This is a genomic window from Actinomadura sp. KC345 (genome assembly GCF_004348515.1).
Lineage (GTDB): Bacteria > Actinomycetota > Actinomycetes > Streptosporangiales > Streptosporangiaceae > Spirillospora.
Genome location: NZ_SMKH01000029.1, coordinates 1 through 42,658 on the forward strand (window position 1 = coordinate 1; position 42,658 = coordinate 42,658).

At 71.4% G+C, this 42,658-nt stretch carries 39 protein-coding genes and 1 pseudogene; 26 read left to right on the plus strand and 14 right to left on the minus strand.

The features are described 5' to 3' along the window. Positions 1–406, plus strand: a 406-nt coding sequence (locus E1281_RS41120; RefSeq protein ID WP_207943161.1) for a hypothetical protein, incomplete at its 5' end; no start/stop codon positions are given. 56 nt (positions 407–462) lie between these two features. Here the strand turns inward: E1281_RS41120 and E1281_RS07555 are convergent. The 3 genes from E1281_RS07555 to E1281_RS07565 all read right to left on the minus strand — a co-directional run bounded on the left by E1281_RS07555 (position 463) and on the right by E1281_RS07565 (position 3,996). Next, positions 463–2,064, minus strand: coding sequence for an FAD-dependent oxidoreductase (locus E1281_RS07555; protein ID WP_131876429.1), 1,602 nt, complete (start codon positions 2,062–2,064; stop codon positions 463–465). A gap of 139 nt (positions 2,065–2,203) precedes the next feature. Continuing rightward, positions 2,204–2,959, minus strand: coding sequence for a TIGR03943 family protein (locus tag E1281_RS07560; protein WP_131876430.1), 756 nt, complete (start codon positions 2,957–2,959; stop codon positions 2,204–2,206). Then, positions 2,956–3,996 carry a permease gene (locus E1281_RS07565; protein WP_131876431.1) on the minus strand — a complete coding sequence of 347 codons (1,041 nt, stop codon included), beginning with the start codon at positions 3,994–3,996 and terminating at the stop codon, positions 2,956–2,958. Before E1281_RS07565 ends, E1281_RS07560 begins: the two co-directional genes overlap by 4 nt. Positions 3,997–4,102: 106 nt before the next feature. On the opposite strand from E1281_RS07565, the gene E1281_RS41125 reads away from it, so the two are divergent. The 5 genes from E1281_RS41125 to E1281_RS07585 all read left to right on the plus strand — a co-directional run bounded on the left by E1281_RS41125 (position 4,103) and on the right by E1281_RS07585 (position 7,776). Further along, positions 4,103–4,609: an AMP-binding protein gene (locus E1281_RS41125; RefSeq protein WP_207943162.1), complete on the plus strand. Its 507-nt coding sequence runs from the start codon at positions 4,103–4,105 to the stop codon at positions 4,607–4,609. Further along, complete coding sequence (locus tag E1281_RS07570; RefSeq protein WP_207943163.1) at positions 4,495–5,661, plus strand: AMP-binding protein; 1,167 nt, start codon at positions 4,495–4,497, stop codon at positions 5,659–5,661. The genes E1281_RS41125 and E1281_RS07570 overlap by 115 nt, the downstream gene beginning before the upstream one ends. 124 nt (positions 5,662–5,785) lie before the next feature. Beyond that, positions 5,786–6,556, plus strand: coding sequence for an SRPBCC family protein (locus E1281_RS07575; RefSeq protein WP_243716683.1), 771 nt, complete (start codon positions 5,786–5,788; stop codon positions 6,554–6,556). Further along, positions 6,553–7,476: a hypothetical protein gene (locus E1281_RS07580; RefSeq protein WP_131876433.1), complete on the plus strand. Its 924-nt coding sequence runs from the start codon at positions 6,553–6,555 to the stop codon at positions 7,474–7,476. The genes E1281_RS07575 and E1281_RS07580 overlap by 4 nt, the downstream gene beginning before the upstream one ends. A gap of 6 nt (positions 7,477–7,482) precedes the next feature. Beyond that, complete coding sequence (locus E1281_RS07585; RefSeq protein WP_131876434.1) at positions 7,483–7,776, plus strand: hypothetical protein; 294 nt, start codon at positions 7,483–7,485, stop codon at positions 7,774–7,776. Here the strand turns inward: E1281_RS07585 and E1281_RS07590 are convergent, their stop codons facing one another. Further along, positions 7,777–7,980, minus strand: a complete 204-nt coding sequence (locus tag E1281_RS07590; protein WP_131876435.1) for a cold-shock protein — start codon at positions 7,978–7,980, stop codon at positions 7,777–7,779. A 241-nt stretch (positions 7,981–8,221) separates the two neighbouring features. On the opposite strand from E1281_RS07590, the gene E1281_RS07595 reads away from it, so the two are divergent. Further along, positions 8,222–8,449, plus strand: a complete 228-nt coding sequence (locus E1281_RS07595; protein WP_131876436.1) for a hypothetical protein — start codon at positions 8,222–8,224, stop codon at positions 8,447–8,449. 90 nt (positions 8,450–8,539) lie between these two features. On the opposite strand, the gene E1281_RS07600 is transcribed toward E1281_RS07595, so the two are convergent. From E1281_RS07600 to E1281_RS07610, 3 genes are all read right to left on the minus strand, one after another. Then, positions 8,540–9,061, minus strand: coding sequence for a GAF domain-containing protein (locus E1281_RS07600; RefSeq protein ID WP_131876437.1), 522 nt, complete (start codon positions 9,059–9,061; stop codon positions 8,540–8,542). A gap of 140 nt (positions 9,062–9,201) precedes the next feature. After that, on the minus strand, positions 9,202–9,615 hold the full coding sequence (locus E1281_RS07605) for an STAS domain-containing protein (protein WP_165958820.1): 414 nt from the start codon (positions 9,613–9,615) through the stop codon (positions 9,202–9,204). A gap of 318 nt (positions 9,616–9,933) precedes the next feature. Then, positions 9,934–11,475, minus strand: coding sequence for a class I SAM-dependent methyltransferase (locus E1281_RS07610; RefSeq protein ID WP_243716685.1), 1,542 nt, complete (start codon positions 11,473–11,475; stop codon positions 9,934–9,936). A 504-nt stretch (positions 11,476–11,979) separates the two neighbouring features. Here E1281_RS07610 and E1281_RS07615 point away from each other — a divergent pair. From E1281_RS07615 to E1281_RS07635, 5 genes are read left to right on the plus strand one after another with little or no spacing between them, the layout of a single operon-like run. Next, positions 11,980–13,512, plus strand: coding sequence for an ABC transporter substrate-binding protein (locus tag E1281_RS07615; protein WP_131876463.1), 1,533 nt, complete (start codon positions 11,980–11,982; stop codon positions 13,510–13,512). A 3-nt stretch (positions 13,513–13,515) separates the two neighbouring features. Next, complete coding sequence (locus E1281_RS07620; RefSeq protein WP_131876440.1) at positions 13,516–14,463, plus strand: ABC transporter permease; 948 nt, start codon at positions 13,516–13,518, stop codon at positions 14,461–14,463. Then, entirely contained in the window at positions 14,460–15,350 is an 891-nt protein-coding gene (locus tag E1281_RS07625) for an ABC transporter permease subunit (protein WP_131876441.1), read from the plus strand. The genes E1281_RS07620 and E1281_RS07625 overlap by 4 nt, the downstream gene beginning before the upstream one ends. Then, complete coding sequence (locus E1281_RS07630) at positions 15,347–16,855, plus strand: ATP-binding cassette domain-containing protein (protein ID WP_131876442.1); 1,509 nt, start codon at positions 15,347–15,349, stop codon at positions 16,853–16,855. Before E1281_RS07625 ends, E1281_RS07630 begins: the two co-directional genes overlap by 4 nt. Next, positions 16,852–17,619, plus strand: a complete 768-nt coding sequence (locus E1281_RS07635) for a class I SAM-dependent methyltransferase (RefSeq protein WP_131876443.1) — start codon at positions 16,852–16,854, stop codon at positions 17,617–17,619. Before E1281_RS07630 ends, E1281_RS07635 begins: the two co-directional genes overlap by 4 nt. A gap of 131 nt (positions 17,620–17,750) precedes the next feature. Here the strand turns inward: E1281_RS07635 and E1281_RS07640 are convergent, their stop codons facing one another. Further along, entirely contained in the window at positions 17,751–18,374 is a 624-nt protein-coding gene (locus E1281_RS07640) for a hypothetical protein (protein WP_131876444.1), read from the minus strand. A gap of 114 nt (positions 18,375–18,488) precedes the next feature. Here E1281_RS07640 and E1281_RS07645 point away from each other — a divergent pair, with 114 nt between their 5' ends. After that, positions 18,489–19,445: a hypothetical protein gene (locus E1281_RS07645; RefSeq protein ID WP_131876445.1), complete on the plus strand. Its 957-nt coding sequence runs from the start codon at positions 18,489–18,491 to the stop codon at positions 19,443–19,445. A 30-nt stretch (positions 19,446–19,475) separates the two neighbouring features. On the opposite strand, the gene E1281_RS07650 is transcribed toward E1281_RS07645, so the two are convergent. Then, positions 19,476–20,621, minus strand: a complete 1,146-nt coding sequence (locus E1281_RS07650; protein WP_131876446.1) for an NDMA-dependent alcohol dehydrogenase — start codon at positions 20,619–20,621, stop codon at positions 19,476–19,478. Between the two features lie 282 nt (positions 20,622–20,903). On the opposite strand from E1281_RS07650, the gene E1281_RS07655 reads away from it, so the two are divergent. The 4 genes from E1281_RS07655 (at position 20,904) to E1281_RS41745 (ending at position 26,014) form a co-directional block, all read left to right on the plus strand. Further along, positions 20,904–22,955, plus strand: a complete 2,052-nt coding sequence (locus tag E1281_RS07655; RefSeq protein ID WP_131876447.1) for a catalase — start codon at positions 20,904–20,906, stop codon at positions 22,953–22,955. Positions 22,956–23,484: 529 nt separating this feature from the next. Beyond that, positions 23,485–24,651 (plus strand): NAD-dependent epimerase/dehydratase family protein, encoded by a 1,167-nt coding sequence (locus E1281_RS07660; protein WP_131876448.1) that lies wholly within the window; start codon positions 23,485–23,487, stop codon positions 24,649–24,651. Positions 24,652–24,665: 14 nt separating this feature from the next. Beyond that, positions 24,666–25,433 carry a class I SAM-dependent methyltransferase gene (locus tag E1281_RS07665; protein WP_131876449.1) on the plus strand — a complete coding sequence of 256 codons (768 nt, stop codon included), beginning with the start codon at positions 24,666–24,668 and terminating at the stop codon, positions 25,431–25,433. After that, positions 25,433–26,014 (plus strand): GtrA family protein, encoded by a 582-nt coding sequence (locus tag E1281_RS41745; RefSeq protein WP_131876450.1) that lies wholly within the window; start codon positions 25,433–25,435, stop codon positions 26,012–26,014. The genes E1281_RS07665 and E1281_RS41745 overlap by 1 nt, the downstream gene beginning before the upstream one ends. 167 nt (positions 26,015–26,181) lie before the next feature. Here the strand turns inward: E1281_RS41745 and E1281_RS41750 are convergent. Both E1281_RS41750 and E1281_RS07680 read right to left on the minus strand, forming a co-directional pair. Continuing rightward, a pseudogene (locus tag E1281_RS41750) lies at positions 26,182–26,739 on the minus strand (glycosyltransferase family 2 protein); the annotation flags it as partial. Positions 26,740–26,741: 2 nt separating this feature from the next. Then, positions 26,742–27,686 carry an NAD-dependent epimerase/dehydratase family protein gene (locus E1281_RS07680; protein WP_243716687.1) on the minus strand — a complete coding sequence of 315 codons (945 nt, stop codon included), beginning with the start codon at positions 27,684–27,686 and terminating at the stop codon, positions 26,742–26,744. 128 nt (positions 27,687–27,814) lie between these two features. Between E1281_RS07680 and E1281_RS07685 the strand changes: the two genes are divergently transcribed. The 4 genes from E1281_RS07685 (at position 27,815) to E1281_RS07700 (ending at position 31,936) form a co-directional block, all read left to right on the plus strand. Next, positions 27,815–29,077 carry a hypothetical protein gene (locus tag E1281_RS07685; protein WP_165958821.1) on the plus strand — a complete coding sequence of 421 codons (1,263 nt, stop codon included), beginning with the start codon at positions 27,815–27,817 and terminating at the stop codon, positions 29,075–29,077. Positions 29,078–29,129: 52 nt separating this feature from the next. Continuing rightward, a complete protein-coding gene (locus E1281_RS07690; RefSeq protein ID WP_131876452.1) occupies positions 29,130–29,897 on the plus strand; it encodes a crotonase/enoyl-CoA hydratase family protein in 768 nt (255 codons plus the stop codon). 88 nt (positions 29,898–29,985) lie between these two features. Further along, positions 29,986–31,449: a catalase gene (locus E1281_RS07695; protein WP_131876453.1), complete on the plus strand. Its 1,464-nt coding sequence runs from the start codon at positions 29,986–29,988 to the stop codon at positions 31,447–31,449. Between the two features lie 100 nt (positions 31,450–31,549). Then, the gene (locus tag E1281_RS07700; RefSeq protein ID WP_131876454.1) at positions 31,550–31,936 is read left to right on the plus strand and encodes an ankyrin repeat domain-containing protein; all 387 of its coding nucleotides are present in this window, start codon (positions 31,550–31,552) and stop codon (positions 31,934–31,936) included. Positions 31,937–31,939: 3 nt separating this feature from the next. Here E1281_RS07700 and E1281_RS07705 read toward each other — a convergent pair whose 3' ends face one another. Further along, the gene (locus tag E1281_RS07705; RefSeq protein ID WP_131876455.1) at positions 31,940–33,682 is read right to left on the minus strand and encodes an ABC transporter ATP-binding protein; all 1,743 of its coding nucleotides are present in this window, start codon (positions 33,680–33,682) and stop codon (positions 31,940–31,942) included. 2 nt (positions 33,683–33,684) lie between these two features. Then, positions 33,685–35,448: an ABC transporter ATP-binding protein gene (locus E1281_RS07710; RefSeq protein ID WP_131876456.1), complete on the minus strand. Its 1,764-nt coding sequence runs from the start codon at positions 35,446–35,448 to the stop codon at positions 33,685–33,687. Positions 35,449–35,549: 101 nt separating this feature from the next. Here E1281_RS07710 and E1281_RS07715 point away from each other — a divergent pair, with 101 nt between their 5' ends. The 3 genes from E1281_RS07715 to E1281_RS07725 all read left to right on the plus strand — a co-directional run bounded on the left by E1281_RS07715 (position 35,550) and on the right by E1281_RS07725 (position 38,160). Then, a complete protein-coding gene (locus E1281_RS07715; RefSeq protein WP_131876457.1) occupies positions 35,550–36,230 on the plus strand; it encodes a TetR/AcrR family transcriptional regulator in 681 nt (226 codons plus the stop codon). Positions 36,231–36,308: 78 nt separating this feature from the next. After that, on the plus strand, positions 36,309–36,692 hold the full coding sequence (locus tag E1281_RS07720) for a hypothetical protein (RefSeq protein ID WP_131876458.1): 384 nt from the start codon (positions 36,309–36,311) through the stop codon (positions 36,690–36,692). Between the two features lie 106 nt (positions 36,693–36,798). Then, on the plus strand, positions 36,799–38,160 hold the full coding sequence (locus E1281_RS07725) for a M28 family peptidase (protein WP_131876459.1): 1,362 nt from the start codon (positions 36,799–36,801) through the stop codon (positions 38,158–38,160). A gap of 190 nt (positions 38,161–38,350) precedes the next feature. On the opposite strand, the gene E1281_RS07730 is transcribed toward E1281_RS07725, so the two are convergent. Further along, complete coding sequence (locus E1281_RS07730; protein WP_131876460.1) at positions 38,351–39,466, minus strand: RNA-guided endonuclease TnpB family protein; 1,116 nt, start codon at positions 39,464–39,466, stop codon at positions 38,351–38,353. Between the two features lie 519 nt (positions 39,467–39,985). On the opposite strand from E1281_RS07730, the gene E1281_RS07735 reads away from it, so the two are divergent. Continuing rightward, positions 39,986–40,900, plus strand: coding sequence for an oxygenase MpaB family protein (locus E1281_RS07735; RefSeq protein WP_131876461.1), 915 nt, complete (start codon positions 39,986–39,988; stop codon positions 40,898–40,900). Positions 40,901–40,957: 57 nt separating this feature from the next. Beyond that, positions 40,958–42,508, plus strand: coding sequence for an AMP-binding protein (locus tag E1281_RS07740; protein ID WP_131876462.1), 1,551 nt, complete (start codon positions 40,958–40,960; stop codon positions 42,506–42,508). The last annotated feature ends 150 nt before the right edge of the window (positions 42,509–42,658 follow it).

Sequence of the window (42,658 nt, forward strand, 5' to 3'; positions counted from 1 at the left end):
GGTCAACGCTGCCCCGGTCAACGCCGCCCCGGTCAACGCCGCCCCGGTCAACGCTGCCCCGGTCAACGCTGCCCTGGTCGAGGCCGCCTTCGCCGACTTCCCGCCGCAGGACTGGTACCGGGCCTACGCCCGCGCCGCCGGCGCCGAGCTGGCCGTCGCCGCCGGGCTCCCGGACGCGGCGGACCGGCTCGCCGCCGCCTCGGACGCCGCCGCCGAGAACGACTGGGCCGCCGCCTGCCTCTCCCGCGCCGCCGGCCGCCTGCACGACGACATGGACGAGCTGTCCGCCGCCGCCCAAGCCTGGGAGCGCATAGGCGCACGCTACGAACGCGCCTGCACCCTCCTCCTGATCCCCGCCCGCGCGTCCGAGGCCCACACCGACCTAGCCGCCCTCCGCACCCCCTGAGCGCCGCAAGTCGACGAAGCGCTCGGCCGGGGCGGTCGTGGGCTCGTGGCCGCTTGTCAGCCGAGGACGAGGGTGGCGGCGTGTTCGCCGATCATCATGCTCGGGGCGGCGGTGTTGCCGCCGGTGATGCTCGGCATGATCGACGCGTCGGCGACGCGCAGGCCGTCGATTCCGCGGACCCGCAGCGCGGGGTCGACCACGGCGCGCTCGTCGGCGCCCATGCGGCAGCTGCCGACCGGGTGGTAGACGGTCGTCGCCCGGTTCGGCAGCTCCCTGGCCATCGCGGCGCGGTCGGGGAACTCGGGGCCGGGCGACAGCTCGGCGCCCACCCCGCCGGAAATGATCTTGTTGGCCATGATCTCGCGGACGAGCTCGATCCCGTCCAGCAGCAGCCGCGCGTCGTCGGGCTCGCCGAGGTAGCCCGGGTCGATCACCGGTGCGGCGGACGGGTCGGCGGACGCGAGCCGCACCGTGCCGCGGCTCTTCGGGTAGATCAGCGTCGGCATGATCGTGAGGGCGGAGCGCTTGTCGACCTTGTGCCGCGTCGGCGCGTCCTGGTTGGGGAACGGGTACGACCACGGCAGCGTGTGGATCTGCAGGTCGGGGATGTCGCCGGCCTGCGGGCTGCGGACGAACCCGACCCCCTCGAAGACGCTGCGCGCCACCCAGGTGCCGCCGCGCGTCCACTCCTTCGCCACGCCCGACGCGAAGTAGGGGGCGGTGCCCCGGTGGCGGGCCGTGTCCATGAGGAAGGTCATCGGCACGAACATGTGGTCGTGGAGGTTGTCCCCGACGGGCAGGTCCGCGTGGACGTCGATGCCGTGCTCCCGCAGGTGCGCGGCCGGGCCGATCCCGGACAGCATCAGTAGGTGCGGCGAGCCGAACGCCCCGGCGGCCAGGATCACCTCGCGGGACGCCCGGATCGTCCCGCGCCCCTTCCCGGTGAGGATCTCCACGCCCGTGGCGCGCCCGTCCCGGACCGTCACGCGTTCCACCGCCGCCTTGGTCAGGACCGTCAGGTTCGGCAGGCCGTGGTCGTCGAGGTAGCCGACGGACGAGCTGTAACGCAGCCCCCCGTCGACGCTCTGCTGGAAGATCGACGCGCCGTCCTGCACCTCTCCGTTGTAGTCGTCGTTCCGCTTCACCCCCGCCGTCTCGGCCATCGCCTCAAGGAACGCCTCGGACGCGGGCGTGAGGTCCCGCTGGCGGGTCACCCGGATCGGACCGCCCGCGCCGCGCAGGCCGGTCTCGCCGTCCTCCCAGCTCTCCATCCGCTTGAAGCTGGGGAGGACGTCGTCGTAACCCCAGCCGGTGCAGCCGTCCGCCGCCCAGTCGTCGAAGTTCCTGCGGTTGCCGCGCACGAACAGCATCCCGTTGATCGACCCCGAGCCGCCGAGCACGCGGCCCCGGGTCTGCGGGATCCTCCGGCCGAGCGCGTTCTCCTGAGGGGCGCTGTAGAAGCCCCAGTCCAGCCGCTTCTTCAGTTGCGGGACGTTGTGGAAGACCGCGATGAGACCGGGCTTGCGCACCATGGGGGACCTGTCGGGCCCGCCCGCCTCCACGAGGACGACGTCCGCCCCCGACTCGGCCAGGCGTTTCGCCAGCACGCACCCCGCGCTGCCGGCCCCCACGACGACGTAATCAGCGGTCTGCTCCATGCGCGTTCCTCTCAACGGCCGCCGATACGGGGCGGCCGACCGTGCGGACCCGCGCCTGGCCCGATGATCCCCAACGGCCCGACGGTAGAAGCTCCGCGGCGCCCCCGCGGGAGAGGTCCCATTGACCGGAACCTTCCGGCTACTCGTAGGGGTTGCCGGGCTTGTCGATCTTCTGGACGGAGCGGGCCCGGAGCGTGTGCACGACCGTCCTGTCGCGGCGGGCCGGCGGCTCCCAGACGCCCACGACCCGGACCCACGAGTCGGCGGGCGGCTGCGGAAGGCCGCGCACCTTGACCGGGAACGGGACGGCGTCGCCCGCGCAGCAGGCGATCTTCATCCGGATGAGCTGCCAGCCGGCCTGGCCCCGCCCGGCCGGTCCCACGAACCCGGTCAGCCGCACGGGGACGCCCGCGAGCGTCGCCGGATCACCGGTCTGGGCCACGTGGGCGCGGCCGAGGAACTCGCTCATCGACATCGCGACCGGCCCGCCGCTCGCGGACAGGGGGCGGAAACCGTTGTCCGGCGGGGGCGGCGGCGTCGCCGCGCGGTCGGCGCCCCGGGAGGCGGTGAACGATCCGAGCGCCGGCGGAGCGATCACGAAGATCGCCAGCACGGGCAGGCCGAGCAGCCACGCCACCTTCGGGCCGCGCGAGTGGTCGTGCCCATCGTGCCCATCGTGCCCGGCGTGGTCTGCGTGGTCCGCGTGGTCTCCGGTGTCCCGCCACTCGCGGCGCAGTCCGGCGGCGCCCAGCGCGATCAGCGCCACCGCCGCGGCCACCAGCGGGTACCGGAAGCCGGGCCGCACGTAGTTGACGTACTCGCCGCTGCCCAGCGTGATCCACAGGACCGCGGCGCCGAGGAAGACCAGCAGCAGGTTCTGCGCGGCCTTGGTCATGAGAGCAGCCCTCCCACCAGGACGCTGACCCCGACCGCGAGGCAGAAGGTCAGCGGGACGAACCGGACCGCGAAGCGGCGGCCGAAGAAGCCCGTCTGCAGGGCGATGAGCTTCAGGTCCACCATCGGCCCGACGACGAGGAAGGTCAGCTTCGCGGTCGTGGAGAACTGCGACAGGCTCGCCGCGACGAACGCGTCCGCCTCCGAGCAGATGGACATCAGCACGGCCAGCGCCGCCAGCAGCAGCACCGAGACGACGGGGTTGTCCGCCGCGGCCGACACCCAGCTCGCCGGCACGACCACGTTGATCGTCGCGGCCCCGAAGGCGCCGACGACCAGGAAGCCCCCGGCGTGGACGATGTCGTGCCGCATGGCCCGCCGGAACGCCTCCAGGCGCCCGGCCCTCCCGTGCGCCTCGGGCCGGGACGGGATCTTGATCCACTCGCCCTTGCCGAGCAGCAGCCACGCCCAGCCCGCCAGCACCGCCACCAGCAGGGAGGCGGCGAAACGTCCCGCCACCATCTCCGGCTGACCCGGGAAGGCCACCGCGGTGGCGACCAGCACGATCGGGTTGATCGCGGGGGCGGCGAGCAGGAAGGTCAGCGCGGCGGCCGGGACGACCCCGCGCGCCATCAGCCCGCCCGCGACCGGCACCGACGCGCACTCGCACCCCGGCAGGACCGCCCCCATCGCGCCCGCGACGGGCACCGCGGCCCCCGGGCGGCGCGGCAGCACCCGCCGCCACAGCGACGCCGGGACGAACGCGGTGATCGCGGCCGACAGCGCGACCCCGAACACCAGGAACGGCAGCGCCTGGACGCAGACCGCGACGAAGATGGTGGTCCAGGCGTCGAGGGCGCCCGCGTCGACGTGCGGCGCCACCCACATCCGGCCGAGCACCAGCAGCGCCGCCAGCAGGCCGAACGCCCACACGGCACGGGTTCCCGGGGACGCGGGATCGCGGCGTCCCCAGTCGGCGGGCGGGAGCAGATCGTCCTCGGCCGTGCGCAGGCCGACGCGGTCGGTCATGCCCGTCATCGTTCCAGAGCCCGCGCCGTGATCCGGCCCGATCCACGGGATGGCGGGTCTTGGCAGACGCGGTCCCGATCAGTGATCGTTGAGGGCATCGGCGTTGGGAGGCGGCATGGGGGCGAAGACGGTCGGGGCGGTGCTCCGGGACGCGGCGGCGCGGGACAAGGCGTTCCTGTACGACGGTGACGAAACCGTCACCTACCCCGAGTTCGACGCGCTGGCGGACCGGGTCGCGGGCGGGCTGCTCGCCCGCGGGATCGGCCGCGGCGACCGGATCGCGCTGTTGGGCCTCAACACGCCGCAATGGCTGGCCGCGTTCTTCGGCGCCGCGCGGATCGGCGCGGTCGTCGTCCCGCTCAACGTGCGCTACCGGGAGCAGGAGCTGTCCTCCATGCTGGGCCAGAGCGATGCCCGGATGGTCATCAGCGTCTCCGCCCTCCCCGACTTCGACTTCGCGGCGTTCTTCGAGGGTTCCGGGACCGGCTTCCCGGCGTCCGCGACTACGTGTTCTTCGGCGCGGGCTTCCCCGGCAGCGCGACGTTCGACGAGCTGGCGGCGCCGTCCGGCCGGGCCGCGCCGGCCGAGGTCAGCGACGCCGTGGACCCGTCCGACCCGCTGATGATCCTCTACACCTCGGGGACGACCGGACGCCCTAAGGGCGCGACGATCACGCACCAGAGCATCCTGGCGTCGGCGCACGCGCAGGCGGCCCACTTCCGGATGACCGACGGCGACGTCCTGCTCGGGCATCTGCCGTTCAACCATGTCGGCGGCATCACCTGCACGCTCATGTCCACGCTCGTCAGCGGAGGCGCGGTGGCGCTGCTGCCGGCGTTCAGCCCGGACGCGGCGCTGCGCGCCATCGAACGCCACGGGGTGACGTTCTGCGGCGCGGTGCCGACGATGTACGTGCTGATGCTCGGCCGGGAGGACTTCGCCGACCACGACCTGTCGTCCGTCCGGCTCTGCGTGGCGGGCGGGTCCAACATCGAGCCCGCGCTGGCCGGGGCGATCCGGCAGGGCTTCCCCGGAGTCCCGCTGTACGGGCTGTACGGCCTGTCGGAGTCATCGGGCGCGTGCGTGCTGTCGCCGCTGGACGACGATTCGGAGACCGTCGCCCGCACCCTGGGCATGGTCATCGGCGACTTCGAGGCACGCGTGACCGGGCCGGACGGTGGCGTCCTGCCGCCCGGCGAGGTCGGTGAACTCCAGATCCGCGGCGACTGCGTGGCCTCCGGCTACTGGAACATGCCCGAGGAGACCGCCGCGGTCTTCCTGCCGGACGGCTGGCTCGCCACCGGCGACATGGTCGCCATGGAGCCCGACGGGCATCTCGTGCTGCGAGGCCGCAAGAAGGAGATGTACATCCAGGGCGGCTTCAACGTCTACCCCGTGGAGATCGAGAACGTCCTGACCACGCACCCGAAGGTCGCGATGGCCGCCGGGATCGGCGTCCCGGACGAGGTGCTCGGCGAGGTGGGGCGCTTCTATGTCGTCCCGCGCCCCGACGCCGAGCCGCCCACCCCGGAGGAGCTCACCGCCTACTGCCGGGACCGCCTGGCCGACTACAAGGTCCCGCGCCAGTTCGTGGTGACCGCCGAGGTCCCGCTGACACCGGTGGGCAAGATCCACAAGGCCGCCCTGAAGGAACGCCACCTGCCGAACCCCTAGCACGGTAGATCCTTGTTTCCCCCGGTCAGGGCTAATAAAGGTCGTTTCGTCGCGGTGATTCCGGCTATGCCGGTACTCAGTCGTACGAGCCGGTACGGCACCTCGACGAGGCGAAGTGATGACGATGACGGAGACAGGCGCCGGGGTCGGGGGCCTCGGCCGGGGGCTGGCCGGGATGCTGCCCACCGAGCGGCTCAAGCATGCCGGCCAGGGGCTCGCCAAGGCGGCCGTGGTGCAGACGCTGGAGAAGACCAGCGGCGGCATCCGAAGCCTCACCCACCTGCTGCCGGGAACCGACCGCAACGGGGAGCCCGACGAAGACCAGGACGGCGGCGACCAGGGCAAAGGCCAGGGCGACGGCCAGGGCAAGGTCGTCAACATCATCGAGGAGTTCGACGTCGGACTGCCGCGACGGGTCGCCTACGGGCAGTGGACCATGTTCGGCGACTATCCGTCCTTCACCCGCAAGGTCGAGAGCGTCGACCAGGAGTCCGACGAGAAGGTCAACTGGCGGGCTCGGATCTTCCTGTCGCACCGCAGCTGGGAGTCCACGATCATCGAGCAGGTCCCCGATGAGCGGATCGTCTGGAAGTCCAAGGGCGCCAAGGGCTACGTCGACGGGGCCGTGACGTTCCACGAGCTGGCCCCCACCATGACCCGGATCATGCTCGTGGCCGAGTACCACCCCGACGGCTTCCTGGAGAAGACCGCCAACCTGTGGCGGGCCCAGGGCCGCCGCCTCCGGCTGGACTTCAAGCACATCAAGCGCCACATGATGACGCGCACCCTCCTGGAGCAGGACGAGACCGAGGGCTGGCGCGGCGAGATCCGCGACGGCGAGGTGGTCAAGACGCACGACGAGGCCGTCCAGGAGGAGAAGGAGCGGGCTGAATGACGGATTACAGCACGTCGGGCGAGCCGCGGTCCGGCCAGGAGCGCAATGACTCCGATCAAGGACAGGAAGCCGCGGTCGGCAGGGTCTACGAAAGGGAGAACCAGCCGAGTCCCCGCCATGGGCCGGACGTCCACCTCAATGTGCCCGTGCTCAAGGTGGACGAGATCTCCCTTGAGGTCGACAACCTGGAGGCGCACGTATCGCTCGTCGCCCAGGTTCTCGACATGCTCAAGCTGAACGTCGGTGCGGACGTCTACCTCGGCAAGGTCGATCTGGAGATCAAGGGAGTCGAGGCGGAGGCGCAGCTGGACGTCCGGCTCGACAACGTGGCCGTGATCGTCAACCGTGTGCTGACCACCCTCGACCAGAACCCGGAGATCCTCCGGCACATCGGCCGCGGCGTGGAGTCGGCGACACGCCACATCGGTGCCGGGACCGGCTCCGCGGTCGGTGAACTCGGTAAGGGCGCCGGAAGCGCCGTCCAGGACGTGGGCGAAGGCGCCGGAGGTGCCGTGAGAGACGTCGGGAAGGGCGCCGGAGGGGCGGTCGAAGACGTGGGCATGGGTGCCGGGAGCGCGGTCCAGGACGTCGGTGCGGGAGCCGCCGACACCGCCCGAGACGTGGGCAAGGGGGCGGGGAGCGCGGCGGAGGGCGCGGGCGAGGCCGCGAAGGGCGTCGCCGGTACCGCCCCGGCGGAGACCGGCAAGGCCGATGACACCGGCGGAACCGCTGAAGCCGGAAAGCCCGCGGGCGAGGACGCCGATGTGTCAGAAGGCCGGGATGACGCGGAGCCGGCGGCTGATCAAGATGACACGGACGGCGGCGAGGACGAGGGCGGCGACGTCCAGAACGCGCTGCGGGAGGCCGAGGAATCGGTGCGCGACCTGGGGCGGGCGCTGCTGCGGATGGTGAGGGGGTGACCGATCGTGAGCCGCGATGAGCATCCGGGACCGGAGCCGCGGCGGACCGCGGAGATCGTCTTCACGGCCAGGGTGAAGGCCGACGAACTCCGCTTCAGGGCCGCTCCCGAAAGCCGCGTGGAGTTCACGGGCGACGCCGACGACGACTCCGCCTCCGGGAGCGCACGCACGAACCTGCCCGACGAGGTCGAGGAGAACGTCACCTATCGCAACGTCCGGATCGACTACGCGATCGCGGCGGAGCTGCGCGACGACGAGCCGGCGGGGGGCCGTTCGGCCCGCCCGCCGCGCCGCCGGTGATCAAGCGGGGATGATGTTCTCCGCCTGCAGGCCCTTCTGGCCCTGGGTGACGTCGAACGACACCTTCTGGCCCTCCTGGAGCTCGCGGAAGCCGTTGCCCGCGATGTTGGAGTAGTGAGCGAAGACGTCGGCGCCGCCGCCGTCCTGCTCGATGAAGCCGAAGCCCTTTTCCGCGTTGAACCACTTGACGGTGCCGCTGGCCATGGTCGTCTCCTTCTGGATCGATCCCCACCGCACACCTTGTGCGGCCGGGGACGCCGCGATGGCCCATCCGGAAGATCCAGAACAACAAAAAATGCGCCTGAGGTGGAACCTGCAGGCGCACAAGAATGTCTTTGGGAACCGCAACTACCGTCAGAGTACCACATGCGCCGACAGATGAATTTTGCCATTACCTGCCGGACACACTCCCCATACCCGCTCAGGCGGGCGCATACTGGCAGTGATGAAACCCACCGGCCCCGCCAGGCGGCGACACCTGCCCACCAGCCCCTTCAAACCTCCGGCCGCGGCCCCGCCCGCCAAGGAGTTCGCACTCCAGGACCAGGTAACCCACGACAAGTACGGCCTCGGACGCGTCACGGAGGTCCAGGAGGGCCACGCCGTCCTGGTCGACTTCGGGACACGCACGGTCAGGATCCCGGCCCCCTACACGAAACTCTTCAAACTCTGAACCCCGCCCGGAACCGAGCGGCAGACCGACCCAGGCGTGAGGTACACGTCGGCCTGGGCGGTCGGACACCGTCGTTCCCGCTCGGCCGGCTCACATCTGCGTGAGCCGGGGAGGGCGAAGATCGCGGACGATGTGCGCGCCGTCGGCGGCGGGAGCCGCCGGGGCGGTCGCACGGACCCCCTCGGCCAGCTCGATCAGCCGGGCGGACATGTCGGCGAACAGGAGCAACTGGCGCGCGGTGCGCGGGCTGAACGGCTCCGCGCCCGGGCGCCCCAGGACGGCGAGTACCCCGCGGGTGCCCTCACCCGTCTCCAGCGGCAGGATCAGGATCGGCCCGGCCGGCAGGACGCTGAGCGTCTGGTCGGCGGCGATCCGCGCGGACAGGGCCCGGCGGGTGCTGAACGCCCGGCCGAGCATCGAACGGCCGCGCCGTACCGTCAGCCCGCGGATCCGCTCGCCGTCCGTGCCGACGGCGACGTCGATCCGGAGCATGTTGGGGTCCTCCGCGGGCAGGGCGATGAAGGCCAGCGGAACGTGCGCCATCGTGCGCGCGTGCGACGCCACGAGGGCCAGGAGCCCGGGTAGGCGGGTGCCGGCCAGGACGGCCGTCATCAGGTCCGACGACGCGGCGAATCGCCGGTGGTCGTCCGCGGCGTGGCCGGGGTCCGGCGGCCCCCATCGGACGGGCGCCGGTTCGTCGCCGCTCGTCTCCCGCTCGCCGTCCCCGGCCGGCCCCTCGGGGCCTCGCGCGGTCAGGCCGCGGCCGATCGGATGCCGGGACGGGCGAGCCGCGCGGCGCTGACGGTGGGACGGACCGTGAAGACGCGGGACAGTCCGGTGACGCGCAGCAGCCTGTTCACCTGCGGACGCGGGCCGGCGAGGACCACGGTGACGCCCTTCGGCAGCGTCCGGCGGCGCGCACCGACGAGCAGGGCCAGTCCGGAGGCGTCGCAGAAGGTCACGCCCGACAGGTCGATGACCACGAGCGGCCCGGTGTCCCGCAGCGCGGCGTTCAGGCGCTCGCGCAGCGCGGGGGTCGAGGCGATGTCGAGGTCGCCGCTGATGGCGATGACGGTGTGCTCCCCGAACCGCTCGCGCCTCAGGCCGGCCTCGGGCGAGGCGGACACGGCGGCGGGCGTCCGGGAGGGCTGGTGTTGCGGCGTCATGAGCGCCGTACCTGTCTGGGCCCCCGAAGGGGACCGAGTATCGGGAAACCAGGGGGACGCGGGCTTGGCCACTCGCATCGAGAACCCCTAGCCACCACGAGTCTACGCCTTTTCGGCGGACGCCAGGGGTCCACGCCTGGACGGGTGTGCCGCCGGACCTGTCGCACCTCGCCGCGGTGGTCGTCATGGCCGGTGGTGCGGCGGCGAAGCTGTTCCGCTGGGGCTGACCCGGGGGGCGGCGTCACGGCGGCGACGGCGAGGCCGGGAGAGGAACGTTCCTCTCCCGGCCTCGGCTTGTCCGTCATGCCCTGTGCCGGCTCACGCTTTACAGCGGAAGACTCCCCACTTCAGGTGGCCGGACTCGCCACCGCGGACCCAGTTGCGCAGGCCCGACTTCATGTGTTCGAGGTAGTCGGCGCTGATCTGGCCGGCGAACTCGGCCTCGCGCCGCTCGGTCTCCTTGAGGACCCGCCCGTAGTGCGTGGTGAGGTGCTGGGTGAGGTCCTCGAAGCTCGGCCTCATCCCGAGACGGGCGATCTCGCGCTGGTAGAAGCCGGGCGCCCCCATCGTGTCGAGGTGGAGGCGGTCGAGGATGGGCTTCAGGGAGTCCCGGGGGCAGTCGTCGGCCGCCATCGGGTCGGTGAAGACGAAGTCCCCGCCGGGCTTGAGCACCCGGGCGATCTCCTCCAGGGCGCGGATGCGGTCGCCGCCGTGCAGCAGTGCGTCCTGCGACCACACGACGTGGAACGTGTTGTCGTTGAACGGGAGCGCCTCGAAGGACCCGTCGACCACGTCGATCAGGTGGCTGAGCCCCTGCTCCTCGTTCATGGCGCGGTTGCGGTCGTTCTCGACCTCGCTGAGGTTGAGGCAGGTGACCTTGCAGCCGTAGGTGCGGGCCAGCTCGCGTGCGGAGCCGCCGTACCCGGCGCCGAGGTCGATGACGTGCGTGTCCGGCGTCAGGTTCAAACCGGAGGCCATCTGCTGGACGGTCCGGCCGCTGGCCGCGTCGATCGTGTCGTTCTCTTCGTAGATGCCGACGTGGATGTGCTCCCCGCCCCAGACGGAGTGGTAGAACGTGTCCGCGTCGCTGGAGTTGTAGTAGTCGCGGGCGGTGCTCACCGCCGTGGAGTACCCGGTGTTCATCTCGTCTTCCCGGTACTGCTTCTCCGCCACGTGGATGAAGAAGTCGGGGTCTTCGTCATTGTAGGTGTCCTGGAAGTCACCGTACGTGTCGATGCGCTGGAAGCCGACCTCGCGCATGAGCCGCCGCATGTAGTTCTTGCGCAGCGGATACATGTTGAGGGCGTACTCGCTCTTGTCGGGGAACCGGTACCTGAACCGCGCGAGTCCCTCGTCGACGTACTCCGGCTCGGCCACGACCTCCTCTCCGCAGTAGTAGTAGGAGTGCTTGCTGGAGAAGCCGTTGTCCAGGATGGAGTCGTAGTTGCGCTGGTCGATGATGAGCACGCCATCGTGCTTGAGCATGGCGTAGAACTCCGCCAGGGCCTTACGCCGGTCGCGTTCCGAGAACAGGTGGGTGAACGAGTTGCCCAGGCAGATGATCGCGTCGAACTCGCCGTGGACGTCCCGGTTCAGGAAGCGCCAGTCGGCGCACACCACGCGCAGGATGTGGCCTCCGAACGTGTAGCCGTTCTGGAAGGCCTTGCGGAGCATCTCCGGGCTGCCGTCGGCGCTGACGGTCTCGAAGCCCTCCTGGAGAAGCCGGACCGAGTGGAACCCGGTCCCGGTGGCGACGTCAAGGACCTTCTTGACGCCCCGCTCCCTGAGTTGGTCGATGAAGAAGCTGCCTTCGCTCTCGTAGCGCCTCTTCCAGTCGATGAGCTCGTCCCACTTCTCCACGAAGCTTTGGACGTACTCTTCCGTGTAGTGATCGGTGTCGCGAACCTCGGTTGGATTGTCCCCGAACTCTTGGCGCTGAATGGGACTTCCTCCTGTGGACGTGCTTCTGGTGACGGTGTGCGGCCTGGGTGGGACGCACGGTGGTCACCATTGGTCGGTCGATGCGTCACATAGTGTGACGAACTAGTGCGGACAGGACGGACAGGACGAACGTTAGCCCTGCGCACGGCCAGAAATAAGGGGTCCCTGCGGTAGATCTTGGTAACACGCGCTGTGATCAAACCCACGTTTGATCGTGGCGGAGGCCCCGTCCGGTACCCTCCGGGGCGCCATACGCGCTGCTCAAAGCGCTTGCCCGCGGGCCCTCTCCGTGCCGGTTCGCCACCCTGCGCGAGCCGCGTCACGAAGCGGGAGGTCCGTCCCGATTCACGATTGACTTGCAAGTATGTTGCATCTGCGCAATAAGTGCGATGAGTGGGTCTCGGGTAAGGGGTGGTGTTCAGCGTGCCGGGCGGTACGACGCGTCGCGGTTTCCTCGGCCTGGCCGGAGCGGCCGGTGCGGTGCTCCTCACCTCCTGCTCGTCCGGCGGGACGGGTGCCGGCACCCCGCGCAAGGGCGGCGTGCTGCGCGCCGTGTTCCCCGGCTCCGGGGCCAAGGAGACGATGGATCCGCACGCGCAACGGCAGTTCGTGGACATCGCCCGGCACAAGGCCGTCTTCGACAAGCTCGTGGATCTCGGCGAGACCCTCCGGCCGGTGCCCCGGCTGGCGGAGCGCTACGAGACGAACGACGACGCGACCGTCTGGCGGTTCCATCTGCGCGCCGCCACGTTCCACGACGGTCACGTGCTGGACGCCGAGGACGTCCTCTACAGCCTGGCCCGCATCCTCGACCCCAAGGGCGTCGACAGGAGAGCGCGGACCTCGCTGGCGTCCGTCGACCTGAAGCGCTCGCGGGCCATCGGGAAGCGCGTCGTGGAGATCGCGCTCCAGCGGCCGAACGCGGAACTGCCCTCGCTGCTCGCCATGACCGGCACCCACATCGTCCGGCGCGGCTACGGCGACCCGTCCAAGCCGGTCGGCACTGGACCGTTCCGGGCCGGGTCGTTCACCGCCGGCCGGTCGTTCACCGGCCGCCGCTTCGACGACCACTGGGAGGGCGCGGCGCACCTGGACGAGATCCGCATCCTGTCGGCCGAGACCGAGGCCCGCGCCAACGCCGTCCAGGCGGGCGAGGTCGAGTACGCGCACGAGATGACGCCGACGTTCGCCCGCGTCATCGAGTCGAACCGGAACGTGGCGATCGTCGCCACGCCGCGCAGCGGCGCCGAGGGCATCGTGATGAAGACCGACCGGCCCCCGTTCGACGACCCGGACGCGGCGATGGCGGTCAAGCTGCTGGCCGACCGCGAGCGCCTGGTGGAGGTCGTCTTCGGCGGCCGGGGCGTGGTCGGCAACGACATGTACGGCAAGGGGTTCACCTACTACCCCGAGGACGTCCCGCAGCGTGAGCGCGACGTCGACGAGGCCCGCGCGCTGCTGCGCAAGAGCGGTGCGCTGAACAAGGAGGTGACCTTCTACACCTCCACGGCGGCCAACGGGTTCGTCGACGCCGCGAACCTGTTCCGCGAGCAGGCGGCCGAGGCGGGACTGCGCGTGAAGATCGTGAACGGGCCGCCGGAGACCTACTACACCGACCAGCTCGACAAGGGCCTGACCGGCAGCCACCGCACCGGCGCGACGCCGATCCCCACCTACATCAGCGACCGGATGCTGACCGGCTCCCCGCAGAACGCCACCGCCTGGGAGCGCGAGGACTTCGACAAGGAGTTCCGCCAGGCCCAGTCGATCGTGGACGAGGAGGAGCGCACGCGGAAGTACGGCGCGCTCCAGCGGCGGATCCGCGACGAGGGCGGCCTGCTGCTCTGGGGCCACCCCGACTGGCTCAACGCCGTGTCGTCCCGCGTGAACGGCGTGAAGAAGGCGCCGCCCAACACGGTCGACTGGGCGCGCTTCGACAACGTGTGGCTGGCCTGAGCGGTGCTCCGCCACGCCGCCAGGCGCGGGCTGCTGGCCGCCGTCCAGCTCGCGCTCCTGGCCGTCCTGGTCTTCCTGCTCACCTCGCTGCTGCCCGGCGACGCCGCCGAGGTGCGGTTCAACGAGCAAGCGGGACTGGACGAGGTCGCGCACCTGCGTGAGCAGCTCGGGCTCGACCGCCCGCCGGCCGAGCGGTTCCTCGACTGGGCGGGCGGGCTGCTCTCCGGCGATCTCGGCACGTCGCCGGTGAGCGGGAACCCGGTGCGCGAGATCGTCGCCGGGTCGCTCGGCTCCACCCTCCTGCTCGCCGGCGTCACCGCCGCGCTCCTGGTGCCGCTGGCGATGCTGCTCGGCCTGACGGCGGGCCTGCGCGCGGGCGGGGCCGCCGACCGCGCGATCACTTCGGTGACGCTGGCCCTCAACTCCATCCCCGACTTCGTCCTCGCCCTCGCGCTGATCGCGGTGTTCTCCCTGCGGCTGGGATGGCTGCCGTCCACCTGGCTGGGGGCGGACGGCGGCGGCCTGCTGACCAGTCCCGTCCTGCTCGTGCTGCCGGTCGCCGTGCTGCTCGCCCGGACGGTCTGCGCGCTCTCCCGGCAGATACGGGCGGGCACCATCGCGGCGCTGGAGGCGGACTACACCGTCCAGGCGCGGCGGCTCGGCGTCCCGCGCGGCCGGCTGGTGCTGCGGCACGTGCTGCCGAACGCGGCGGTCCCGGGCGTCCAGGAGCTCGCGCGGACCGGTGACCAGCTCCTCGGCGGGGTGCTGATCGTCGAGGCGGTCTTCGCGATCCCCGGCACCGCGACCGCGCTGGTCGAGGCCGTGCAGAGCCGCGACGTCCCGACGGTCCAGGCGCTGACGCTGCTGCTGGCGGCGCTGGCGCTCGGCTTCAACGTCGCGGCCGACCTGGTCGGCCAGCGACTCTCCCCGCGCACGGAGGTCCTGCGATGACCGGTCTCCGGAAGCCGGGCCGCGAAAGGCGCACGCGGCGCTTCTCCCTCACGGTCGCGCTGGCGGCGCTGCTGCTGGCCGTGCCCGTGACGGCGGCGGTACTGGGGCCGCTGCTCGCCCCGGCGGTCACCCCGGACGACGGTGCGCCGTACGTGACGGGCGGCGGACACCTGCTCGGCACGGACGGAACCGGGCGCGACGTGCTGGGGCTGCTGCTGCGCGGCGGGCGCAGCGCCCTCGGCGTCGCCTGCTGCGCCGTCGCCCTCGCCTACCTCGCCGGCGGGCCCCTCGGGCTGGCCGCCGCCGCGACCCGGCACCGCTGGGTCGACGAGCTGCTGATGCGGCCGATCGAGCTGATCCTGCCGATCCCGTCGCTGCTGGTGATCAGCGTGGTCGGCGTGGGCTGGCGCGGCAGCCCGGTCGCCGTCGCGCTCGCGGTGGCGGCGATCAACGCGCCCGCGGTGGCCCGGCTGGTGCGGGCGGCGGCGCTGGACGCGGCGAGCGGGCCGGTCGCCGAGGCGATGCGGGTGCAGGGCGAGTCCCGGCCCCGGGTCCTGTTCGGCTACGTCGGGCGGTCCGTCCTGCCCGTGGCCGCCGCCGACGCCGGCACCCGCGTCCCGGTCGCGGTCTTCACCGTCGCCGCCGCCAACTTCCTCGGCCTCGGCCTGGACCCCGCCTCGCCCGACTGGGGCGTCACGATCGCCGGGAGCCGGGAGGCGCTGCTCATCCAGCCGTGGGCGGTGGGCGCGCCGGCCGCGATGCTCGTCATGTTCACCGTCGGGCTCAACCTCCTGGCCGACCGCCTGCTGAAACGCGGGAGGCGGGAACGGCCGCTCCGGGCGAAGTCGGCACGGGCAGAGACGGCACGGGCGGAGGCGGCGCGATGATCGAGGTGCGCGGGCTGACGGCCCGTACCGGGACGTCCGACCTGCTGCGCGGAGTGGACCTCGACGTCCGGGCGGGCGAGGTGACCGCCCTGGTCGGGCCGTCCGGCAGCGGCAAGACCACCACCGCGCTCGCCCTGCTCGGCGAGTCCGCGCCGGGCGTGGAGCTGGGAGGCGCGGTCCGGGTCGGCGGCGTGCCGGTCGTGACCGAGGACGGCGTCACCCGGGACGCGGTCGCCCTGCGCGGCGGGACGATCGCCTACCTGCCGCAGCATCCGGGCAACGCCCTCAACCCCGCCCGCCGCACCGGCGCGGTGATCAAGGAACTCGCGGGACTGCACGGGAGCGTGACGGCCGACGAGGCGGTGCGCAGGGCGCAGCTGTCCCCGGAGAGGTCCGTGCTGCGCCGCTTCCCGCACCAGTTCTCCGGCGGCCAGCGGCAGCGCGTCGCGCTCGCGCAGGTGCTGGCCTGCGGCCCCGAGGCGGTCATCCTGGACGAACCGAGCACGGGCCTGGACACGGTGACCCGCCTCGGCCTCATCGAGGAACTCGCCGGGCTCGCCGAAGACGGGATGGCGCTGCTGCTCCTGACCCATGACCACGAACTGGTTCGTGCCCTGGCCGACCAGGTCGTCCTGCTGGAGGACGGCCGTGTCGCAAGGCAAGGCCCTCCCCAGGACGTCCTGCCCGCCCTCACCGACCCGGTGCCCGCCTCCACACGAGCCAACGAGGAACCAGCACGACTCGACGTGCAAGACCTCACCGCCTGGCTGCGACCAGGAGGACGCGGCGTGGTCCTGCACGACATCTCCTTGTCGCTGCCCCCGGGAGGTTGCGTCGCCGTGGCCGGGCCGTCCGGCAGCGGCAAGACGACCCTGGCCCGATGCGTGGCCGGACTCCACGAACGGCATCGGGGGACGGTCCTCCTGGACGGCGCCGTGCTTCCGCCGCTCCGGCGCCGCGACCGTGCGCAGAAACGCCGCGTCCAGTACGTGTGGCAGGAGGTCCGCGGCGCGTTCGACGAGCGCCGCCCCGTGCTGGATCAGGTCTCCCGCACCGCCGTCCGGCTCCGCGGGACGCCCCCGGACGAGGCCGCCGCGGAGGCCGCCGACCTCCTCGCCCGGCTGGGCGTCGCCCCGGACACCGCACGCCGCCGCCCGGCGGCCCTCTCCGGCGGGGAACTCCAGCGCGCCGCGTTCGCCCGCGCGGTCCTGGCGCGTCCCGACGTCCTGATCTGCGACGAGATCACCACAGCACTCGACGACACCGCCACGGACCTGGTGCTCACCGAGGTCGCAAGACTGCGCGCGGACGGCACGTCCATCCTGTGGATCGGCCACGACCTGGCCCTCATCCGCCGTGTCGCCGACCGGCTCGTCGTCCTCGACGGCGGCCGCGCGGCCGAGCACGGCGATCTCGCCCGCGTCCTGGACGCACCCGGCTCCGAGACCACCCGCCTGCTGATCCAGGCGGCACGGCCACCAAGGAAGAAGGTAGAGAAGTCATGACGGAGACGCTCAGCTGGCAGACGTGGCAGGACAGCTGGGACCGCCAGCAGGAGTGGTACATGCCCGACCGCGAGGAGCGCTTCCGGGTCATGCTCGACACGGTCGAGGCCCTCGCCGGCCCCGAGCCGCGCGTCCTCGACCTCGCCTGCGGGACGGGCAGCATCACCGACCGGCTGCTGAAGCGCTTCCCCGGCGCGCGCTCGACGGGCCTCGACTACGACCCGGTCCTGCTCACCATCGCGCGCGGCCACTTCGAGGGCGACGACCGCGCGGAGTTCGTGACCGCCGACCTCACCGACCCGGGCTGGACCGACGCCGTGGACGGCCCCTACGACGCCGTCGTGACCGCCACCGCGCTGCACTGGCTGGACGCCGAGCCGCTGCGCGTCCTGTACGGGCAGATCCGGGGCGTGCTGAAGGACGGCGGCGTGTTCCTGAACGCCGACCACATGACCGACGAGTCCGCGCCCCGCCTCAACGCCGCCGCCCAGGCGCTCCTCACGGCCCGCCAGGAGCGCGCCAAGGCCGACGGCGCGCGCGACTGGGAAGCCTGGTGGACCGAGGTCGCCGACGACCCGGCTCTGTCCGAACTCGCCCAGCGCCGCTTCGCGATGCTCGGCGACCCCCGCAAGGGCGCCAGGCCGGTCGGCGACCGGCCCACCACCACCCAGTGGCACCTCGACGCCCTGCGCGAGCGCGGCTTCGCCGAGGCCCGCCAGCTCTGGTGCTCCCACTGCGACGCCCTCGTCGCCGCCCTCCGCTAACGAAGCACCCTGCGACACGAGCACGAACCGGCCCCGTCCACCTGACGGCCACCGGCGGCGTCCCCGGCACCGATGGCACACCGGGGTGGCCGGGGCCCGCCGGGTCGTGTGCCCGCGCCGGACGGGCGGGGTCAGGCCTGGTCGCCGGGGAGCAGGCCGCTCGCCGTGAGGAGTCTCATCCAGCTGTCCTTGTGGCGGCCCTTACGGTCGCGCTCCCCGAGGGGACCGCTCCCCAGCACGCCCTCGACGAGCCTCGGGTAGCCCTCCCCGAGGACATGGTGGTTGAAGAACGTGACGATGTCGTCCGCGAAGTCCTCGCTGTCGATGCGCTCTTCTTCGACGTGCTTGTAGAAGAGGATGTAGTCGTCAGGGTCGACGTAGTAGGCGCTCCCGTCATTGAGGTCCAGGCGTATGGGGGCGCCGCCGTCGATGTCTTCGAGGATGTCGGCGGGGATCCCGTAGCGCTCGTAGCCGATCTCCAGGGGATCGCCCAGTGGACAGTCCGGAGCCGTCCGCCGCCATTTCCATGCGCCCGGGTTCTGTATCACGTCGGGTTGCCTGAAGCAGAAATAGTCACCCGCCAGGCAGGAGAACAACCGGAAGACCGCCGTCACCCCCTCGGGAAGCTCCGGAATTTCCTCCAGTTCCTTGGGTTCCTCGATGGTGACACCGAAGCCGTGCTCGGCCTCCGTCCGCCGTACCACCTCAAGCTTGGCCTGTATCTCTGCCAGCCCCGCGCGCATACCCGCGTCCATCGGACCTCCGCCGCCCTATGCTGTTCTCCCATTATGGTCGGATGTCGGACATTCCGCGCCGGGATCCGGTCCGACCGGCTAGCGTGCGGGGGCGTGACCATGAATTCGCGAATCATGACGAAGGCGACGCAGGGTGCGGTTGTCGCCCATGACCTGTCCCGTCCGGTGGTCAACGGCGGCCTCCTCGAACGGGTGGCGGAGTTTCCCGCCGAAGGCAAGCCGTACGGGCATGCGGTGGCGCCCGATCTGCAATGTGCCGCGTACACGACCGACGAAGCGCTCATCTGCGTGGAGCGTGATGGTACGCCCAGGTGGCGGAGTGAATTCGGGGCGGCGCCGAAGCAGTACATGAACGGCAGGGCCTCCTGCGAGTTCTCGCAGAAGGGCGACGTGGTGTGGCTCTACCGGCCGGACCTCGCCATGAAGGGACGCGGACACACCGACCAGTGGCTCGCCTTCGACGCGGCCACGGGGAACGTCCTCGGGCAGGTCGATCTGGGAAGCGGCGGCCACGGAGCGCAGCATTTCGTCCACCCGGACGGCGAGCAGATCCTCTTGGAGGTCGGTGAGGGGCAGGAGGGGGCGCGCGTCTACAGCGCCCGGCTGGACGGCACCGGAATCGCGCTGACCGTGTGCGAGTGGGACGCGATGCTGTTCGACATGTCCCCGGACGGCAGCCGCCTGATGACGGTCCAGGACGTGCGAGGGAGCCTGCTCCAAGAACTCGTCATCCGCACGTTCCCCGGCGGAGAGGAGTGCGTCACCGTCTCGGCCGAGGCGCTCGGCTACGACGAGGACAAGTACGAGACGTTCTTCATCGGCTTCACCGTGGGCTACCTCGACGCCGGCACCGCGATCGTCTCCGTCCGCGGCGAGCTGGCCGAGGACGAGGACGACGACGAGCCCCAGGATCTCGACTTCCACCGCAACCAGCTGGTCGACGTCCAGAGCGGCCGGGTGCTGGGGCCGATGCCCCCCGAATTCGTGGAGAGGGAGGACATCGTGCCCCTGGGAGACGGCTCGTGGCTGACCACCGGCTCCGACGGCGGCTGGTACCGCCACACGCTGTGAGGCGGGAACCGGTGGCCAGGCCCGGCCCGGTCAGTACTTGATCATGCCGCGGATGTTCTTGCCGTCCCGCATGTCCTGGTAGCCCTGGTTGACCTGGTCGAGCGTGTAGGTGTTGGTGACCAGCTCGTCCAGCTTGAGCTTGCCCTCGTCGTAGAGGCGCAGCAGGCGCGGGATGTCGCGGCGCGGGTTGGCGTTGCCGAAGATGCAGCCGACCAGCTCCTTGCGCTGCATCGCCAGGTCGAACAGGTTGAGCTTGACGTCCTCCTGGAGGATCGGCGCGACGGCGACCACGACACCGCGGCCGCCCTTGGCGACCAGGCTCATCATCGGGTTGATGAGGTCGCCGGTGGCGACGCCGGTGGTGAGGAGGGCCTTGTCGGCGTTGGCGCCCCAGGTCAGCTCCATGACCTTGGCGGTGGCCTCTTCGATGGACGCGGCCGAGTGGGTCGCACCGAACTCGGTCGCCTTCTCGCGCTTCCAGTCGACCGGGTCGACGGCGATGACGTGGCGGGCGCCGGCCATGGCCGCGCCCTGCACGGCGTTCATGCCGATGCCGCCGAGGCCGATCACCACGACGCTCTCGCCCGCCTGCACCTTGGCGACGTTGACGGCCGCGCCCCAGCCGGTGGTCACGCCGCAGCCGACCAGCGCGGCCTTGTCGAGCGGGATCCAGTCGTCGATCTTGACGGCGGACGCCTCGTTGACCACGGTGTACGGCGCGAACGTGCCGGTGCAGCACATGGTGCCGAGGTCCTTGCCGCTCTTGGAGTGGTGCCGGGCGGTCATGTCGCTGATCTGCCGTCCGGCCAGCAGGACGGCGCCCAGGTCGCAGAGGTGCTGCTGACCGCGTGCGCAGGAGGGGCAGCGGCCGCAGGCCGGGACGAACGACAGGACGACGTGGTCGCCCTCCTGCAGCGAGGTGACGCCGGGGCCGACCTGCACGACCTCGCCGGCGCCCTCGTGGCCGCCGATGAGCGGGAACTGCTCCGCCCCCAGCAGCGCCGCGATCTCGTCGCTGAGCACCATGTCCCCGGTGACCACGTGCTCGTCGGAATGGCACAGGCCGGACGCGGCGAGCTTGATCTTGACCTCGCCCGCCTTCGGATCGTCGAGCTCGATGTCCTCGATGCTCCAGTCGGTGTGCGGTTCCCACAGAATCGCCGCTCGAGTCTGCACTGCTGCCTCCCGATGGAAGTGCCGGCGCCGGTTGTGCCTCATGGATACTAGAACTTGATTCGGGAAGCTAGATCTGGACCGATGTCGATCGAGACTCGTTCTCCCGCCCACCGCACGAAGCGCTGGTCACGGCCGCGGACGCCGGTCGTGCCCGAACAACCTTGCCTGCCCTTTTGCCGATAACCCGTTACAGGCGGTCGTTGCCGGTTAGTGGCCTGAAGGGGCGGCCGGCGGATCGCCGCGCCCCCCTGGAAGCGCGGCCGACTCAGCGTGGGAGGTTCAGTGGCAGGCGGCGACAACGACAAGCAGCGGCACCTAGAGCGCGACCGGGTCCGGTCGGACGGCACGAGCTACACGACCGACCAGGGCATCGGGGTGGACGACACCGACAACTCGCTGTCGGTGGGGGACCGGGGGCCCACACTCCTGGAGGACTTCCACTTCCGCGAGAAGCTCACGCGATTCGACCACGAGCGGATTCCGGAGCGGGTGGTGCACGCGCGGGGGTCCGGCGCGTACGGGGAGTTCCAGGTGTACGAGTCCCTGGAGGACATCACGTGCGCCGACTTTCTGTGCGATCCGTCCCTGGTCACGCCGACATTCGTGCGGTTCTCCACCGTCGCCGGGGAGCGCGGGTCGGCCGACACTGTCCGGGACGTGCGGGGGTTCGCGACCAAGTTCTACACGCGGCAGGGCAACTACGACCTGGTCGGCAACAACATGCCGGTGTTCCCCATCCAGGACGGCATCAAGTTCCTCGACTTCGTCCACGCGGTGAAGCCGGAGCCGCGCAACCAGATCCCCCAGGCCCAGTCGGCGCACGACACCCTGTGGGACTTCGTGCAGATGCAGCCCGAGACCATGCACTTCATCATGTGGCTGATGTCCGACCGGGCGATCCCGCGCAGCTACCGGATGATGCAGGGGTTCGGCGTCCACACCTTCCGGTTCGTCAACGCCCAGGGCAAGGGCACGTTCGTGAAGTTCCACTGGCGGCCGAAGCTCGGCACGTACTCGCTGGTATGGGACGAGGTGCTGCGCGTCCAGGGCAACGACCCCGACTTCAACCGGCGCGACCTGTGGGACTGCATCGCCAGCGGCGACCACCCCGAGTACGAGCTGTGCGTGCAGCTCGTGGACGAGAAGGACGAGCACGCGTTCGACTTCGACCTGCTCGACTCCACCAAGATCATTCCGGAGGAGGAGGTGCCGCTGCGGCCGATCGGCAGGATGGTCCTCAACCGGAACCCGCAGAACTTCTTCGCCGAGACCGAGCAGGTCGCGTTCTGCACCGCCAACATCGTGGCCGGCATCGACTTCACCAACGACCCGCTGCTGCAGGCGCGCAACTTCTCCTACCTCGACACCCAGCTCCTGCGCCTCGGCGGGCCGAACCACCAGCAGATCCCCATCAACCGGCCGGTCGCCCCCGTCCACAACGACCACCGGGACGGCTTCCACCAGCACATGATCCACGACAGCGACACCGCCTACTCCAAGAACTCGATCAGCGGCGGCTGCCCGGCGACCGCCGCGGACACCGGGAAGACGGCGGGGGTGTTCCGCCACTACCAGGAACGGGTGTCCGGGGAGAAGATCCGCAGGCGGAGCCCGAGCTTCGAGGACCACTACAGCCAGGCGACGCTGTTCTGGAACAGCATGGCCGGCTGGGAGAAGACCCACATCGTCAACGCCCTGCTGTTCGAACTCGGGCACGTGGAGCGCCGCTACATCAAGGAGAAGGTCGTCGAGCGGCTCGCCAACGTGGACGGGGACCTCGCGGCGCAGGTGGCCGAGGGCCTCGGCTTCGACCCGCCGAGCTCGGCCGTCACCAACCATGGCAGGTCCTCTCCGGCGCTCAGCATGGAGAACCAGCCGACATCGGTCGCCACGCGCAAGATCGCCGTGCTGGTCGGCGACCAGAGCGACCCGAGCGTCGTCCAGCCGGTGGTCCAGGCGCTGAGCGACGCGGGCGCGATCTGCGACATCGTCGCCCCGCACGAGGGCACCGTGGCCACGTTCACGGCCGACAAGCAGCTCAGCGCGGCCAACTCGGTGCTCTACGACGCGGTCCTCGCCGCCGGGGGACGGGAGCTCGTCACCGACGGGCAGGCCGTCCAGTTCGTGCGCGAGGCCTTCAAGCACTGCAAGGCCGTCGGCGTGCTCCCCGGCGCGGAGCCGCTGCTGGAAGCCGCGAACCTGCCGGGAGACCCGAACCAGCCGAGACAGGGCGTCGTCGGTCCGAGCGCGGGCGACGCGTTCGCGCGGCGATTCCACGACGCGGTCGCCGTGCACCGCCACTGGGACCGCGACCTCTCCGCCTTCCCCGCCTGACCCCGCCCCCTTCCGAACGCGGCCGGTGCGCATGACGCGCCGGCCGCGTCGTCGAGGGGAGCGCGTCGTCGAGGGGAGCGCGCCGTCGAGGGGAGCGCGCCGTCGAGGGGAGCGCGCCGTCGCTGGGAGCACAAGGGGATTTGCACGACCATCGCCGTGCGTGGAACGGTCGCGACCGTCCGCACGTTCGTCCGTGCGGGTGCGCCGTTCCGGCGGCTTCGACAGGACGTGCGGGGGTCGAATGTCGGCGCGGGGACTGCCATCATGATCATAAAGAAGCAAGCGGAACGGAAAGGCCGGGTGGCGCGAGCGGGTCATGCGCGGATGGCCGCCGGGTTGAGGTGGTCGGTAGTGTGTCCGCCAGGTGAGCTTCGGTCGCATGGTGATTAGGACAACGCTTGGGGGGAACCATGCCGACCGCTTCAAGGCAGTCACACCGGCAATCCGGCCCACCTCGCCACGTTCGGGGGTGGGCGTGACCGCGCTTTCGTCCGGCCGTCGTGGCTTGAGGTAATGACAGGAGAGGTACATGCGCGTTCTAGTCCTCGGCGGCGATGGATATCTCGGCTGGCCGACCGCCCTGCACCTGTCGCAGTGCGGTCACCAGGTCGCCGTCGCCGACAACTTCGCACGGCGGCAGTACGACTTCGAACTCGGCGTCGAGAGCCTCGTGCCGATCGAGACGCTGCAGACCCGCGTCGAGACGTGGCGCGACCTGACCGGTGAATCGATGGACGTGTACGTCGGCGACCTGACCGACGCGGACTTCACGTACCGGATGCTGCGCGAGTTCCGTCCGGAGGCCGTCGTGCACTTCGCGGAGCAGCGGGCGGCGCCGTACTCGATGATCGACCGCAAGCACGCCGTGTACACGCAGGTCAACAACGTCGTCGGCACCCTGAACCTGCTGTACGCGATCGGGGAGATCGACCCCGACATCCACCTCGTCAAGCTCGGCACGATGGGCGAGTACGGGACGCCGGAGATCGACATCGAAGAGGGCTGGCTGGAGGTGGAGCACAAGGGCCGCACGGACCGGGTGCTGTACCCGAAGCGGCCCGGGTCCTTCTACCACCTGTCGAAGGTCCACGACAGCCACAACATGGAGTTCACCTGCCGCATCTGGGGGCTGCGGGCCACCGACCTCAACCAGGGCGTGGTGTACGGCCAGGCGACCCCCGAGACCATGCTGGACGACCGGCTGGCGACCCGGTTCGACTACGACGCGGTCTTCGGCACCGTGCTGAACCGGTTCGTGATCCAGGCGGTGCTCGGGCACCCGCTGACGGTCTACGGCACCGGCGGCCAGCGCCGCGGGATCATCGACATCCGCGACACCGTCCGCTGCGTCCAGCTGGCCTGCGAGAACCCCGCCGACCGCGGCGAGTTCCGCGTGTTCAACCAGATGACCGAGGCGAAGTCCGTCCAGGAGATGGCCGAGACCGTCGAGCGGTGCTTCCCGGGCGACGTCCGGATCGACCACCTCGACAACCCCCGCGTCGAGCGCGAGGAGCACTACTACAACGTGGTGCACACCCGGCTGCTGGATCTGGGCCTGTCCCCCCACCTGCTCTCCGATACGCTCATCACGTCGCTGTTCGACGTCGCGAAGCGGTACGCGGGCCGGGTGAAGGACGAGGCCCTGCGCCCCAAGGTCAACTGGCGCGAGCAGTCCGGACCCGTGCAGGAAACGTGACGACCGGGAGCCCCATGAACGACGCACAGGGCGCGTTCACGCGCGCCACCGGCCGCGGGCTCGAAGGCCGGGAGGCCGAGTCCGCGGGCGCGGACAAGCCCCGCTACCGGCGCTACCAGTTCGACCTGATCGCCCCGCACTGCGGGGCCGGCGTGCTGGAGGTCGGCGCCGGGCTGGGCGAGTTCTCGTCCCAGTTCTCCGGGCTGGACCGCCTCGTCGTCACCGACGTCGACCCCGGCGCCGTGACGGTGATGAAGGAGCTGTTCTCCGACGCCGGGGAGATCGCCGGTGAGATCGAGGTCCGCCAGTTCGACCTCGACGCGCGCGACACCCTGGAGCGGCCGGTCGACTCGGTGGTCGCGATCAACGTGCTGGAGCACTTCGAGGACGACGCGGACGTGCTCGCCTCGCTGGCGCGTTCGGTCGTCCCCGGCGGCACGATCGTGCTGTGGGTGCCCGGGTACCAGAGCCTCTACAGCGACTTCGACCGCAAGGTCGGGCATTTCCGTCGCTACACGCCCAAGACCGCACGGGACGCGATCCAGCGTGCCGGGCTGACGTGCGAGCTGGCGCGGCCGGTGAACCTGCTCGGCGGGCTGGCCTGGTGGGCGGCCATGCGGCTCGGGCGGGCGGCGGCGCCCAACAGCGGAGCCGTCGGCGTGTACGACCGGGTGATCGTCCCGGTCACCCGGGTGCTGGACCGGTTCCTGCCGGTGCCCTTCGGCCAGTCGGTCCTGGCGGTCGCCCGGGTGCCCTCAGAGGCGGGGACATCGCGGGACTGATGCGCACCGATCCGACCCGGACCGGCTCCGAGGACCGGTCCGAGGCCACGTCCAGGTCGCGCGGTGGCCGCGCCTTCCGGATGATCTTCACGCGGTACACGGTCGGCTCGGTGCTGGCCGCGGTGGCCAGCGAGGTGACGCTGCTGGCGACGTACGGGAGCGGGCTGCTCACCCCGGGCACCGCCTCGGTAGCCGCCTGGGCGGCGGGCGCGGGCCTGAACTACGTGCTCAACCGGCGGTGGGCGTGGGGACGGCGGGGACGTGCGTCCCTGTGGCGCGAGCTCGTGCCCTACTGGGCGATCGCCGTGGCGACGATGGCCATCGCCGCGTGGTCGACGGGCGCGGCCCACCGGCTGGGCCCCCGGTGGTTCGAGTCCGGGGGCTGGCAGACGGTGTTCGTCGGCGCGGTCTTCCTCGCCGTCTACGGGGTGATGTTCCTGGTGAAGTTCGTCCTGTTCCACTACCTCGTCTTCGCCCCCGGCCCGGAGACCCGGGCCGGGGCGGACGAGGCGGACGAGGCGGACGAGGCGGACGAGGAGCGGCGCTCCCGCCACCAGGTCCCGACGACGACGCGTGAGTAGCGGTAGCCGTACACCAGGTTGCCGCCCTTCTTGGTGGTCCCGGCCGCGCGGAGGCGCATCGTGGCCGGGACCTCCCGCACCCGGTAGCCCCTGGAGATGACGCCGATGAGCAGCTCGGACGACTGGTACTGCGGCTGCTTGAGGGTGACGGCCCCGGTGACCTCGGCCCGCATCGCGCGCATGCCGAACGAGGTGTCGGTGATGCGCTGCCCGGTCAGCCTGCTCACCAGGAAGGCGAAGACGTGAACGCCGACGCGGCGGACGCGGTCGTAGGTCTCCTGCCGGCCCAGCAGGCGCGACCCGGTGACGAAGTCGGCGTCCCCGTCCAGCACGGGGCCCAGCACCCGCGGGATCTGGGACGAGTCGTACTGGCCGTCGGCGTCGGTGGTGACGATGAACTCGGCGCCGCCTTCGCGGGCGAGTCGGTAGCCCAGCCGCAGCGCCGCCCCCTGCCCGCGGTTGACCGGCACGTCGCAGACCATCGCGCCGTGCTCGCGGGCGACGGTGGCGGTCTTGTCGGTCGCGCCGTCCACCACCACGATCACGGCGGTGCGGTGGTCGGCGACCATCGCGGGGATCGAGCGCACGACGTCGCCGATGCCGCGCTCCTCGTCGTAGGCGGCGATGACGATCGCGATCGGCGGCAGCTCCGTGCCGTACTCCTCGGCGAAGGCCGCCGCCGCGGCGTCGTCGACCTCGCCTCCGGCGCGGTTCTCCTGTGTCATGGTCACGCGACCTCCACGGGTGCGAAATCGGGCCAGACCGTCGCCATCCCGGAGCGGAGGTCGTGATGCGGCTCGTAGCCGAGCGCGCGCGCTTCGGTGATGTCCAGGACGACCGCGGGCATCTCGCCCGCCTTGGCGGGCGTGTACTCGACGGGGATGGGGGCGCCGGTGACCGCCCGTGCCGTCTCGATCAGGTCGTTGACGCTCGTGGACGAGCCCGACCCGACGACGAGCGGGCCGGTGCGGCCGGTCCGCCAGGCCAGGAGGAGCGCCTGCACGATGTCGTCCACGTGGACGTAGTCGCGCATCTGGGTGCCGTCCCCGTAGACCTGGACGCCGCCGTCCGAGGCCGCCGCCCGCATCAGCCGCGGCACGAAGCTGTCCTTGTGCCGCATGCCCGGCCCGTACACGTTCGCGAACCGGACCGCGCAGGTCTGCATGCCGTACACGCCCGTGTAGGCGCTGAGCAGCATCTCCGCCGCCGCCTTCGTGGCGCCGTACGGGGTGAGCGGCCGCAGCGGCATCCGCTCGCTGATCGGGGTGCCGCCGACGTCGCCGGTCACGGCGTTCGTGGAGGCGAACAGGACGCGCGGAACCTCCCGCTCACGGCAGAGTTCGAGCAGGTCGGCGGTGGCCTCGACGTTCAGCCGGTAGACGCCGGCCGGGTCCTCGACCGACCGCAGGACCGAGGTCACCGCGGCCAGGTGGACCATCCCGTCCAGCCCGGCCGAGACCGCGGTGCGGCGCACCTCCGGGTCGCACAGGTCGCCGACGACCGACTTGACCGCGGGGTCGGGGTGGGGGTGGTGGTCGGTGACGACGACCTCCGCCCCGGCGTCCAGCAACGCGCTGACCAGGCGGCCGCCGATGAAGCCGGCTCCTCCGGTCACCAGCACCCGCATGCCCTCCAGGCCGGGGTCCCCCCGCTGGGCCGTCGTCCCTGCCATTTGCTCACCCACCGTGCGCTCGTGAAACGTATGATCGCCGACCCTAACGGAACCTCGGCCGCGGTACCGACTCGAACCGGCCAGGCGTACCGGGTCCGGCGAGACGATCAACGAATGAGAGGCGACCGGTGATCCACGTTCTGGTGATGGGCCTGCCGCTGGCGTGCGGGCTCGCCCTCGCCCTGCTGGCCGAGCGGAAGCGGTGGACGCCCCCGCTGGTGGTGGCCCTGGCGACCGGCGCGGTGCTGCGGCTGGTGGTGATGCTGATCGCCGCACAGGACTCCTGGCAGCCCTACGACCTGGCCATTGACTTCCGCGACACCGCCGACGCCGTCCGCGACGGCCAAGACCCCCTCTTCGAGTTGCGTGAGGGCGGCTGGCACTTCCTGCCGTTCCTGGCCTACCTCCTCGCCGGAGCACGGGAACTGGGAGAACTGCTGGGGCTGTCCTGGGAGGTCACCGGACGGATCCTGCCCGTCCTGGCCGACCTCGCCCTCATCCCGCTGGTGGCGAGACTGAGCACGGACCCGTCCCCTGAGGTCCGTGCCCGGAGAGGCTTCCAGTATGCGTGTGCACCGGTGGTGCTGGGGGTGAGCGCCCTGCACGGCCAGTTCGGGCCCATTACGCTGGCGCTCGGCGTCGCGGCGCTCCTGGCGGCCCGCAACGGCAGGGTCCACCTGGCGGGAGTGCTCATCGGGCTCTCGGTGACCTCGGCGAACTGGTCGGCGCTGCTCCTGCCGGGCATCGTGCTCGCCCTTCCCGCCCTGCGCCAGCGGATCACCGTCGTCGTGTGGACGGGGGTGGTCCCGGTCGTGTTCCTGCTGAGCAGCATCCCGGTCTTCGGCACCCCGCTCGACAAGATGCCCGCCGCCCTGTCGGCGGCGATGTCCGCGCGCCCCGTGGTGGGTGACTGGGGATGGACCGCGATCGCGACCGGCGGCAACCAGACGGTGGACCCCGCGTACGGAACCATCGGCACCCCGGTGCTCGCGCTCGCGCTGCTCGCCGCCCTCTGGTGGTGGCGCAAGGCCGACCCCGTGGCGCTGACCCTCGCGCTGCTGCTGGTCTTCCTCATCGTGACGTACCGGTTCGGCGCGCAGTACCTGGCGTGGCCGATGCCCTACCTCATCATGTTCTGGAAGCGGGGCACCTGGCCGGTGTACATCGCCGGCGGCGTCTGGGCCGCCTTCGGCTACGTGTTCATGACGCGCCTCGACGGGGCGGGCTGGGCGGACGCGCACGTCTGGTGGGCGCTGTCCTCGCTGCTGATCATCGCGTTCCTCGTCCGGGCGCTCCCGGCCCGGGAGCCGGAGCACCGGCCGGCGTCCGCCCGGCCGGAGCCGGGGAAGCCCGGACCCGCTCACGAAGGGACTCACTCCGGCGTGCCCTGATCGTGAGCAGGATGGACTCGCGGGCGGTTCACTGGAGAACGCGGAGGTGCCGATGGCTGACGTGCGTGTCGAGGTGGCAGGGACGACCACCACGATCTGGATGGACCGTCCCGACCGGCGCAACGCCGTGGACGGGCCGATGGCCGCCGAGCTGCGCGAGGCGTTCGAGGCGTTCGAGGCCGACCCCGGGCAGCGCGTGGCGGTGCTCGCCGGGGCCGGGGGGACGTTCTGCGCCGGAGCCGACCTGAGCGTGGTCGGGGACCCGGACCGCCGCAACGAACTCGACCCGGACGGCGGGGGAAGCGGCCCGATGGGGCCGTCCCGGATGCGGCTCGCCAAGCCGCTCATCGCGGCCGTCGGCGGGTACGCCGTGGCGGGCGGGCTGGAGCTGGCCCTGCTCGCCGACATGCGGATCGTGGAGCGCGACGCGGTGTTCGGCGTCTTCTGCCGCCGCTGGGGCGTGCCGCTCATCGACGGCGGCACCGTCCGGCTGCCGCGGGTCGTCGGCCTGGGCCGGGCGATGGATCTGATCCTCACGGGACGGCCGGTCGGAGCCGACGAGGCGCTCGCCATGGGCCTGGCCAACCGGGTCGTAGACCCCGGGCAGGCGGTCGACGCCGCCCGCGAGCTGGCGGAGCGGATCGCGGCGTTCCCGTTCGAGTGCGTGCTGACCGACCGCGCCTCGGCCTATGCCGGCCTGGACATGCCGATCGCCGAGGCGCTGCGCGCCGAGGGGGCGGCGGGCGCCCCCATCGTCGTGCGGGAGGGCGTGGACGGCGCAGCCCGCTTCGTCGCCGGCGAGGGCCGGCACGGACGCTGACCACGCTGCGGCCACCCGACGTTAACTTGAATGATTCAAGAAAAGTGGCTACAGTGCAGGTCAACGGACTCATAGGGGAGGGCGAGTTTTGCCTGAGAACAACCAGAAACCGCTGACCACGGTCGCCGGCGCGCCGGTTCCGGACAACCAGAACTCCGTGACCGCGGGGCCCCGCGGCCCGATGCTCCTGCAGGACGTGTGGTTCCTGGAAAAGCTCGCCCACTTCGACCGCGAGGTGATCCCGGAGCGCCGGATGCACGCGAAGGGGTCGGGCGCGTTCGGCACCTTCACGGTGACCAACGACATCACCCGGTACACCAACGCCAAGATCTTCTCCGAGGTCGGCAAGAAGACCGAGATGTTCGCCCGGTTCTCCACCGTGGCCGGTGAGCGCGGCGCGGCCGACGCCGAGCGCGACATCCGCGGCTTCGCGCTGAAGTTCTACACCGAGGAGGGCAACTGGGACCTCGTCGGCAACAACACCCCGGTGTTCTTCTTCCGCGACCCGCTGAAGTTCCCCGACCTCAACCACGCCGTGAAGCGCGACCCGCGCACCAACATGCGCGACCCCGAGAACAACTGGGACTTCTGGACGAACCTGCCCGAGGCGCTGCACCAGGTCACGATCGTGATGTCGGAGCGCGGGATCCCCGCCTCGTACCGGCACATGCACGGCTTCGGCTCGCACACCTACAGCTTCGTGAACGACCAGGGCGAGCGGTTCTGGGTGAAGTTCCACCACCGCACCCAGCAGGGCGTCAAGAACCTCACCGACGCCGAGGCCGAGGCGCTCGTCGGCAAGGACCGCGAGTCGCACCAGCGCGACCTCTTCAACGCGATCGAGAACGGCGACTTCCCCAAGTGGAAGCTGTGCGTGCAGATCATGCCGGAGGCCGACGCCGACGACTACCGGTTCCACCCCTTCGACCTCACCAAGGTCTGGTCGAAGAAGGACTACCCGCTGATCGAGGTCGGCGAGTGGGAGCTGAACCGCAACCCCGACAACTACTTCGCGGACGTGGAGCAGGCCGCCTTCACCCCCGCCAACGTGGTGCCGGGCATCGGCTACTCGCCCGACAGGATGCTGCAGGGCCGGCTGTTCTCCTACGGTGACGCCCAGCGGTACCGCCTGGGCGTGAACCACCACCAGATCCCGGTCAACCAGCCGAGGAACCCGGTGAACTCCTACCACCGCGACGGCGCCATGCGCGTCGACGGCAACCAGGGCGCCACCCCGGGCATCGAGCCGAACTCCTACGGCCGCTGGCAGGAGCAGCCCGCCTACCGCGAGCCGAGCCAGGCCGTGGGCGCCGTCGCCGACCGGTTCAACTTTCGCGAGGACGACGACAACTACTTCGAGCAGCCCGGCATCCTGTTCCGGAACATGAGCTCCGAGCAGCAGCAGGTGCTCTTCGAGAACACGGCCCGCGCGATCGACGGCGCCTCGCAGGCGACGATCGAGCGGCACATCGCCAACTGCACCAAGGCCGACCCCGCCTACGGCGAGGGCGTCCGCAAGGCGATCGAGGCGCTGGCGGCCGGCAGGCTCTGAGCCCCCGCGTCGACCCGGACCCCGGCGTGGTGCACGGTCACGTGCGCCACGCCGGGTTTTCCGTTCGGACACCGCAGACGTCGACCAGGAAGGCTCACTCATGAGCGACGCTGGACTGACTTCCGAGCAGACAGAGCGCGTCGTGGCGATCGCCATGGACCTCGCACGGGAAGGCGACACCGAGCAGCTGGCCGAGTTCGTCGACCACGGCCTCCCGGTCGACGTGGCCGACCGGAACGCGAACACGCTGCTCATGCTCGCGGCCTACCACGGGCACGCCGGGACGGTGCGCGCCCTGCTCGACCGCGGGGCGAACCCGGACCTGCGCAACGCGCGCGACCAGGCCCCCATCGCCGGTGCCCTGTTCAAGGGCGCGGACGAGGTCGTGGTCGTGCTCCGCGAGGCCGGCGCCGACCTCGACGCCGGGACTCCCAGCGCGCGGGACACCGCGGCCATGTTCGGCCGCGAGCACCTGCTGACCGGCTGACCGTCAGGGAGCGGCGGCCCCGGCTCCGGTCAGGCGCCAGCCGCGCGCTCGGTTGCGCTCCCGCCAGTAGTGGGCGTACCGGCCGCCGAGGGTGAGCAGCTCCTCGTGGCCGCCCTCCTCCACGGCGCGTCCCTCGTCGAGGACGACGATGTGGCCGGCCTCGCGCAGCGTGTGCAGCCGGTGCGCGATCACCAGGACGGTGCGCTCCCGCGACAGGGCCGCCATCGCCTCCTGCAGCGCGTGCTCGTTCTCGGCGTCCAGCGCGGCGGTCGCCTCGTCGAACAGCACGATCGGGGTGTCCTTCAGCAGGGCCCGCGCGATCGAGATGCGCTGCCGCTCCCCGCCGGACAGGCGGCTGCCGCCTTCCCCGACCGGCGCGTCCCAGCCGCCCGGCAGGCGTTCGGCGATGGCGTCGACCCGCGCCGTACGGGCCGCGGCGTGGACCTCCTCGTCGGTGGCGCCGGGCCGTCCGATGCGCACGTTGTCGAGAATCGACCCGTCGAACAGGTAGACGTCCTGGAAGACGACCGAGATGAGCGAGGTCAGGTCCTCGGTCCGCATCTCGCGGACGTCCACGCCGCCCACCCGGACGGCGCCGGCCTCGGGATCGGAGAACCGCGCGATCAGCTTGATCACGGTCGTCTTGCCCGCGCCGGACGGACCGACCAGCGCGGTCATCCGGCCGTGCGGCACCCGCATCGACAGGCCCGCCAGGACCGGGGTGCCGTCGTAGCCGAAGCGCACGCCGTCGAGTTCGACATCGGCGCCGCCGGCCCGCCGCGTCACCTCCGGCTCGGGCAGCGTCTCGGTGTCGAGCAGCGCGTTGATCTCGGTCAGCGCGTTCTCGGCGACCCGGATCGCGCCGCCGATCTCGGCGGTGAACATGACCGGCTCGACGAAACGGGCCGCCAGCACCAGCAGCGCGATCAGCTCGGCCGTCCCCAGCGAGCCGTCGAGCGCCAGGTAGGTGCCGAGGGCCAGCAGCGCGATGAAGGACGCCTGCGCGACGAACCCGAGCCCCACGATGCCGGGCATGCCGGCGCGCAGCATCCGGCGGCCTGCCCTGTGCTGGGCGGTGAGCGCTTCATCGAGCGCGGTGTGTCCCTGCGCCGTCCGGCCGAACGCGCGCAGGACCGGCTGCGCGCGGGCGAACTCCACGATCCGCCCGGCGGCGTCGGCGTGGACGGCGTCGGCGTGGCGGTCGGCGGCCTGCATGCCGCGGCTCGCCAGCCGGTACGCCACCGCCGCGGCCACGGCGGCGACGGCCATCGCGACGGCCAGCCGCCAGTCGAAGAAGACCATGGCCAGCACCACGACCAGCGGCGTGACACAGGTGTCGACCAGCGGCCGCAGCAGGTGCGCGGGCACCGACATGATGTCGACCACGCGATGCGCGGCCAGGTGCCCGAGCCCGCCGACGCGGTCGGCGGTGAACCAGGCGAGCGGCAGTTGCGCGACCTTGTCGCCGATCCGGTGGTGCAGGTCGCGGCTCATGTTCGTGCCGGTCTCATGTCCGGCCAGCGTCGCCGGGTAGTTGACGGCCGCGTACCCGGTCCACACCACGGCGAGCGCGACGACCCAGGGCCAGGCGCTTTCCGGTTCGCGGCCCAGCACCTCCCGCAGGGCCGGGACCAGGAGGACGAACGCGGCCCCTTGCAGGAGCGCGGCGGCGGTCAGCAGGACCAGCAGCCGGCGCAGCGCGCGGTCGTGCTCCGGACCGAGCGCGGTGAACAGTCGGCGGATCATCGTCATCCCTCCTTCGGGGCGCCGGCCATGACGCCCGCGTCCCCGGCCTGCTCCTGCAGCCGCCACATGCGCGCGTACCGGCCGTCGGCGGCGAGCAGTTCCTCGTGCGTGCCCTGCTCGGCCATCCGGCCCTGGTCGAGCACCACGATCCGGTCGGCCCCGGCGATCGTGGCCAGGCGGTGGGCGACGACGAGCACGGTCCGCCCGGCGGCGAGCTCCGACAGCGCGTCCTGGATCAGCGCCTCCGACTCCGGGTCGGCGTACGCGGTCGCCTCGTCGAGCACCACGACCGGGGTGTCGGCGAGGATCGCGCGGGCGATGGACAACCGCTGGGCCTCGCCCCCCGAGAAGCGGACGTCCGTGCCGACCATCGAGTCGTATCCGTCCGGCAGCGCGCGGATGCGCTCGTCGATGGCCGCGGCCCGCGCCGCGCGGCGCATGGTCTCCTCGTCGGCGTCGGGCCGGGCGAGGCGGATGTTGTCGCGCACGCTGGCGTCCAGCAGCTTCACGTCCTGGAGGACGAAAGACACCAGCCGGTACAACCGGTCCGGCGCGATCTCGCGCAGGTCCACGCCGCCGATCGCGACGGTGCCGGAGGTCGGGTCGAAGAACCGGGGCAGCAGCTTCGCCACGGTCGTCTTGCCCGAACCCGACGCACCGACCAGCGCCGTCACGGTGCCGGGCTCAAGCGCGAGGTCGATGCCGTTCAACACCGGGTGGTCGGCGTCGTAGGCGAACTCGACGCCGGTCAGCTCCACCCGGTGGCCCTCCGGTACGCGCGGCTCCGCCGGCACCGGCAGTTCCGGTACCGCGAGCAGCGCACCCACCCGCTTGGCCGCCGCGCTCGCCATCTCCATGTCCTCGCCGTGGAAGTCCATCGCGTGGAGGGGTGCGGCCAGCCCCAGCCCGAGGATCACGAACGGCAGGATGTCGAGCGCCTCCATATGCCCGGCGGAGACCAGCGCCGTGCCGCCCACCAGGACCGTGAGCAGGACGGTGACCGGGCTCAACGCCAGCGCGGAGGCCGCGGCCGACCGGTTGTTGCCCGAAAGCCACGCCATCAGGAACTCCGCGAAGTCGTCGGCGGCCTGCGCGTACCGCCGGTGCGCACGCTTGGCCTGCCCGAACATCTTCACCACGGAGATGCCCTCGACGAATTCGACGGCACTGCCGATGATGCGCTGCAACGCCTGCTCGTAGGCCGCCATCCCGGCGGTCATGCCCACGATCCGCCGGGCGAACAAGGCGATCCCGATGACGATCGGGACCAGCAGGATCAGCGCCATCCGCCAGTCCACCCAGAACAGGTAGACGAGCGACACCAGCGAAGTGACCGCGACGGAGGTGAAGCTCAGCAGCGAATGCGCCACGAGATGGTGCATCGCGTCCACGTCGTGCTGGACCGACTTCGCGATACCGGCGGCGCCCCGATCGGTGAACCACCCGAGCGGCACGCGCCCCAGCTTGCCGACAAGGCGGCGCCGGACCGACAGCTGGAAGTCCAGATCCGCATGATGCGCGAGCGCCCCCGCCGCCGAGGTGAGCAGCAGCCACACCACCAGCGCGCCCGCCGCGACCGCGGCCACCGTCCAGGCCCGTTCCCGGTCGACCGGGCCTGCCGCCGTCAGCGCCCTCGCCAGCTCGGCCACCGCGGCGAGCGGCACCACGGCCGCCGCCGCCGCGACGGCCTGCAACGCGATCGCCGTCCCCAGCCGCCCCCGGACGGGGCGCAGCAGTTCCCCGAGACCAATCGACTTTTCGAACATGTTCCGAAAGTAGCATCACGATCCGGCGGCTGTCGACCGTGACAGGGGCGGACCCGCGCCGACCGCACGGGCGGGCGACCGGGGGACGGCATGATGGAACGATGTCCCGACCGCCAGCGCCGCAAGGCCGTACCGGCCGCCCGCCCCGCACCTCACGTGCGCAGATCCTGGAGGCGGCCAGCCGGATCATCGACCGGGACGGCTGGGAGAAGTTGACCGTCCGCCGGCTCGCCGCCGAGCTCGGGATCGGGGCCACGACCCTGTACCACCACGTGCGGGACAAGGAGGACCTGCTGGTCCTCGTGCTCAACGACTACCTCGGGCGGCTCGAACGCCCCGAGCTGCCGAGCGACCCGCGCGACCGCATCATCGTGGGCGCCATCGCGATGCACGACGCCGCGGCCGACTGGCCATGGGCCGCGGAAGCCGTCACGACCGACGGGTTCCTCGGCCGCCTCGACGAATCGGCGCTCTGGATGGTCGAGGCCATCGTGGCCGGAGCCGTCGACTACGGATGCACGCCCGCCCAGTCCGTCTTCGTCTTCCGCAGTATCTGGTACTACACGGTCGGTGAGGTCCTCGTCCGCACCAACAGCGCTCGCAAGCGGGCGGGCGATCTGCGCCCCAGATCCTTGAGTGAGCTGGACGCGTCCCAGCTGCCTCACCTGGCCGCCGTCGGCGGCCTGTGGGCCGAGGTGTCAGGGCAGGACACCTACCCCAGGGGCCTCCGCGCGTTCGTGGACGGCCTCCTCGCACAAGCCACCTCGGCGACGCCGGAGTAGGCGGAGGAGGTCAGGCGGGAGCGCCGTTGGGCGGGGGACACCGAGGAGGACGAGGGCGGCACCGAATGGGCCCGGGACGTGATGCGCAGCCTGGTCGTCCGGCTCGGCCAGGCCGCGGGCCGTGGACTGGCCGATCCCCGCGACGCCCTCGCGCCCGCGGTGGAACCGCTGGTCCAGATGCGCGCTGAGCTGCGCGCCACCGGGCACTACCGGCTCGCGGACACCCTCCGGGACGCGCTCGCGGCGGCCGGGGTGGAGCTGCGCGACACCGCTGCCCGGCATCCTCGCCTCGTGGTCGCCGGTCCCGGCGGGTCAGCTGCCCGAGAGCGGGGGGACCGCACGGGTGGCGTTCGCGTCCCGCTGAGCCCGCCCGCCGGGGCGCGCCTCGGCTCTCCGGGCTTGATCACGATTCCGTTGCGGAGCGACAAGCCGTTCTTGTCGGCGCGGGGGCGGGTTTCGTAGATTCGCCTCAAACGGGGGCATAGTTCCTTGTCGTGCCGTCGTCCGTCACCCCGCTTGCGATCCGAGCGCGTCGGGCGCGGCTCCCTATCTCCATGAGGAGACGCCCATGTCCGAGGTCAAACGCCGTGACCTGCTGGCCGGAGTCGCGGCCTTCACCGGGTTCGCGACCGTCGGCCTGCTCCCCGGCACCGCCGCCGCCGCGACCCGGCAGCGTCCCGGAGCCGCCCTGCCGCCGTCCCTCGCCGCCGGCGACAAGGCCGTCGTCGCCCGCGTCGACGCCCGCCGCGCGCTGCGGCATCTGAGGGTGCTCAGCGACGACATCGGCTGGCGCATCGCCGGCACCCGGTCCGAGCACCGCGCCGCCCGCTACATCGCCGGATACCTGCGCGAACTCGGTTACAAGGTCGAACTGCAGCCGTTCCCGGTCGCCGACAAGTACCTCGCGGAGATCCGCGCCAAGGGCGAGCGGCTCTGGCAGTGCAGCGCCTCTCCGCAGGGCGCCGTCGGCTCCGTGCACGGCACGGTGGTGGACGTGGGACGCGTCACCGAGGTCACCGGCGACGTCCGCGGCAAGCTGGTGATGTTCGACCGCGTGACCGGCATGGAGACCGAGCAGGCCAAGGCCGCCGCGGACGCGGGCGCGAAGGCGGCGCTCATCATCGCCGCGCGCTCGGAGACCTACCCGGAGCGCAAGCCCGGTTCCTTCACCCCGAACCTGGACGAGCCGGTCGACATCCCGGTGCTGGGCCTGGCCGAGTACCACGGCGAGCGCGTCCGCGCCGGTGCCAGGCGGCTGTCCTTCGAGGTCACCCACTACTCCGGGCTGACCTCGTACAACGTCCTGGCCGAGCGGAAGGCGACGCTGCCCAACCCCTCGGGCAAGGCCGTCATCATCAGCGCGCACTACGACAGCGTCCCCGGCTCGCCCGGCGCCAACGACGACGGCAGCGGGACCGTGCTGTGCATGGAGCTGGCGCGCGTCCTGCGGCGGCTGCCCACCCAGCAGGCGATCCGCATCTGCCTGTGGGGTTCGGAGGAGTACGGCCTGATCGGCGCCCGGCACTACGTGCAGGGGCTCGACGAGGCGGGCGTCGCGCAGATCACCGGCTGCTTCCAGAGCGACATGGTCGCCACGAGCCACCCGCCCGCGGAGACGTACTGGCTGCTGTCCGTGGACGGCGCCGACAACACCACCACGGTCGCGGTGAACGCCGCCGCGCGCCGGCTCGGCTACGTCGACCAGGTCCAGGGCCCCACCGCGCGCGGCTCCAGCGACCACGAGGCCTTCTACGAGCGCGGCATCGCGGCGGCCAACTTCAGCTGGCGCGGCAACGAGGCGCCCAGCCAGCTGGAGCCGCTCTACCACACCCCCGAGGACACGATCGACCAGAACATCAGCCTGAAGCGGCTCCAGGTGTCCCTCGAACTGATCGGCTGCGCCGCGTACGAGACGGCCCGCCACAATTGACGCGCTCCCGGGCAGGAATGCCGGGATTCGGCCTGTGCCGCGGCGCTTGGGGCGGCACTTCCGTGGCTTCCTGCTTCACCGGGCTGTGCCCTCGACCGGGGTCGGGGGTCTTACCTGCCCTCGACAGGCGTTTAGGGTCTCCGCCTCCCCCGGATGCCCGGGGGTTTCCGTCCGGCGGCGACCAGGAGCATCACGTGGTGATGCGGCGTCCCTCGTGCAGGATGTTGCGTGCGGCGTTGATGTCGCGGTCGTGCTCGGCGCCGCACTGCTCGCACGTCCATTGGCGGACGTGCAGGGGTTTGGGGCCGTCGCGGTGCCCGCACCCCGAGCAGAGTTGCGAGGACGGGAACGTCCGGTCGACCCGCGCGAACGTCCGCCCGTACCTGGCGGTCTTGTACTCCAGCATCGCGGTGAACGCCGACCAGCCCGCGTCGTGCACCGATCTGGCCAGCCGGGTGCGCGCCAGTCCCTTCACACGCAGGTTCTCGACGTAGACCGCTTGGTTGTCGCGGGCCAGTTCGGTGGAGAGCCGGTGGTGGAACTCGCGGCGTGCGTCGGCGACCTTGGCGTGCGCGCGAGCGAGGTTCAGACGGGCCTTGTCGCGGTTGGCCGATCCCTTCTGCTTGCGCGACAGTGCCTGCTGCGCCTTGCGGAGCTTCTTCTCGGCGCGGCGCAGGAACCTCGGGGAGGTGATCTTGCGTCCGTCGGAGGTGACGGCGAAGTGCTCCAGCCCCAGGTCGATCCCCACCTCGGCCGTCGTGTCGGGCGGGTCGTGAACATCGCTGGTCTCCACGACGAACGAGCAGAAGAACCGGCCGGCGGCGTCCTTGATCACGGTCACGGTGGAGGGCGTGCGCGGCAGCCGCCGCGACCACCGCACCGCGACGTCACCGATCTTGGGCAGCGACAGTTTCCCGCCCGGCGTGATCGACCAGCGGGCGTTGGCGGTGAACCGGATCGCCTGCCGCCGGTTCTTGCGGGACTTGAACCGGGGCGCCCCCATGCGGGGGCGTTTGCCGGCCAGGCCGTCGAAGAAGTTGCGGTAGGCGGCCTCCAGGTCCCGCAGCGACTGCTGCAGCACCACGGCCGACACCTCACCCAGCCACGCACGCTCAGGCGTCCGCTTCGCCGCCGTCATCGCCGCCGACAGCTCGGCCGCCTTGACGAACGGCAACCCCGCCGCGCGGGAGTCCTCCCGCGCCCGCAACGCGTCGTTGTACACCACCCGGGCGCAGCCGAATGCCCGCGCCAAGTCCTGCTGCTGGCGGCGGGTCGGGTAGATGCGGAACGCATACCTCAACTGCATTCGGTGACCATATCATTACCGTGTGTTCGAGTGTGGGGATCGCGCAGACCGGCGGACACACAGCGCCTTCGTGGTCCACCACTCTCGGTTCTATGACCAAGCCCCGGCACCAGATCTTCACCGGACCGCACCTGGAACGCCCGGAAGAGGTCACGCGGGCGGTGCGCGGCGGCGACTTCGAGGTCGAACCGGCCGAGTTCACGGCGAGGACGACGACGTGCACCTGCCAGCCAAGCTCCGACCCAAGGTCACACTGTCGAACCTGGTCAACAGCCCCTCCGGCTACCGGTGTCCCGCTCCGCGGGAGGGCCGGCTTCACCCCCGCCCTGAAGGACGGAGCACTACCGACGAAACCGGTAGCGGCCGGGCGTGTGAGCGTTCGCGCGGGAAGCGGACGAGCGCCCGCCGTCCGCGGGTCTTCCCGCGGACGGCGGGCACTTTTCCGCGGCGCGGTCTTGTAAGCGAACCCTTATTGGCGGTTAGCTTACAAGGGAGGCGCTTCGTCAGGAGGGTGCGCGTATGACCGTGACCGATGGGACGCCCGCGAGCCGGACGGCCGAGCGGGAGTGCCGCGAGGAACCCGCCCCGTTCGGACCCGGATCGCTCATGTGGGAGCAGATGGGGCTCTACACGTCGGCGGTCGCGGGCAACGGCGTGTTCATCCTCCAGGTGATGCACCCGGCGATCGGTACCGTGGTCGACCGGCTGTCGAGCTTCCGCACCGACCCGCTCGGACGCGCGGCGCGCAGCTTCGCCTCGGTGCAGACCTGGGTCTACGGAGGGCGCACCGCCATCGAGGAGGGCAAGCGCCTGCGCGAGATGCACAAGCCGCTCAGCGCGGTGGACGAGGACGGGAACCGCCACCACGCGCTGTCCGCCGAACCCTGGGCCTGGGTGCATCTCACCGGCTTCTACGCCGCCGTGACCGCGTCGAAGTACTTCGCTCCCGCGCCGATGACCAAGGACGAGGAACAGCAGATCTTCGACGAGTTCCTCCAGCTCGGCAGGATCCTGCGGGTACCCGAGCGGATGCTGCCGGAGACCATCCCGGACTACTGGGATTACTTCGACGACATGGTGGTCAACACGCTCGTCCCCCACCCGGTGGCGCACGAGGTTCTCGGCCAGATGGACCAGGTCCCGCCCACGGTGCCGAGGCTGCTGCGGCCCGCGGTCGCCCCGCTGAGCGCGGCCGGCGGACGGCTCGGACGGCTGATCACGGTCGGCACCCTCCCGGAGGCGGCGCGCGAGAAGCTCGGGCTGTCGTGGAGCGCGGCCGACGAGCGGCTGCTGCGCCTGGCCGGGCAGGCCATCGGGCGGACCACGCCCCTGCTCCCCGAACGCGTCCGCTACATGCCGATCGCCTACCGCGCCCGGCAGGCGGCCCGCGCCCAGCAGCGGCTGGAGCGCGCCCTCGCAGAACGGCCCATCTGAAGCGCGGGCCGCCGCGACGGCGGCGGCCCGAACCCGGCGACCAGGAGGTCGAGGACGATGACCGAGCCCGTCGAGGACCCGCTGACGACGCAGGCGGCCGCCAATCCGGCGAAGACCGCGCTCATCGAGGACGAACGGCACCTGACCTACGCCGAGTTCAACGCGCTGGTGAACAGGTACGCCAACGTGCTCGTCGACCACGGCGTCACGGCGGGCACCAAGGTCGTGTGGTGCGGCCGCAACAGCACCGAGGTCGTCGCCCTGATCTCGGCCCTGCGCAAGTGCGGGGCCGTCGGGGTGCCGCTGAACTACCGCCTCAGCCCGGAGGAGGCGTCCTACGTCGTCGAGAACGCCGACGCCGCCGTGGTGGTGTTCGACGTCGAGCAGGCGCCCCAGCTCGAAGAGGCGTCGCGGCGGGCCGGGACCGTCCGCGCCTGGCTGGTCTGGGGCGCGGCCCAGGGCGCGCCGGACTGGGCCTCCTCGCTCGACGCCCTGGCCGCCGCGAGCCCGGAGTCCGAACCCGCCGCCCAGGGCACCGACCCGGCGGCCGGGACCTCGATGTTCTACACTTCGGGGACGACCGGCAAGCCGAAGGGCGTCGTGCGGGGCCCGACCGACCTGGAGCTGGTGCTCGGGCTGGTCGGCGAGATCGGCTACGCGCCCGACGACGTCTACCTCACGACGGGCCCGCTCTACCATTCCGGCCCGCAGGCGTTCATGATGATCGTCCAGCTCCTGGGCGGGACCGTGGTCGTCATGCGCGACTTCGACCCCGAGCGCTGGCTCGACCTCGTCGAACGGCACCGGGTGACGACCACGTTCTCCGCGCCGACGCCGATCCGCCGCGTGGTGGACCTGCCGGACGAGACGATCCGCGCCCGGGACCTCTCCTCGATGAAGCGGCTGATCGCCAACGCGGCGCCGTGGCCGTTCGAGCTCAAGCGCCGCTACATCGAGAAGATCGGCGAAGGGTCGCTGTTCGAGGTGTACGGCTCCACCGAGCTCGGCGTCGACACGATCCTGCGTCCCGAGGACCAGCTCCGCAAGCCCGGGAGCTGCGGCCGGGCCGCGCCCGGAGTCGAGATCGCGCTGTTCGACGAGGACGGGCGGCCCGTCGAGCAGCCGCACGTGCCCGGCGACCTGTACGTCCGCGGCAGCGCCACCTTCAGCGACTACTACAAGGACGAGGGCAAGTACCGGGACGCCAGCCACGGCGAATGGCTCACGGTCGGCGACATCGCCTACCGCGACGAGGAGGGCTTCTACTACATCTGCGACCGCCGCAGCGACATGATCATCTCGGGCGGCATGAACATCTACCCGGCCGAGATCGAGGCCGTCCTGACCGCGCACCCGTCCGTGGCCGACGCGGCCGTGTTCGGCATCCCGTCCGACGAATGGGGCGAATCCGTGCACGCCGCGATCGTCGCGTCGGACGACGTCACGGACCAGCAGCTCCGCGACTTCTGCCGCGAGCACCTGGCGTCCTACAAGACCCCCCGCGGCTTCGACCGCATCAAGGAGATCCCCCGCAACCCCTCGGGCAAGACCCTCAAACGTCAACTCCGCGACCCGTACTGGGAGTCCCGCGATTCCAAGATCGGCTGATCAGGACGACGCGGAGGCGTCCCGCGACCGGGCGAGTTCCGCGAAGGCGCGGCGTTCGGCGCCGGTCTCCTCGCAGTAGCCGACGTCGTCACCGGCGACCCGCCCTACGAAGACGTCGTTGGGCGTGGTCCCGGTGGTGCTGTGCTGGTC

Excerpts from the sequence above, each read along its gene's own strand:
- E1281_RS07555 (WP_131876429.1), bottom strand. The coding sequence starts at position 2,064 with ATGGAGCAGACCGCTGATTACGTCGTCGTGGGGGCCGGCAGCGCGGGG.
- E1281_RS07560 (WP_131876430.1), bottom strand. The coding sequence starts at position 2,959 with ATGACCAAGGCCGCGCAGAACCTGCTGCTGGTCTTCCTCGGCGCCGCG.
- E1281_RS07565 (WP_131876431.1), bottom strand. The coding sequence starts at position 3,996 with ATGACGGGCATGACCGACCGCGTCGGCCTGCGCACGGCCGAGGACGAT.
- E1281_RS41125 (WP_207943162.1), top strand. The coding sequence starts at position 4,103 with ATGGGGGCGAAGACGGTCGGGGCGGTGCTCCGGGACGCGGCGGCGCGG.
- E1281_RS07575 (WP_243716683.1), top strand. The coding sequence starts at position 5,786 with ATGACGGAGACAGGCGCCGGGGTCGGGGGCCTCGGCCGGGGGCTGGCC.
- E1281_RS07580 (WP_131876433.1), top strand. The coding sequence starts at position 6,553 with ATGACGGATTACAGCACGTCGGGCGAGCCGCGGTCCGGCCAGGAGCGC.
- E1281_RS07590 (WP_131876435.1), bottom strand. The coding sequence starts at position 7,980 with ATGGCCAGCGGCACCGTCAAGTGGTTCAACGCGGAAAAGGGCTTCGGC.
- E1281_RS07595 (WP_131876436.1), top strand. The coding sequence starts at position 8,222 with ATGAAACCCACCGGCCCCGCCAGGCGGCGACACCTGCCCACCAGCCCC.
- E1281_RS07600 (WP_131876437.1), bottom strand. The coding sequence starts at position 9,061 with ATGACGGCCGTCCTGGCCGGCACCCGCCTACCCGGGCTCCTGGCCCTC.
- E1281_RS07605 (WP_165958820.1), bottom strand. The coding sequence starts at position 9,615 with ATGACGCCGCAACACCAGCCCTCCCGGACGCCCGCCGCCGTGTCCGCC.
- E1281_RS07625 (WP_131876441.1), top strand. The coding sequence starts at position 14,460 with ATGACCGGTCTCCGGAAGCCGGGCCGCGAAAGGCGCACGCGGCGCTTC.
- E1281_RS07630 (WP_131876442.1), top strand. The coding sequence starts at position 15,347 with ATGATCGAGGTGCGCGGGCTGACGGCCCGTACCGGGACGTCCGACCTG.
- E1281_RS07635 (WP_131876443.1), top strand. The coding sequence starts at position 16,852 with ATGACGGAGACGCTCAGCTGGCAGACGTGGCAGGACAGCTGGGACCGC.
- E1281_RS07640 (WP_131876444.1), bottom strand. The coding sequence starts at position 18,374 with ATGGACGCGGGTATGCGCGCGGGGCTGGCAGAGATACAGGCCAAGCTT.
- E1281_RS07645 (WP_131876445.1), top strand. The coding sequence starts at position 18,489 with ATGACGAAGGCGACGCAGGGTGCGGTTGTCGCCCATGACCTGTCCCGT.
- E1281_RS07660 (WP_131876448.1), top strand. The coding sequence starts at position 23,485 with ATGCGCGTTCTAGTCCTCGGCGGCGATGGATATCTCGGCTGGCCGACC.
- E1281_RS07665 (WP_131876449.1), top strand. The coding sequence starts at position 24,666 with ATGAACGACGCACAGGGCGCGTTCACGCGCGCCACCGGCCGCGGGCTC.
- E1281_RS41745 (WP_131876450.1), top strand. The coding sequence starts at position 25,433 with ATGCGCACCGATCCGACCCGGACCGGCTCCGAGGACCGGTCCGAGGCC.
- E1281_RS07680 (WP_243716687.1), bottom strand. The coding sequence starts at position 27,686 with ATGGCAGGGACGACGGCCCAGCGGGGGGACCCCGGCCTGGAGGGCATG.
- E1281_RS07690 (WP_131876452.1), top strand. The coding sequence starts at position 29,130 with ATGGCTGACGTGCGTGTCGAGGTGGCAGGGACGACCACCACGATCTGG.
- E1281_RS07700 (WP_131876454.1), top strand. The coding sequence starts at position 31,550 with ATGAGCGACGCTGGACTGACTTCCGAGCAGACAGAGCGCGTCGTGGCG.
- E1281_RS07705 (WP_131876455.1), bottom strand. The coding sequence starts at position 33,682 with ATGATCCGCCGACTGTTCACCGCGCTCGGTCCGGAGCACGACCGCGCG.
- E1281_RS07710 (WP_131876456.1), bottom strand. The coding sequence starts at position 35,448 with ATGTTCGAAAAGTCGATTGGTCTCGGGGAACTGCTGCGCCCCGTCCGG.
- E1281_RS07715 (WP_131876457.1), top strand. The coding sequence starts at position 35,550 with ATGTCCCGACCGCCAGCGCCGCAAGGCCGTACCGGCCGCCCGCCCCGC.
- E1281_RS07725 (WP_131876459.1), top strand. The coding sequence starts at position 36,799 with ATGTCCGAGGTCAAACGCCGTGACCTGCTGGCCGGAGTCGCGGCCTTC.
- E1281_RS07730 (WP_131876460.1), bottom strand. The coding sequence starts at position 39,466 with ATGCAGTTGAGGTATGCGTTCCGCATCTACCCGACCCGCCGCCAGCAG.
- E1281_RS07735 (WP_131876461.1), top strand. The coding sequence starts at position 39,986 with ATGACCGTGACCGATGGGACGCCCGCGAGCCGGACGGCCGAGCGGGAG.
- E1281_RS07740 (WP_131876462.1), top strand. The coding sequence starts at position 40,958 with ATGACCGAGCCCGTCGAGGACCCGCTGACGACGCAGGCGGCCGCCAAT.